Below are 57,671 nucleotides of genomic sequence, written 5' to 3'. Positions count from 1 at the left end.
AACTGCAGACTCTACCTGTAGCACTGCGGCGCCGCTCTCCAGACCAGAAACTAATAGGTTTAAGGTACGTTAGATGTTAGTATGAGACATCCTTATTTAGAATTGCGTAACTTTGAGCGAGTGGCTCGGATTTTATTGATAAGCTATGGTCAATGTTGTTTCGCTCTTGTAATCAAAAGAACTTTTTGAGGGGGGCATTCCGGGTTTTTTAGGTGAATATAAATACACCCATGCTCGCAAGTCGCCTTCAAATCGAGTGCCTGCGAAATTTATCCCGCTTACTGTGAAGTAATATGGAGTTGAATTGAACATACCCCAGTAGTTGAATGATGTGATGCCAGGTGAGGTCACCCTGATTGGCCTAAGGGTGGGGTCGATGCTTGATTTTCCCAGCATATTTAGTATGTACATCTCTGTGTAGCCGACTATCGAGTTCGCGTCACTTGTATCTCGAAGAAAGCGTTGCCGATTTTTGCTCGTCGGATTATAGGGGTCACTGATAGATATGGTAAGAATGGTATCTGCCACACAGTCAATGCTGAATGGCCTATTGATAGGGCTTAGCTCCTTTGTCGCGCTTGCAGCAAGCGAGTCAAGCGTTTTAGATTTTACGCTCGGGAAGCTTATTGTATTGTTGGGTATGTCGATGGTGCAGCCTGACGGTCTAAACTGTCCCCCTATAGACAATGATGCATCATTGCCCGCTAAGGCAATATTGGATGTTACAGACAGCATCCAGATAATCGAGTACGAAAATCGTTTCATTACAATCCTTATCAATCATTAAGTGGCTTCCTGCCGCTTTGGACGGCGGCTCCTCCAAGAGTGATGCCGCTGCACCGGGCTGGGCAAAGATAGATTGTTGAGGGGATATATACCGAGTCAATAAGTGTGATTTTTTCTAAAATCACACTCTGAGGCGTTCGCAATGCGCGGATGCGCGTCCTCAGGCGTGTCCGCATTCTCGTATGTACGCAACTCATGTACCTGTTACCTATGCGGCTAACCCCAAAACTGTGAGTCAGCGTTCAACGTCCAAAGCAATGAGACTCTTAAATTGGTTATCCAGTTGCGCTATGGCTTCGGGGCTGGTGCCCTGGAACCAGGCATCAACAGCAATCACTTGCTCAAAGTCGCCGCCAACATAGCTACTAGGAGCAACGTGTGGGGTCACACTGATCATGCCGGGCACCTGACGCGCCAACTTTACACCATGTATCTGTGACAGTGTGCCGCTGTAGCGGGGATGCACCGCCGACATGGCGAAATAACCTTCGGGCTTCTTGTGATAGGGTAGGTTGATAGGTTTTCCTAGCAACAGTTGTAGGTAAGCTGTGGGGAAATGGACGCCACGCATGGTCTGAAGACTGTCTTTGACTCGCATTCCGCCAATGCGCGGATTGACTCCAATAACGCTCGCGCGGCCCTTGGAGTCGTAACGCAGCTTCACTTGGCAGAAGCAGTTCCTCAGCCCAAGGGTGTTGAGTACGACTCGGGTGTAGCTGAGGAGCTGTTGCTGCTCATTGGCGTTTAGCCTGACAGGCGGAGTGATTGCCAAGTTCTCGTAAACGCAATATGTATTGTGCTCAATGTCCAGCTTGTCGTGGATTGCTAGCGGTAGTACATGCGAATTAGTACAAATGCACTCGATGCTGATTTCGTGTCCATCGATCGCTTGCTCGGCTAGCATTTCTTTCAGGGGATGAAAATCCTCTTCGCCAATTTCATGGTCGAAAAAGTACTTACTGTAGTAACCATTCGCCGCCTGTTGTCGGTAATGAGCCAGTACCTTCTGCATGTCTTCGATGTTTTGGCAGTGAGAGATAAAGCTTGAGCCGATACCAATGACGGGTTTGAGGATCATCGGAAAGCCAACATGGCGCGCCGCTTCTACGAGGCTCGCTGAGTCTCTTACTCTGGCAGAGCGGACGGTATAGATGTTGCGATCACCCAGTCGCCGACGCATCAGATATTTGTTGTTGGCGTAATAGAGTGCCTGCGATGAGCAATGGGGCAGGCCACGGCGTTCGCAAAGTTCGCTCACTTGGGCTGCAAGTAAACCATGGGGAGTGAAAAAGCCCTGGTAGCTACCGATACCCACTACCTGATGGTGTTTTTCGATTTGGTTGACGGTGTTTTCTAGGCCTTCGTCGCTCCAGTCATCGATTCCGATGGCGCGAAACGGCAGTTCGCTAATGTCTCCGGCGCTTAGGGTATTCGGCAATAGGGCAATCATGTCTATGCCAAGTCGAGCAGCCGCTTCCCCTATTGGCTGCATGCTTTCTAAAGAATTGAGCGTGTATTCAATTACAACGATGGTTTGAGGCTTCATCACATAAGACCGAATCAATAGGCTGTTGGGTTGTTTAATCGCCTTGATAGGGCGCGCGGGGCAGCATCCACCTGACGTGAAGCCACTGTATGACAAGTCGCTCCATCACGCTGTTTGACGCGTGAATTACAGCAGCCCCAGATGAAAGCGCCATCTGGAGCTTTCATCGTGAGGCGGTGACATTGATGAGGCGAATGTCGGTACGAAAGACTGCCGTCAGCGCGCTTGACTGGCTAGATGTAGCGAAGCGGATTTAACGGTAATCCAGAATCTATTAAGCATACCAATAAATTCCGCTTTCACGGTGCGGAAAAAGTTGTGAATTATATTTTCTGTGAAGTGATTGATATCTTTTCATCATTAGATTTTTAAAGGTCGTCTACTGTTTTAGTCATGACAGGGTTCGTTGTCAGGCGAGCTGCGAGCAGTGGAGGTGAGTAGATGATAATAAAATGCGGAAAAGTGTCCGGTCTGGGGTTTGCGTTAGCAGCGGTGTTTGCTGAAGTCGCTCATGCGATGGGTGCAAGTGACGGTACCATTGAATTTTCTGGAAATGTGGTCGCGCAAACGTGCTCAATTTCTATTAATGGTAGTGGTTCAGTCCCAGCTGGGCACGCAAATACAATTTCGCTAACGTTACCGACCGTTAGCAGTAATACACTTGAAGGAGCGCCCGATTCGACAAAGGGGAATACAGCATTGAACTTTAACTTGTCGGGGTGTGGAGGTAGTAACACTATGGCTATCGTCTATTTTGAAAATGGCCCTACCGTTCAAGATGATGGCACGCTGAAAAATGTGTATCAGCCAGTTAAGAATGCTTCTGTTGGCGTTGCCCTGCAGATGGTGGATTCAAATGGTGCGCCAGTTCTGATCGGCAGTCCTGCGCAATTAACGACTCTAGCTCAGCCGATCCTTGGGAATATGCGATATGGGGTGCGTTACATTTCCGAGAATGCGCTTGTGGGCCCAGGTTTATTTCAGTCCTCGGTAACCTACTCAATTAGCTATCAATAATTTTCTTGATTTTAGAGTTGGACTAGAGGGAGGTATTGTCCTTCTGGCAGAAGGGCGTGATTGATGTTTTTTGATTGGTCTAAGAAAGAAAGTACTGTTCTACTGGTTGTGCATCTCGTGGCATGGTTTTCTGCAGTGAGAATGTATTGGCATGATTTTATTTATTGTGAAGGAAGCTCAAAAATGAAAAATCAAGTATTTGCTGTATCGCTGTTGATGGCTGCATCCGCTTTTCAGAGCGCTAACGCTACTGGCGCTCCGGATGGCACGATCCAATTTACCGGCGCTATCACGGCGGAAACCTGTACGATTTCTGTTAATAATGTCCAGGCGGGTATTAATACCGTTCAACTGCCAACTGTCAGCGATTCGACGCTGAACAGCGTAGGCTCAACCAAAGGCGATACCGCACTCAATTTCAACTTGACTGGTTGTGGTAATACCAGTGGCACCGCAGCAACCAAAGCTACGGTCTTTTTTGAAAAGGGGTCAGGTGTCGCAGCGGATGGTACCTTATTGAACATGGCGACATCTAATCCTACTAACGTCGGCGTGCAGATCCTCAATTCCGCGGGTAATAAGGTTACTTTGGGTTCTTCAGATCAGATCGCCCCAAGCAATTACACAACCTTGGCAGGAGGGGCAGCATTGATTCCTTACACGGTTCAATACGTCGCTCAAGCAGTGCCTGTCACTCCTGGGGCCTTTTCAGGCACCCTCACGTATTCCATTAGCTATCAATAATATTTGACGCAAATTTTGCGCTTGCTGTGCTGTAGGGGCAGTGGGGCAAGCGCAATCTAATGTTGAAAAGGGGATGCTTACGGTGCGGCGTTTTTTATTTCTCAATAGCACGTTGTTGTTACTGACCTCAATGTTTTGCAATTCAAGCTATTCCAGTGTGGTTATTGCAGGGACACGATTAATCTATCCAGAGAAAGAAAAAGAAATAACTGTAACGTTGAATAATAACGGTGGTACTCCGGTTTTGGTTCAAAGCTGGATGGATAATGGTGATATTAATTCGAAGCCGAATAATGCGGTTGCCCCTTTCGTTCTTTCTCCACCTATTTTCAGAATGGATGCTAATGTTGCGCAAAGTGTTCGTCTCAGGTTTTCGGGTGAGCCGTTAGAGAAAAATAAAGAGTCGGTTTTCTACTTTAATGTTCTTGAAGTTCCCGCAAGAGCTGAGGCCGCGGAGGGTGAAAGTCTTCTGCAATTGGCGTTCAGATCAAGGATAAAAGTATTTTATCGCCCTGAAAATCTCAAGGGAACATCAGTAGATGCAGTAGGCACACTTCAATGGAAATTATTGCCTCACGGTAAAGAGTTTGTTTTGCAAGTCTTCAATCCCAGCGCCTATCATATTTCTATGGGTGATGTAGATATCGTTGATGGCACTAAAAAAGACTCGGTTGTGAGTGACATGGTTGCACCTGGCGCACGTAGAAGTTTTGCAGTGCCCTCGTTGAAGACACCCCCGAGTGCTCGGGCCCAGGTGAGTTTTACTGCTATCAACGATTGGGGAGCCTATGTTCCTTATACCCAGCCACTGACTAAGTAACACTCACTGCAATCAAGCGCGCAGACGGGTAACGGATGACTATTTTTTTTCGCCTAGAAGTTGCAAGGTTTGATCGTTTTTTGTATATATCAAAAAGCTCAAAAAAAATTATGGCATGGATAGTTGTAGTCGGTATGCAACCATTCTGTGAATCCGATGCTCAAGCAAAACAAGTAAAGTTCAACAACTTATTGTTGCCAGAGGGGTCGGAGAATCTTGATTTGACTCCTTATGAAGCCGGCAATGCGATACTGCCGGGTGATTATCGTGTTGACGTATTTGTCAACGAGCAACCTATGGGACGCAAAAACATTCATGTTATCGCCCAGGAACAAGGTGACCCTGTTCCTTGTTTCACTTCGGCGTTGCTGAATGAGTTAGGCATCTCGATTGCTTCAGATGTGTTCGATAATAAAGACACCGATGCGTGTGTCCCTATGTCTCGTTTGGTGAGGGATGCAAGTGTCGTATTTGATATGAAGACGCTGCAACTGAAAATCAACGTTCCTCAGGCATCAATGCGCCGTGACGCTCGCGGTTATGTAAATCCGGAGCTTTGGAGTAGCGGAGCGACGGCAGGTATCCTGTCTTACAACGCAAACGCCACGCGTGCTCTTAAAGGTTTCTCGAGTGACTCGGGATATTTGGGTTATGACGCCGGGTTGAACGTGGGGGAATGGCGCCTCCGCTACAACGGATCGCTGACTTGGCAAGAAAGTGTTTCCGGCATCACGAAGCAGGACATCAATACCTATGTCCAGCGCGACATCACAGCACTGCAAAGCCAATTCACTCTAGGCGAGACATATACCCTCGGTGATTTGTTCGATTCATTCAATTTTCGCGGCGTTCAGTTGTCCACCGATGATCGAATGCTACCGCAGTCTCTACGCGGTTATGCGCCGGTAGTCCGTGGCATTGCCCGAACGGGCGCAAGGGTTGTCATTCGTCAAGGCAATAACATTGTGCTGGAAACCTTGGTGTCTCCTGGCGCCTTTGCCATCGATGATCTTTATGCCAACGGTTACGGTGGTGATCTTGATGTAACCGTCTATGAAGCAGATGGCAGTCAGCAGCACTTCGTCGTAGCCAACGCAGCAGTCAGCCAATTGCTGCGCCCTGGCGTCTCGCGTTTCAGTGTCACGGCGGGTGAAGTACGCAACAGTTTTACTGATGGCTCGCCTTCTTTTTTGCAAGGCACGTACCAGCACGGGCTCAGTAATCTGTTTACCGGTGAGGGTGGGGTGCAGATCAGTGATGACTACTGGGCGGTGTTGACGGGCGTTGCGGTCAATACCCCAGTAGGTGCAATGTCTTTGGACTTGACTCAGTCGCGGACTCAATTCAAATCCAGCGTCGAACAGGGTGAAAACCTGCGACTGCTTTACAGCAAAGCGATGCTATCCACGGGCAGCTATTTTACGGCTTCTTCTTATTGGTATTCCTCCAAAGGTTCACAAAGCCTGACCGATGCGTTGCAACGTATCGAGTTCGAACAGGATCTACTGGCCGGTGGCGTTTTTCAGCGTGTAAAAAACCGCCAACAGGCATCGGTCAATCAGGTTTTGGGAAATTGGGGCCAAGTCAGCGCCACTGCTTATAGCCAAAGTTACTGGAACAATGACGGGCGTGATCTGCAGTATCAGCTTACTTATGGTCAACAGGTGAGTAAGGTGGCCATTACGTTGAATGCCAACCGCGGCCGAACCGGGTTCGGCCAAATGCAAAATAATTATTTACTTACGCTTTCGATGCCCTTGGAGCTTGGTTCGCGACGTTATGCTCAAGTACAGGCGGGTGTTGGGCGCGATGTTGATGGCAACTTTTACCAAAATGCTTTCCTGAGTGGCATGGCGGGCGAGGACGACCAGTACACCTACAGTGTCGGAGTACAACACGAGGATGGGGAGGGTACCTCTGGTGGTTCATTGTCGGGGCAATACCTGGGTAGTCGTGTCAATACCGGGGCCAGTTACAACGAGGGCACCGGGTATGCGAATTTCGGTCTGACTGCGTCTGGGTCAGTGGTCGCCCATCCGCGAGGTGTTACGTTTTCGCCCTACAACGGCGACACCATCGCCGTGGTGAGTGCCCCAGGTGCAGAAGGCGCACAGGTCGTTGGGTATCCAGGCGTGAAGCTGGACGGTCAGGGCAATGCTGTTGTGCCTTATCTGCGTCCCTATGAGTTCAATGACGTTGGCATCGACACGCGCGGAACCTCCTTGGATGTAGAGGTACTGGGATCCAGCCGCAAAGTGGTACCCCGCTTCGGAGCGGTCATGGCTGTTGATTTTGTTACCCATACCGGTCGAACGGTATTGCTCAAAGTTAAGCAGGCAAAAGGCGCGCTTGTCCCATTTGGTGCTTCAGTCAAGGATTTCGCCGGCAATTCGCTTGGTCTTGTCGGCCAGGGCGGGCAGCTGTATGCCTTGGTTCCAGAGGAAACAGAGCGCCTGCTAGTCAGCTGGGGGCCGGACTCGACACAGCGCTGTGTCGTTTCGCTCGCCACGCTCGCCAAGAATGATGACTCATCAAAACAACTTGACGCAGTTTGCGCGCCGAACGGATAACCCTTCGAGGATATGCCATGTTACGTAAAACATGTATGCACTACGGCGTTGCGCTGTGTGCTCTAATGGCTTCCAGCGGCGCCATGGCGTGTCTGCTAGATAGTTCCTCTTCAAGCAGTGCCACTGTGCCGTTTGGTGGCACGCAAATTACGGTTGGCAGGGATGTACCCATCGGCGCAGAAGTGTACCGACAGGATCTGACGTTGGGGAGCGGGATCAAAGTCAACTGTTTGCTCAACTTGATGCCATTCCAGTTATTGAAAACCCTCGCGGGCGCGGTTACCCCTTCTAGTTACGCATCGGATGTGTATGCCACAGACGTGGCGGGTATAGGTGTTCGGTTTCTGGACAGCAACAACAGCTTTTCATCGTTCCCATCAAGGGTCTCTCAGTCGAACTGCACAATCACTTCTTGCCTGTTCAACCTCCAAGGTGGATTGGGCCTGACAGTGTCGTTTATCAAGATAGGTGTGGTACAGCCGGGCATCGTACTTGGAAGTGGCTTGCCTTCGGTACTCAGCAGTTATGGTCTGTTGAATCTGGAAACACCTTTACTCACTACCAACTTGTCAGGCCAACTGAGGATCGTGTCACAAACCTGCCAAACACCAGACGTAACGGTGTCGCTGGGCATTCAGCGCCTAGACCACATTGTTTCAGAGGGGCATACACCATGGCAAAGCTTCAACATTGCGCTGAACAACTGCCCAGGTTTTTACGGCACCTACTCACTGTTGGGTGGTGGCAGTGTTATTTCGCAGAATGCTAATAAAATTTCATTTCGAATTGACCCCGTACAGACTGCAGCAGACGCTCCCAACGGAGTGCTAAGTCTCAACACAGGCGGATCTACTGCGACTGCCCAAGGCGTAGGCCTGCAAGTGGCGTTTGCCAACGGACAAACACTGCCGCTAGCTACGGTTATGGACAGCGGCATCCAACCCCTGGCTTCAAATGCCAGTTACACGATTGCATTGCAAGCCCGATACCTTCAGTTAGCGGGGCAAACCCCGACCGCGGGGGCCGCTGACGCAACCGCGACGTTTACGTTGAATTACCAGTAGCTGTAATAAGTCTGCGACAAATAATCCATTAAGCATTTTTCACACCTCAAAAACGGCGCGTTCTCTTAGAGTTCTGCGCTCTTTTTTGTTGTGAATATTTTGGAGGCCAAGGGATCATCATGAAAGAAGGCGAGACCTTTCCGCTCCCCGCGGACTGGGAGTGCGCAGGGAGCTTCCAAGGGCGCACGATTTACCAGGATTGTATTACGTTGTTTCTGTTCACTGCCGATGATTCTGGAATATCAATACTGTTCGACCTTGAACCTGTCGTTACGATAGAAGTGTTTAAGCACGTTTGTCGTTTCACGGGGTGTTCCGGTCTTGACTACACACTGCTGGACAGCTTTCAAGTCGTCGCCAGCGGCAGCGAACAGTTACCTGAGATTGACGTGCCACCGCTAGGGGTAAATTGCCCGCTACACGCAGTCGAGTCGCTATCGCTGCTGCTGAACATCATCACGAGGGACGCTGAAGCCAATGACGCCGATTACCTATTTTTCAATGCTTTGTTGTTTGGGGATCACGCATCCGTCGTTAACTGCCCGGTGTCAATTAACTCAGCGATTTTCCGACTTAAGAAGCTCGAGAATTTTATCCGTAATGACGGGCGTTGGCGTGTGGCGGGGGCTTTGTTTGGTCGCAAGGAAATTGCCCATTTGGACGATGACCAATTGGTAGAAGTGTACCGGCAATATGGTCTGGATCTTAATGGAGCAACCGTGTCGCATATCTATCTGGAGCGTTTATTTGAACGATTTCTCGAGTTGATTCCGCAGCCCGGCAGTTCCATGCCAGTACTCGCCTAGAAACTTGTGCGTTTTTCAAGGTTTTAGGCTTTTCGCTTTCTAAATTTGGCCCTCGCTCCGTTGATTTCTCCAACTTCAATCTTGATGAATCCCGAAAAATTGCCGAGCACTTATTGGCGTTACGCTTGGCCTACGGTTATCGCGATGTTGGTTAGCGGGCTATATCAAGTGGTGGACGGCATCTTCATCGGTCAAATAGTCGGTGCGCCGGGTTTGGCAGCTATCAACATGGCTTGGCCATGGGTTGGACTGATGGCTGGTGTCGGCTTGATGATCGGAACCGGTGTCGGTACGTATTGTTCGATGGCTCAAGGGCAAGGGGACTTGATAAAGGGGGCGTACCTACTTTCGCAAGGTTTATGGTTGCTGTGCTTATTGGGTGGTGTGGTGGCGATCGGCGTGTTGTCGGGACGCCAGGCATTATTGGTGTTGCAGGGGGCCGATGCGCTAGTGCTATCGCTGGGGGTTGATTATCTGGCGGTCATGGGGGCTTCGGCATCGTTTGTGATGGCCAGTATCGCCTTGCCGATCTGGGTCAGAAATCTCGGGGCGCCGCGCCTGGCGACGATGATGATGGTGATCGGGGCGTCGCTCAATATTCTGTTGGACTACCTGTTTATCGTGCTTTTCGACTGGTCGCTGAGGGGCGCGGCGTTGGCCACAATGATTGGCGAAAGTGCCACGGTGTGTATTGGCCTCGCTTTTCTGTTTTCCCGGCACAACTCAGTGCCTTTGAAAGGCATCAAACGGCCTTTACCGCTTCTGGATCTGCGCGAGTGTTATGCGATTTTGCGCAATGGTTTGTCGAGCCTATTGATGTATGTATACGCCAGCTTAGTCGCCATGGCGCACAATGGTGCGTTGATGAAATACGGCCATTCCGTGCATGTGGCGGCGTTTGCGATCGCCGGCTATATCATGACTATTTACTACTATCTCGCTGAAGGTCTGGCGTTGGCTATGCAACCGATTGCCAGCTACTTTCATGGTCGAGGTTTGCTTGCGCCCGTGCGTCAGGTTTTTTTCTGGCGCTTAAATGGATCCTGACGATTGGAGTAGTGTTGGTGGTATCGATTTCGATATTTCCAAACATGGTGACCCGCATATTTACGAATGGTGAGGAGAGCGCGTTGGCAGAGATCACCGTGCGCACGATTCGCGTACATTTTTTTGCGTTGTTCCTGGATGGTCTTCTGGTACTTGCTGCCACTTACTTTCAAGCCATAGGCGATAGTCACCGAGCGGTGCTGATCACCTCCGCCAATTTGATTGTACAACTGCCACTGCTGTGGGCTTTAGCATCATGGTTAGGCGTTACTGGAATCTGGTTGGCCCTGCCGCTGTCGACGGTGGTGCTGTCAGCAGGAGTCGCATGGATGGTTGTCCGGCAACTATCTGCGAAGGATAAGGCAGCCGCTTTCTAAGGGCCGGGCCGGTAGTGCAGGAGCGAGTCCCGCACGATTGATTGAGCTGATTCAGTCTTTTTGAGTTGTTCGTAGCCTCATGTGCATGGTCTTTATTCTTCTGAATCTGGGGCTTCGACCCGGGCGCATTCTCAGGAGGAGCTTATGGGCCATGTGCAGGATGCAATGCATGCAACGCCATTCAGGACTTTGCTTGGCCGCTTCGCTGATCAGGCCAGAACAATGCCTGACGCGCTCGCGGTCATTGATGGGCAGTTCTATCTCACATATTCGGAGTTGGCCAAGGTAAGCGAACGCATTGCATATGGACTGACAATCCTCGGTGTGCAGCCAGGGCAGGCGGTGGCGCTCTGCATGCCTGACGGTTGGCAACGGCTCGTTGCAATGCTCGGAATGTTGAAGGTTGGTGCAGTGGTCGTGTCGCTGGAGACAAGTTGGACTACTGATCAACAATGCCAGACGCTGCTTGATGCCGACTGCGTCGGAGTGCTTGTCTACGGACATATCATCAACAGGAAGTTGATACCGGGTGTTTGGCAGGCGGGGGTTAGCGCGTTGTTATCGACAGCGCCGCTTTTATCGCTGCCAGTTGCCAAGGTGATGGTTGACGTCATGTTCCAGGTCTACCCGCTGGGGTGTGCAGGTACTTTTCGGCCCGTGAGGATCGCGGAGCAGGATGTACTGCGTCTGATACAGACAGAGGCTTGGTCAACGGCTTCATCTGTTGGCAGATTATCCGACCGTGTAGTTGATATGTGTGGATTGCAATGGTGGGCATATCTGCTCAGGGGAGATATCTGTGTAATGCGTGCAGAGATAGACGCCTTTGCCCTTGAAAATACACAGCTTGGCGCACGTAAATTGCTCAATGGCAGGCACGCTGAGCGGTATCCTCCAGCAACAGTGGCGAGTGATGCAGGGCGTCAGCCGGCAACCGCCGAGCAGCGACGCTTGTGGTTGCATCAACAGAGTAACCCTACGTCGACTGCCTACAACTTTTCGTTGATATTAAATTTGGCAGCGGATGTTGAACTTGAGGCATTGGATAGCGCTTGGATGCGATTAATTGCGCGACACGCAGCGCTGCGCACCTCATTTGAATTGGGAGCCAATGGCCTTGATCAAGTGGTGTCTGAATGTGGGACGTTGTGCTGGAGATTTCCTGTCGGACATTTTATCGAGGACACCTGGCAGGTTTTTGCTGAAAGAGTATTCGCGACTCCGTTCGATCTTTGCACCCCCAGTCTGGTAAAGGCCTGGCTGGTGCCAATTAGGGAGGGGGGCGCCCGATTATTGGTGAACGTGCATCAGAGTGTGATCGACTCGCAATCGCTGAACTTGCTACTTGACGATTTGAGCGCCCTCTACGAAGACGTTGTGCTCGGTCGTGAGAGCGCGGCGTTGGTTAACAACTTGGGCCCACTGGACTTCGGCTGTTGGCAATTCCAATGGCATAAGGATTTGCGTTACCGCCTCCAACGCAGAGCACTCGCAGATTTGTACCGTGGTTACGAACCAACGTCGTCGATTGCGCCCATGGTGCAAACATCGCTCACCGCCGAAGCCCAGACATATCAGCAAACTCTGGATGATGGACGTTGCATGGCGCTTCATCAAATCTGCAACCTATATCAGGTCAACCGTTTTGAAGTGCTGTTCAGCATTTTTGCTTGGGGTCTGCACGCATTGACGGACACGTTCCACCCAAGGGTGGCCTGTACCGTTTCTCGACGTCCTCTGGCCGAGTTCAACCCTGTACTGGGACAGTTTTCCAATACATTACTGATGCCGACGCCGCTCGACGGAGCATTTACCCTTGCAGTGCTACTGTATCGGCAGAGCGAAGTAGTGCGAAAAATCCTAGGATGCCAGGACGTGGCATTGGTGGACGTGGCGCAAGACCTGCGATTTTGCGCCAGCAAGGCAATGTTTGACTTTATGTTTGTGTTTGAGCATTTCCACACGTTCAAGTTGCAAAAACTAGAGGCAACAGTGGAACTCTGCGGTGTGCAGCAGATGCTTTGCCCAATGATACTGTCAGTGGAGACTCATGATGACAGCTTGGTTTGCCGGTGGGATTACGACAACGGCTATTTCGAAGAAGAACAGATTAAGGCCGTCGCGGATCTTTTCTGCCTAGGTCTAGATTTGCTTCTGGAAACGCCAAGTATAACTCTTGACGAGTTATTGACACCTTATCGTCGTGACGCACCGTCTTTCGAGGAGAGCGGAGAGCAGGACTGTACAGGTTTGGGTACTTAATTCGCTTGGTGAAAAATCAAAAAAATGGCGAAGCTCATGTGCGTCCGCCATAAAAACGACTTTTCGTGGAGGGGGCTAAACGAAAGAAATTGAAGGTAATTGATTTTTAATTTTTGCTCTGGCGACGTATTTCTGTACGTGGTTTTTTGCAAAGAGAGTAATTTTCGTGAGATTTTTCGAGCTGATTCTGAAGCTGCTTGATGTTGTTGGAGTCCTTGTTGTAGTGAGCTCTATGGCGTTTGCCATGTACACCATTTCTAGGATTATCATTTAGTGAATCTGTGAAAATTAATAAACGTATGTTGATTTAGCTAATTTAACAAAGTGATGCGTGGACGTCGCGTGAACGGTATGCATAATGTTCGCCATCGTCGATTTCCTTTTGTGAGGGGGGAGGTTGACGAGGCAACCCGGACTCGTGAGCCGGGTTGTCATTTTCGATCGGTACGATGTGTTTTGTTCTTCGTTGGGCAAAATCTGTATTGCTCTAAATAGGATCGTTTAGTCCCTTGCCACCTTTCCAATGAACTCCAAGTGAGCCTCCGATCTTCAGATACCGATATTAGTACGAGTCGCCGGTGTTGGCCTGTGATGGGGTGCTGATATTTAAGTATTGCGAAAACTTCATATAATTCTAGATTAGAATATATGTCTCGCGACGGCAGGAAATTTGCCAGTCGATAAATCACTATTTTTTATTTTCTTATTGACGAGACAATGCCTAGTTTTCTGGTCGTTGCATTATGGATTTCGTCTTGCTCTTTTTATTTATGATGGTGGTAAAAATGAAAGCGATCGTAATTGATGAGCACCCCTTGATGCGTGTAGCCATCAGTACAGTGTTAAGCCAAGTGGGCTTCACCTCTGTGCAAGAAGCCGATAACGGCGTTTGCGGCTTGACGTTTGTGCGTGATCAGAATCCGGATTTGGTCGTTCTGGACGTGGAGTTACCTCGACTGTCAGGTCTGGATCTTATAGCTAGAATCCGCGCGCATAATGAATCAGTTGAAATTCTGGCCTTGACTGCGTTTCCCGCAGAGCATTATTACGATCGATGTCAAATAGCTCGGGCTTCTGGTTTTTTGCATAAAACGTGTGGTATTGATCAGATGATGAATACCATCAACTTGATGATGACGGGGGAGCGAAATAGTACGTTTGTTTACCCAAGCCTGCCTAAATGGCAGGCGCCCGCTGACGAGCGAAAAATGATCGAGAGTCTTTCAAATCGAGAGTTGACCACGTTCATATTGTTGGCAAAAGGATTGGCGAATAAAGAGATCGCTCAGCATCTTTGTATAAGCCACAAGACGGTCAGCACATACAAGATGCGTTTAATGACGAAACTAAAGCTACCCTCCCTACTGCATCTCTCAATCCTTGCTCAACGCAATGGGTTGATCGAGCGGATCTTCGTTGAGTAGTCATTGGTGCTGGTTTAATAAAAATCTTAAGGGGACAGTTATGCGTCATCATCTTTTGAGTATTGCCCTGATTATGGGGTGCTTGGCCCCCCTTGGGGCACAGGCGGAAAAGGCTTACGTGGAGTTGCCCAACTCCGCTTGGCAATCGCAGGTGGCGCCGATCGAGGTGGTCGAATTGTTTTCCTACGGATGTCGTCACTGTTATGACTTGGAACCACGGATCAATAGCTGGAGTGCGTCTTTACCCAGTGATGTGCGGTTTACGAAGATGCCGGCAATGTTTGGTGGAGTATGGAATATCTACGGCCAACTGTTTCTGACTCTTGAAGTAATGAAGGTTGAGGCTTCGGTGCATACGGCAGTGTTTGAAGCTCTGCAGCGACGCCAGGTGCTCACCACGCCCGAAACTATGGCGTTATTTTTGGAGGCGCATGGGGTTGAACGAGAGAAGTTTCTAGCAACCTATGGCTCTTTTACCGTAAAGGCTCGAGTTAACGAGGCAATTCGCAAAACGGCACTTTACAACGTAACCAGCGTTCCGGCGCTGGTCGTTAGTGGCAAATACCGTTTTGATCAGACGGCAGGGGGAGCGCAGGGCATGTTGAACCTGGCTGAAGAGTTAATTGACAGGGAGCGTGAACGTATTGTCTTTTGACGTCAGGGCTCAGCAGCAATCACCGTTGGAGTGATTTGCTGCTCTCCTGGGAAAGAATCTTGGCTGTGACTGCTAAGAAACAGGCTCAGCGCGTCGCCGAAAGCGGTTCACTTAAATCTGCGCTGATTTGCGCTGCGAGGCCGTCATATTCACCGTCAAAGTGATGATCGCCCGGCTTTTTCACGATGGTTACCCAACGCGCAAGCTTGGGGTCGGTGCAGAGCGAGTCAATTTCATTTCCTTCGCCATAGTAACAGGACACGGCCAGATGGCCTTCCAGCGCCAATAGAGGTGGCAAGGCATCGAAATGCTTGACAGGCCTGAGCCACTGAAGGACATTCTGGACAGTCTCCTTCGCCCAACCAACACTCATGTAATCCTCGACCTCAATCTCGAAATTAACGTCTTTGTTTGGTGACAACAGCGTCAAATGTGCGAGATGACTCCTGCTTTCCGGGCTTAACTTGTTAATGATGGATGGCAACACATCAGCACCAAATGAGTATCCAATGAGCCAAACTCGCTCTTTCCCCCACTGGGTTCGATAATGTGCTATCAGCGCATCCAGGTCGGCAGCCGATCTCTCCTCGCTGCGACCATGCCAGAAATATTCAAGTGAGCTCACGCCGATAACAGGTGTCCCCATTCTTGCCAGCTGATTTCCAACAGCTCGGTCGAGATCTGCCCAGCCACCGTCGCCTGAATAGACAATTGCAAGCATATCGTTGGTACCGTTGACATCGTTGGCACTGATCGAAGCAGGGAGCTCAATCGTCGCGTTCTCGATGTCGCCAGTATTCCAGGGCGGCGACAACAAAGCCGTCAAAGAAAATGCCGTAATAGCGGCGAGGGCTGTAACGCTGGTCAGTTTCATCGATGGATCACCCCGGACAGGCCGCCCGATATCAAACTGGCAAGATTGGCCAGAAATATCGGCAATATGATGTTTTCAGGAACAGCGAGGTAGCGGGGCTCCCACTCAGGATCGAATTTGTTCTTGAAGTGGTACAAGCCCTTGAAATGATACAGACGTTCCCCATGACCAAAGATGATCGCCCCCCAACGGCTCCAGCGTACTGCTGTTGGCCGGTTTTGCAGGCCCGACAAAGGAGCCATTCCGAGATTGAACCATTGGTAGTTTTGCTGTTTGGCCCATGACATGAGTTCGATCAGTAAATAATCCATAACCCCACCAGTGCTGTCGGGCAAATAGCGCATCAAATCGATCGAAGCTTCATCTTTTGTTTCGGTCAGAAATAGATTGGCAAAGGCTATGATTTCTTCCCCTTGCCACACCAATGCCATGGAGGTGCGACTCAAGTAATGCGGCTCAAACATCCCCAAAGAGAAGCCCTTTTCTCGGGCATTTTTTCCGGTCATCCACGCGTCGGAAATAACCTTCAATCGTGGTAACAAGGCTGGTACCGATTCGCGTGGGACAATTTCCAGCCGCAGGCCTTCTCGAGACAGTCGATTGACGGTATTGCGTAGTACCTTTTTCGACTTTCCCTCAAGGCTAAAGTCAGCCAAACGAACGCGCGCCTCTTCACCAACTTTAAGGAGTTTCAGACCCGCTTCGAGGTAGAGTTGGAAGTCCTCGGATCGCACCTGGTAGAAGACTGGCCACGCACCCGCGCGCTCGCACTGCTCACGAAAAGTCCATACCAGTTCTCGTCGCGCACTGACAGGCCCGCCAATGGGGTCGCCCATCGCGATCCAGCTACGACCTTTCACCCCGTACATGATAAAGGCCTGCTCTTGCGGCGCGAACAGTAGGCTTTTGTCGCCGGTTAAGGCCAAGTGGGCGTTTGTGGATGAGTGGGTTTTGACCAGCGGCATCGCAAGTGTCAAATCCGCATCTGTCGGCAATTTGGGACGGGCAGGGCGAGGTCGCATTAACATGGCCAGAGCCATCAAAGAAACCACAAGCAATGCACCTAGCAGAGCCCGTAATGCACGTGCCGCACCGCCGTGATGGAAGCTGAACTCAAGTAGCATTTCAGGTGTGAATTGAGCGTGCTTGTAGCTGAAAAGCATTATCCAGAGGGTGCAGGCGACTATCGCGCAGATTAACGTGATCCAGCGTCGGGACAAGCGCAGGTCGAACAGCGAAGTTTGTCGGTAAAACAAGCGATAGGTGGGCGCCAAGGTGAGTGCCAGTACTAAAAGTATGGTGGCCTCTTCGTAATCGATCCCTTTCAGCATGGCTAACAGCGCGCCTGCGACCAATAAGACCATTGTCATGACATACGCTGCGTCCAGACGAAATAAGAGGCCTCTAGCTAAAATCAACAGGCTCATGCCGACGACGCTGTTCAGGAAGGAAGAAATTTCCACTACTGGCAGCGGCAAGATGTCACGCAGGATGTTCATTCTCTCGTGAAGCTCTGCGCTGGCACCGGAAAGTAAAAGCACACTTCCGGCAATCAGTGTCAGTACGGAAAAAAATGGGGGCAATAACTGGGCGAACCAAGGCGCGAGCAACGTCGTATTCCGCTGGCTTCGGAGCATCCGCGCGAAGACAAATATTGTTGCAAGTAGCAATGGCAAAAAATAATAGAACAATCGGTACGCGGCGAGGGCACCCAGAATGGGAGCTTCAAGGCCGATGTGACCTGTAGCCCCATAGCCCAACAGAATGGTCGTCTCAAAGACACCGATTCCTCCTGGCACGTGGCTAATCAGGCCAGCGATTTGTGCAAGGGTAAAAATCACCAGAAAATGTCCAAACCCACTACCTATCTCGCTTGGAAGAAGCAAGTACAGCACGGTTGCGGCTAGTCCCCAATCGAGTACGCCGGTAATAATCTGGCGAGTGGGTTTGGCATGCTGGGAGTGTTCAATGTACCTACGCCATATCTTGAGCTGCGCACATTTGAAGCGGTGACTGAGCAGCCAAATCAAAGGTACCAGCGTTAGTATGAAACCCGCAGGCTGACTCAATTGCGCAAATGGTAGATTCGCCGGCACGGTAACGAACAGTAAGGTTACGCCTGTAAGCGCACACAGGCCCAACCAAAAACTTAGAGTGCAGTGCAAAATAACTTTGGTGATTTCGCCGGGAGAAAGCCCTGCGTCGATATAGAACCGATACCGGATTGAACCTGAAACCAGCAGCGCCATTCCGAGAGTATTGCTGAAGGCAAAACTGATGAATGAAATCAGGCCGATTCGTCGCAAAGGTAACTGGCGACCGATTGATGCCAGCCCGTTGTAATCGTAGCCAATCATCACGCAATAGCTGAGTGCCGTCAGAGCGACCACCAGTACAACACGCCATAGCTCTAGCCCAAACACATAGTTTGCGACCTGCTGATAGGTCACAGCGCTGACTATATGGGTCAAAGTCCAGAGGGCCAGGCAAAGCAAAAGAATAGGCAATAGCAAACCGGCATGACGTTTTAGAATTTCCATATCAATGCCTCGTTTTTGCCAAACTCAATGTTGCGAGTGTTCTTCCATTTCATGAGGCTTCCTTATCCCCGCGCGGGGCGAGCAACAGTTTTCCTGGTTGCGGGCAGCCATGCCCTATACGTCGATCAACACCTTATTGGGTTGATGTTCGTCCGGTAGGTGAAAACCTATGAAATGGAGTGAGATGGTTCGCGCCCCCAACTGATCGGGACGCTAAATCATAACTTTTACTTTGTGGTGATCTGGCCTTTCCAAGACGATTCGTTTCGCCGAAAGCAAGGGCTGTTTCCTTAGCTCAGCCTGCGACGCCATGGCCGGTTGCATGGTGAAGATCATCACGGAGTTAAAATTATAATGAAGCAAGTCATGCTTAAAACAACACTGGGTCTTACTGTCGCCCTTTCCTCGATTCACTCATTTGCCAGTGGCTTTGCACTAAACGAGCAAAGCATCAGCGGCATGGGTTCCGGTTTTGCGGGGAGGTCTTCGTCTGCAGAAGATGCCAGCACTGTGTATGGCAACCCGGCAGGTATGGCGCGGTTACAAGGCGAGCAAGTGACAGGTGGGGTTACCATCCTGAGTGCGTCGACCAATATTAGCCAGGTCAGCGGTAGCTCTAGTGGTACCAACAAAGGCGATATGGTGCCCCTTACTGCTGTTCCTTTTGGTTTTTACTCCAACAAACTCAATGACGAGTGGGCCGTTGGCTTTGGAGTGTATGCTCCCTTCGGTCTGAAGGCAGACTACGAAAATGGCTTCCAGGGGCGCGCTTTCGGCAACAAGAGTGCTGTAGAGGCAATCGCACTGCAGCCTACAGTCAGCTACGCGTTTAATGATCGGATATCTATCGGCTTTGGCCCGACCATCAACCGCATCTCGGGGGTCTTGGAATCGGAAATCAATCTGCCGGCCCAATTCGGTGGTGATTCAAACAAAGTCCAAATCAAAGGAAACGACACGGCCCTTGGTTTTAACGCCGGCGTGCTGGCACAGGTCACGGACACCACACGCGTCGGTCTGACCTATCACTCTAAAGTTGCGTACAAACTCGATGGCCATACCAAGGTGACCAAAGGCAATAACGTGCCTGCTGGCCTCCTCAACAACGGTCGTTATGATGCCTCGCTTTCGATCGACACTCCTGAGTCCTGGGATTTGTCCGTAACCCAGGATTTGAATGAGGCGTGGAAAGTATACGGCGGGACAACCTGGACACGTTGGAGTCGCCTGAAGGACATCACCGTTAAAAATGAAGGCGTTTCGGTGGCGAGCAGTGGCCTATTGGGTGCCGCACTTTTTGGCACCATCAAGGAGGAGCAGAACTGGCACGACACCTGGGCGTACGCCGTTGGCACCTCGTACAAAATCAGCCCACGGTGGGTGGTGCGTACAGGCCTGACTTTTGACCAGGCACCGACCAACAATGTTGATCGGTCGCCACGAATCCCGACCGGTGACCGGACGATCTTTAGCCTCGGCGCCAGTTACGATGTGCTTCCCAACATGACGATCGACATGGCATACGCATACCTGAAAGAGGAGGCCGTCAAGGTCAAGCGTGCCAATGCTCTGACGTCCTACAACGCCAAGTATGAAAACAGCGCTAGCGGACTAGGTTTGGGCGGCACCTACCGCTTCTGATCCTTTGAATCGACCGCTCTGTCAGATGGAGCGGCCGATACATGGTTTTGATGAAGCACGGCGATTGCATGAGGAGCCTGGAATGATTCAACGCTCTGCGAGGAGGGTATTGGTTGTTGAAGATGATGCCTTGATACGCAATTATCTGGAGTCTTACTTAAGCGACGAAGGCTATGCAGTCGAGAGTGTCGCCAATGCAGAGGACGCGTTAAATCTGATCGCGCGATTCGACTTTGATCTGGCATTGACTGATATCGGCCTCCCCGGGATGAGTGGGCTCGAACTGATACGTACGTTGCGTGCTCGTGGTCAGCGCTTCCCAATTTTAATCCTTAGCGCGCGTGGCAGCTGGCAAGATAAAGTCATCGGCCAAGAGGCAGGAGCAGATGATTATTTGATCAAGCCATTCAGGTTAGACGAGCTGCATGCGCGAATGAGCGTCCTGCTTCACCGAGCACTCAATGGGAAAGCACCTGCGTAAATTCAATTCTGCTTAGCCAGTTTTGCATCGCTCGGAAGGGGGAGCGCCTGAGCTGCATTAGGGAAAAAATCGTAGCGGAACGCCGCAAGGGGGCGTTCAATGGGTTTCGTGCACAGTTGATCTACATCATGGTCGTCTTTCGCCTGAGAGCGACATCGAATCAGGAGCGGGGCCCCAATCCGAGCATGAGAGCATTCGACCTCGAGTTCTCCGGTCAGATCTCAAAGCGGAATTCAGTTTGCTCGGTGATCACCTCGGTTTTTAATTTTTTCGATTTGCTTACGCATCAGTATAGGAGCTCGGTAATGTCACTGGGACGTGCACCCATCTGGCATCCATCATTTGCAAAGCAGCGCCCACCTCCCCACAATCTCGGCAGATCTATCAGTCTCTACCTGTGTTAGCCGACCACTGCTACCGCAAGTTCCATTTGCAGCCAGAGGGGGCGTTAGTAATCGCTTCCAAAATCAAAGCTCGCAGTGGCCATGAATTTCTCTGCACGAAGCGTTTTCCATGTCGAAAATTTTACTGCCGGGGAGCAATCAAGACCTTGAGCGCCGGTCTCCTTTCTTTGGTCTGGTGCATTTTGCAGATAGTAGGCGCATCCGCGCATCTGAATGCTGCCAGACTCTTTCTCGATGACGTAATCACCTACTACCCAGAGACGTTCTACGGCCGATTTGGAGGGAATCAAAAAATCCATACGGAAGGTGTTCCCGTCCTTGCTGCCTGAGATTCTTCCGCTCTTCCATTTGTAGTGAGGGACATCAAATGAACCCGTGAGCTTGGATTCCGACTGGACGAGCTTTAGCACGCCTGAGTTTGCACCTAGTACCATTTCCCACTCTCCCGCGAGAATGACTCGCTTCGTATCCGTCCGTTCGAAGTGTGGTTTCAGCGTTGGTAGATTGGGCGTGATGCTGAAGGTGATTGGAGTCGAACTTCTTTCCAAATCACCAGTGCGGTAACTCGCAGAGACCTGTATCGGAGTCTCCGTGAGGCTGACCGCGCGCACTTTGAATTCATTTAGGAGAACCGAACCGCTGATTTCACCCACCACCGCATTTGCGGTCGGAATCACTTTCAAGCTGCTCGAGGACGATGTGACGGTCACCGTCCCTGGTGGCAGCTTGTGTTGTGCAGTGGGGTAGATTTTGATAACTAAATCCTGCGTGTCTCCGACATTTAAAGATTTCGAGTCGGCGTCAATTCTCACCTCAGCATCTGGGGTTTGAAACATGCTCACCGCATTTTTAATCGACTCAGCATGTGCTATGCACCAAGCTAAGGCTGAGCCACAAGATGCAAAGGCGCTTACGTAGATTGTTAGTTTTTTGGCTAACTGCTTACTCATAACGTACATGGCTATTTCTCAGCCAAGCGGTCGATTCTGATGGCGTTTGGAAAGTACGACCTTCCCGAGTCGCCGAACAGTAAGCCCTTCGATGGGATGTGTATCTGAGCACCGGCACCCCCGTCCAAAGCGATGGCTCTATGAATTTTCAGCCCACGACTGTCTGCGATTTCTTTGAATTTTTGGGCGAAGTCATAGAGAGTGGATGCTTGGCTGAACGAGTGAAAAACTCCTACAACCAGCATTTCTCCCTCGAGCGTGTAACCAACGGCCACTCTGTTGAATTCTGCATCCCGGGGATTTTTGCGGATGTCGACTGCGCCTTTGTAAACAATAATCGGTTTGGATTGAACCGCTTCCGACCATGCGCCTGCCTGGTTGCGATTCTGGGCTGGAATGATCTTCACATTGCCTTTACGGTCTGAAACCAGAATACCGCCGTGATCCCACTCCATGAGTTTAACGAGACGTTTTCCATTAGATCTAATCAAGCCGATTGGCTTTTCAGCGCCATCAGATCTGAAGCCGAAAAAACCGCCGCTTGCTATCAAAATAGTTTTTTTATTCGCGATCGCAGAATAGATTTCCTTGGCTGTACCTTTCTTCCGGATATCTTGGACTGACAGGAAGGAAATGTTCGCAGGAATGTAGGCTGTAACCGTTTGATACTCGCCGCAAATCCGTGTCGACACTTCTGCTTCCCCTGCCAGAGGGTAGTGTTTATCGACGCATTCCTGGGGCGCTGATGACTCCTGCGCCTGAGTGGCAACGGCGGCCAATAGGCAAATCAGGAGTGCGGCGAGTGAAGTCCGTTTCATTATTTTTCTTGTCTAAATTTTTTCTTCCGCCACCCGAACATCGTCCAGATGGCACTAAAAAGCGCGCTGCATAGTAATGTATAAGCCTACTGGCGTCTCGCCATTTTCCCTGAGGCAGGCCCACCTGAAAGCGCAAGAGTGTTTCGTAGCGATAAGACCGGGGGAGCCAAAGCCGGTCGAGGTATTTTATCGTCTTCCCAGTTATTGGGTTAATCGTTTGGGGTATCACAAGGCCTAGGGGAATCAAAGAAGGCCCATCGTCGCCTGGACACAGCAAAGGGTAAGCAGCACCCGTTGGTCGACAGTGCAAAAGGTTTTTGAAATTAACCCAAGTGCATTTGCTTCAGATGATTGTGGGTTGGCATTCGGTCTCTTGCCGAGTGAACCGCAGCCCTGATTCGCCTGAGGAGAATGTCATGTTCCTACATAACAAACGACTTCAATACACCGTGCGGGTTCACTTGGGAGCAACTTGGTGAGTTCAAGACCGAGCTCCTAGGGCTGGCGGCAATCCCCTACGCATCCTGGACTCTGAAGAAATTGATCGGGGAGTGAGGTGGTAGCGACCAGCAAGCGTTAGATAGGGTGTGAAACTGACGCTTCTGGGCTCTTTTCTGCTTAGACGATATGACGGCTATCAATGAGAAAAGCCACGGAATTCAGTGCTACGAGTATGTAGTAGCCTTAGGTGTGGAATCGCTTCTTCGGGCACATGGGCCCGGCTCAGCTCTCAGGCAAGTAGTTCTTTGACGATGGAAGCCACATTTCTCGCATCGTCTATCCCCCGATGATATGTACCCATCCAAACCAAACCCAGCGACTCAACTGCTTGCTTAAGTGATTTAGGTCGATCGTCATATAAGCCGGCATGCCATTTCCTGGCATTAAAATGTGGCAGGCCCTCGAGCAGGGAAGGGCACCCAGCTAAGCCAGCATCGCGGGCAAGCTGTCTTGCATCATAGTCACCCCACGACGCCCAAGCCGCGTTGGGATATTGCGCAATAAACGCTCCTAGCTCCTGACCAACCTCCATATAAATTCCTGCACCATCTACGTCCGCTTGCTGAATCGATGTGAGCTGTTTGCAGAAGTCGGTAAGGGTGGGATGGATCTGAGGCCGCACGAAACGCTGGAATTCATCGACGATTTCAAGCGTTTCCAGATCGATGACCACCAAGCCAATTTCAATTGTTTCCATCTGATCCGGGACGACTACGAGCGGCCTTGATGTTTCCGATTCATCAACCTCATCACAGGTTGCCTCAAGGTCAACGCAATAGAGATAGCGGTATGGCGCAAGGAGGTTTTGGATTGCTTGGAGATGAAGGAACTTTGCTTCGATGCTCATGGCATGGGAGACCTTACTTGGAGCTTGTTGAGATTAATTGCCCCATCTAGGTCGATTGAATCACTCACTGCCCACGACGAATCGCCTAGGGCACGGGTCACGATATACCCACAACCATTACGGACGTGATTATCGATCTCGTACCTGCGCCACTTGATCATTGCTTGGGCATCAACCTGGAGTGGCTTGCGCTCGATGAGCCAAGCTACCGCATTGAGAAATTGTCCGTGCGAAAAGACTAGGATGTCTTGCGCCGGATGTGTGGCAAGGCGATCTAGGAACGATCGTGCGCGGCCAACAAACTCCACAAACGACTCAGCACCTTCTCCATCAATGTAGGACGGATTTGCGTTCGCCCAATAATGGTCGACCCATGCCTTCCGCTGTCTCACGGTGGTATTCACACACCTAGTCGGATCTAGGTAGGTGAACTCCTCGATGGGCCATGTCTGAAATGGAGCATCAGGGAATACGGAGATGGTCGCCCCCGCGGTCGCTCGAGCCCGAGAGAAAGGGGAGGTAACGATTAACTCAGGTGCACGTCCGACGGACTGCGCCACTCGTTTAGCTTGTTCGATGCCCTTTTCGGTGAGCGGGATACTTGCGTGATCAAGGGTGGCTGCACCGACATTGGCCGCGCTTTCTCCATGACGCACTAGCCTGACGTTCTTCATTGACTTACCTGTCGTTTCGCCGACGCACGACACCACTAGCGTTGCTAGGGATGTGGCTGGAGTTAATTGGGGCGTGATGGGGCTGAAAGCTCGATCAAGTGAGTTCCATTATCGCCCGCATCCAAAGCGACCTGGTGATAAAGCAGTCAATGGAGCTGGTCGGTGTACGAAATCGTGGCGTTCTACGTATTAGAGAGGCGCGTCGCAATCGCTGGGCCGTACGTGGAGGCGTCGTCCCTTCGGGCCTTGTGCCCGCCTATGTCTGGTGACCCAAACGGCCTGCTAGGTTCTGACTTAAGTACGCGCAAAATTATTGAGAATTATGGCAGGGCAATAATTATGGCTGGCCAATAATTTAAATAATTCACAGACGTTTGCCCAGCGTGTCTCACCTCGCGTCGCTATCCGAGGGACTGCGTGCGTAGCCAGGCGATTACCTCTTCCTGCTTGTTCAAAATCCCTAGCTTCGGTATCCCAGGATTGAGGAGAGTGAACAGTCTTAGCCTGTCCTTCAAATCACTGCGAGTCGTTGCTGGGCGTTATAGGAGGTACGCGTGGTCTTGGTTCATCGTTGGGTGAGCGCGTCACCATATCTGTACACGAAGCTTCGGTTCTTCGTATTCATACCCGTTGAGGGGACATTATTTTGAAGGCACGATGCCGGCTGAAGGCTGAAGGCTGAAGGCTGAAGGCTGAAGGCTGAAGGCTGGAGGATCAAAAAATCGACGTCCCAGGATCTCCTCCCAATCTAGCAATCCCTTGCTTGATATGCCCTGCATTCTCGCCAATCTTTTCCAGCGCAACACGTGCATTGTCGCAAGCCTCAGATGACCCACGTTGCTCCTCCAGCAGGACGAGCTCCATCAATGCCGCTTCGATTGCCAATTGGTTTTCGTAAATTCTTGCCAGTACGTCGGGAAGGGAATATTGCTCGGCCATGACTCGACTCCGTTCGGGTGAAGAGCAAAGCGTAGCAGGGGTTTGATGATGACCTAGAGGGGAGTGTTCGCCCCTTCGGGCCAATAGGCCTGGCTCACCTAATCAGCCGAGCATTTCCTTAATGATGGATGCAACGTTCCTAGCATCGTCTATCCCGCGATGATATGTGGAATGTAAGCTCCGTCGTGATCTGCTAAAGGGTCTCGACATCGCTACCGCAATCTTCAAAGGGCAGGCTCAGTAGCCTGCTACCTGTAACCGTCCAACCAGTCGTCTGCCATGGGGTGATATACCCGCAACAGGTTGACGACCGGATTGTTGATTGCAGCGGGTCACGGCAAATGATCGAACGTCATTGGCCGGGGCGCGACAGTAAGATCGGCTGGATGACTTCGCGTGTAATCAGCTCAAGACCCGGGCCACCAAAGAACAGCCCCGAGACCTTCTGTGAGTCCAATACACCATCGACGTGTGCTTTATGCAATTGCAGGGCAACCAGATTCATAGTGAGCTGGAGAACCTGCCACGCGATGGGCGTCAATCCATTGTGCTGACTCTCGTCCCTCTCAATCAGAGAGCGCAGAACCTGTGGCGCTGGTTCAAAATCTGCAAACTTCGGTGCCAGGTCTTCGACCACCTCTCGAAGCAAGTTGAGCAGCGACTGCCCGTTCTCCTGCGTGATGGCCATAAACCGCTCAAACTCTTCAAAAGGCGGTAAGGGTTGGGATGGTACTTGAGAAAGAATGTCAGCGACGATGCTGTCAGCGTGGCGTGCATGCAGTTTTTGCTGAAACCGCCCAACAGCCCTCGACGCAGCACCAGAATGAATCATGTCATAGAGGGAAACCCCAGGTTTGCCGATCTCAGTGTTGAAGGTGTTGAGCTGCACCTCGGTGACTGAGTCCCCAGCCCGATCAGCGAGGGGGTTGATGAACGTGCACACTGTCTTCTTTTCGCCCGCATACTCAACTGGCCCCAAGTCCACGCCGAAGCCCAAGCACGAGAAAAAGGAGACATAGGCGTAGGCCTGAGACGTCACGTCACACACACCCACCGCCAACGTGTGGCCGAAGTCATAGGGGTTGTCACCCACGACTGCGTTGGTCTCTCGACCATCCCACCAGACCAGTTCCTGCTCCCAGTTCGCCTTGTCATCTTGGAGGTCACGCTGGAGCATATCCTTGAAGGTCTTAAGCCCATCCTGTCGAGCAGCGTCAGGGAATGAGTGCGCAAAGAACGTCAGCGCAAGGTAACCAACTGCTTGCAAGAAGTCACACCCGCCAAATCTCAGCTGGATGCGGTTGCCTTCAGTTCGATAGTGCGTTTGCGATGCCCCCGTTTGCCTAAGATCAATCTTGATCTGATCTGTCTGATTGGCTTCAACCCATCGCTGGGCTACTTCAAGGCTGGGCACCGCCAGCTTCACCCCGGTGCTCGCCCCGACGGTTGCAATATCGAGCGGCGGAGGCATATCGATATCGATATTCGAACCCTCCATCCGATAGCGCGTTTCCCCGTCCATAAAAAAGTAGGGCTTGGCCTTATCCTTGCGATCCGGCCTGACCTCTAGTGCACCGTTCATCATCGCCAGCTGAGGTTCCAAACGAGCTACCAGCTTACCGAAGCCGGTGTTGTGATCATGGCAATAGATGCCACGATTCGTTCGACGTCCACCCAGAGCGGCGGGAAAGATGTGTTCATTGGACTTCGCAGGTTCACCGCAGATGATGCATGCTCGATTCGTAGCCATTGTCTCTCCTTACTGGCCCTAGCCGGGGCGCTTACGCCCGCTGCGTACCGCCATAATGATCATGAAGCCAGCCAGTATAGGGTGTAGCCGTGGCAGAAGTATGACGCTGAGCAAGGCAGCATGTGTCGCCGGTTATGATGGCTATCTGCCCTACGTTAAAAGTTTGGCGTCACAAATATGATGGTAACCTCTGGGTTTTACCGCAGAAGCGTGATCAGCATTTCTGGCACGCACACGGACAGCAGGGAGCCATCAGCTAGTGGATTCACGACCAACCGACCTTCATTCTGAAACGCCACAGATTGACACCTCACCACGCGGCGATACTTCCACACTCCCGAATGCTACACAGCCCACCAAGGGTGGATTTTTCAATCTAATCGCCAACACCATTCTGGATGCTGTCAAGTTTCAACAGTTCTCTGCCTGGAAAGCAGGCCGTGCAATTGGTGCCGAAGACGGTTTCAAACTGGGTCAAAAGCGGGGGCTCGAATTAGGGCGCGCGGAGGGTCGAAAGGTCGGGCATCTGGAGGGCAAAAGTGAAGGCTTTGAGGAGGGGTTCTCTCAGGGGCACGTATTGGGGTTGGACGAAGGGAAGCTGATTGTTGAACTGCGGCCCGGCGCTGTTCCATGTCCCGCTCCACCAGGCATCAAGGAGCCTGCACTCTTCAAGGACTGGAGGTTCGCGATCACTCCGGAGATGGCTGCTGAAATCCGAGAGGATGTGAAAAATTATCTTCCTGACCAACCTCCGTCAGAAGATCAATGGAAGATGATCCTGTCGACGACTCCAACCACTTGCGTTGTCGCCGGCGCTGGCAGTGGCAAGTCGACCACCATGGTGCTGCGTCTGATCGTTCTCTACCACTATCTAAAGATCGATCTGTCGGGGCTGACGGTTGTCACCTTTACAAAAGAGTCGAAGCTGGATTTTGCGAAGAAAGTCCGTGAGGTGTTCGACCTCTGGGGTTATGACGTCAGTGAGAAGAAATCCCTTGAGATAGTCCGAACCTTCCACTCACGGATTCTGTCGTTTGCAAAAAGCATCGATGGACTGAGCGACGTCAAGGCATTCGAGTTCCTGGACAACAAGCCGGATGAGGAAGAGCGTGACGGGTCGATGCTGCAGGTCAAACTGGGAGAGACGCAGCTCGATCTGATGAACGCTGTTTACCAAGATCTCTTTGAACACAACCAACCCTTTCGCGCACTGATTGGGGAGCTGTATCAGCGCTCACTGCTGCTCGATAAAATGGAGAAAGACCATCCGGATGTACTGGATCGTCAGGATAAGGCTTGGCAAATGGCGAGTATCGACGCTGCCTTGTGCACTCAGCTCGAAGGGCTTTGGGAGGCCGCTGGCCATTGGCCGATTGACGGAATAGAGCCGACTCAGAAGACCCTGCGGATACTTGGAAAAAACTTTCAAGTCAACGGCTATATTCCCGAGTTCGATACCTACGTCATGCTAGGAGTCGATGAAACCGAACCCGATGACCTAAAGCTCGATCACCAATATGGTTGGTTCATGCGCAAGCATGTGCGGGACAAGCGGACGCTTGTTCAGGCCTATTGCAGTCCACGAGTCGTATACTTAAACAGCTACGTCGATGCCACGCAGTCGATTGAGGCCCTCAAGGGGCGTATCAATGGATGTCCGAAATTTCGGTACAAGGTCAGGGGTGAGATCAGCTCCAGCTATATCTTAGAGGCCTTTTTCTCTACCGCTTCCTTCATAGAAAACCTGGGTCTAAACGCCATCGAGGCGGTAAAAAAAATGACGCTGTACAAGGGCGATCCCGACACCCTATTTTTCTATGCCATGAGTATTTACTGGGCTGCGTTCAACGAACGGCTGCTAGGGATGAGCCCACCGGTCATGACCTTTAACAGCATGTTCGCGATGTTCAGCGAGCGTGGTCAGCAGAATTTTCGGGCAGTGCCAGACAGCGTACTTCGTCCGATGACAACACTGCTCATTGACGAATTCCAGGACGTTGGAGCGAACACGATCTCCTGGGTACGGGCGACATTCAGCGAGATCGAGCGACGGGGGCTGGCGGCTCAGACGCTCGGCGCGCCGGCCTATGCTTCAGTCATGGCCGTGGGTGACGATTGGCAAAGCATCTATGGATGGCGCGGCAGCTCTCCGCGTTTTCTTATGGAGTTCGGAAAGGAATTCAAATCGCCGAAGCTAACGCAGGTGTTTATGCAAGAGAATCACCGATCACATCAGATGGTGGTCGACGCAGCTGAAGCAATCGTCAACCAGACGCCTGGCTTCGAGAACAAGCATGGTGTCGCGGTCAATAAGCGTGTGATTGGCAATAAGGTACCGGTAGAGGTTCGCGAGCTTGACTGGGGGCACCTAGTCCAGATGGTTGAGCACCATTACGACGCCGGACGTTCAATCCTTGTGCTTTACCGTAAACGCGACACCAAGAAAGATGCACGGGCGAAGTTGGGCGAAGTCATTGAGCGAGCCCGGCAAGACAAGCGCAGCAAGGCAATAAAGTTTTTGACCTACCACTCCTCCAAGGGCCTGCAAGCTGATGCGGTCTTTTTGCTGGGGGATTGTGAGGTCACGACTTCTTCGCCTTCGAGAAATGATTTTTATGCACAGGCGGGCATGGCGAATCCGGGCGAGCCGTGCGGTTATGACCTAGCCCAGCAGCAGGAGGCGCTGCGAACGGCCTACGTGGCAATCACCCGGGCCGTAACCTACTGCTATTGGTATGTTTCCTGGGACGAAAAGGTGCCTGCGTCGGAGAAGGCAAGCCGTTACATCGAGAGAGATCAAAGCTATTGGAACGTTGTGACCCCGCGACCTGCGCTGGCCTCGGATGGCATCAAACGTAAAGCCAGGAAAGGACGATAACCAAGGCTCTCCTGTCTCTGATCTTAGCATCTCAGGGTGGCATTGAGGAATGTCAAAAAGCGCAGCGGCCAGTGTTTAGGACGTCTGCGCGATATCCTCTTCCAGTTCACGCACAGCCTTACTGGCTTTGATTTCAAACCTGCGTTCTACCTCTGCGTCGCTCAGTTTAAACGCATCATCGCCTAGCCACATGGCGAGTTTCTCGCGTTTCTGATTGACCGTGAGAGCATCGAGGTTTGGGATGTAGCCATTATCGGCTTTCATGCCTCTCTGCAGTTCGTAGAAGGTCTTGATCAGCGATTTCGGATGGATCTCACCGCTTGGGCAGAATCGGTCTGTAAGTTTTCTGATCGTGTGATTGATGGCACGCAACTGGGACGTCGTGGTGATCTGGCAGAAATAGGCAGCCCAGCCGAGGCGCTTGCCTTTGAATATGCAGCCAGTAATCCTCAGGTTCAGCTTCCACTGGCAGTAGGCCAGAGCGCGCTCCTTATCGGCAGGTCGTCGAGCTGTTACCAGTTTGTGCCGGTATGCCGTGAAGATTTTGGCGATCGATGACTCGAACCTGAGAATGCTTTCGTGGCGAATGAGCACTTGGCCGCTCTCGATCTGGTACCCCAGAAAACTGAAGGGGTCGGTTAAACTCTCCACTTTGGACTTCGATCCCGTTTCGAAGTCATGCGGGTTGAGTTTCAAGGCCTTCAATTCCGCGATGAGCTCATTAGCCGTAGAGCACGCCACGCCCGCCGGCCCCAAGATCAGAATGTCGTCAACGTAACGCTTGTACCAAATCCCCGTCCGAGACTCGAAAAGGGTATCAATGCCCTGGAGCGCAATCTCCGCGAGCACATTAGAAATTGCGAGGCCTTGCGGAACGCCGACTGTAGGACGGTCGGCTCCTTTGCTTCCCCTGGATTCAGGCACCGTGGGCGTTGTGAGCGCATCGGTAATCAGCTGCCTGAACTCGGGTTTCTGGATTTTTTTTCGCGTGGCGGCGGCGACCAATTCGTGAGGAATGGATGGGTAGAAGCTTTTAAGATCAATTTTGGCGTATTCGGCATACACGCCGGAATTGAGCGCAGTTTTCAGGGAATCGATGACGGTCTGGGGGAGGGTGAGTTTTGCCATGGGGAAAACGTCAGATAGGCAATTGCACAAAGCACGTAGGACGATTCTGTCTCTGGCGGTTGGAATGGATATCTGCCGAGGCGGCGACGAGGCCCCCTTGAGAATCAGTTTTTCCTTGTAGGCAGTGAAGCGATATTCACCCTTGTGAACCTTCTCAATGATGTGATCAAGCTCCGCGCTTAACTGCTTATCGAGGTTAGCCGGACGCATCCGGTCGAGGCCGATGGCCCCGGAGTTTTTGATTTTATCGGTGTAGATTTCCTGGAGATGCTTTCGGGTAAATACCTTTTTAAAGCTTTTCGCCGCGCTCATGGCTTGTTCCAGAAAGAGTAGAGGCCTACCAGTACCGGGAGTGCATAGAGCGACGCTGTAATCAGTAATCGCATCGTCAGCCAAAATACGGCTGAAAAGTATTCAAAGCCTGTGGGCATTCGAGTGGTGAGACCGCTGGCAAAAACGCGTGCGATCCGATCATCGATTTCCCGATGATTTTCTGATTCAGCCAACAGTTCGTCATATCTGGTGACCTGTGCCGGTGTTGGCGCAGAGGATGTGGTGGTCGGTGAGCCATCAGGCAATCCCCGATGAAGCTTCTGCAGCTCCAGATAGTTGGTGCGCATTAGCATTGCTCGGCCACGAAAGTCGCGGTTCGCAACCGCAAGCGAAATACCGAGCAGAGCGACCGAAAGGATCGTCGCCATGACATCTGTGTCTGGGCCAAGGATCGTGCTGTGTCTGATTGTCAGCACACCCAGCGCTGTGCTGAGGATCGCGTACCATACCAGCAAGAGTTGCGAGTGAAAGTCCAGCCACTCCAGACGCTTATGAGCCTGAATGCGTGCCTTGTAAGTGAACCAGACGCTATCCTTATTCACGCACATCTCTCCATAGAAAAGGGTGAAGGGGTGGGGGGATTTGAGTACCGTTGAACATCCCGTAGGGATCAGTGGGCCGAAACCCAACAGCCGAAGCTGTTAATTATCAGAACCGCCCTCGTTCGCACGAGAGGAAAAACCCACCCCTTCGTGACTGATTCTACAGTGCCATTAGGAGGCGCGAAAGCCTCCCAGTGCTACCCCTCCACTCCAAGGGGAGATCACTTTGCGTTGATCAAACGGTTATGCAACGACAGACTGACAGGCATCTGGGGCATTATGTCGTTCCGACAGGACGGCTGATTGGCTCATTCCCGTTTTACCGATCATCCTCAGCATAGGAGTCTCCGAATTGCAGCAAATAGGTTCGCCCGTGTCAGTGATGCTCTTATCCCACGATGAAGTTTTACCGCCTGATGCTGATGGGGTGATCCTTGGGGAGGTTACCGCTAAGCCCCTCACTTTGGACGACTGGTTCAAATACCAGAAGGGTCAGCCGTTGGCTGTGGAAATAACCGGCTGGGTTGAAGAGGGGAGCAATACTTCAAAGCCTGATTCGCCGGCTATCGGCAGCAGAATCAGCAGAACTTTGCAGCTTGATCCGGCGATCCGTAATGAAAGCATCTGCCTTGTGGATGGCGGATGGCTGCCTCTGATTTACTGCCTATCGGGCACCAATATTTTCGTGGATAGGAACATTGTCGCCGAGATCAAAGCGCGCTTTGTGGGAGGGAAGCTGAAATCAGGTGGTACGGCAGAACGGGACTTTCTCAACATGCTGGAGCAAAAGGCATGCAGCAGTACCCTGAATCCGTTGCCCTACGCGCTTGAAGGTAACGTGCAGAACTTACCAGACGTCGATGTCGTATTGGATCAGCTTCGAATCGCCTTGGCCGACCTCGCTCATGCGCTCCCCCACATCAAGGTCTGGCCCAAGTCTTTGTATGACCGAGAGCAGACCCAGGCCACTCTTGGGAGCTACCACGCCTACTTCAATCAAGGTATGGATTTTCTTCAGAGGGTTGGGCCGTCGTTGATGGCGACAACAGGCAAAGCGAAGCGCCGTGCTGCATGGGCTCGGATAATTCAAGCTGCAAAGGATACGGGGATTTCGCCCCAACATATCTGTGTCGCGATTACGCTGAGTGCGCTGACGGCTTCGCAGCAATTCAACCCCGCGAAGAATGTCCTGAAGCCGGCGGCGGTATACGGTGTGGCGCAGGCTTACAATGCGATGTGGGATCTTTTTCTGCTGTTCTTGCTACGACAATTTCAATCACAGCACCCTGAATACCGTTTTGCGCTGCTCACGCGGGATAAGAATCTCGCATTCCTTTGGATGGGGATGACCATTCAGAGGTCAGTCACTAAGGCCGGGGAGAAGCAACAGGTCGTTTTCGACGAACGATTGATGAAGTGCGATCCTGATGAAGTGGAGTTTTTGCAGGCGCTCCTAGGCGCTAGCAACATTGGCTACGAGCGACCTAGGGCTTAACTTCGGGTCACAGCAGATCGGGTTGCTGTGCCTATGATGCATCAGGGCAGGAGGCAGACGCGCAGTGACTTAGCGTTCCGTTTTCGTTGCCGAGTGTGATCACCTAACGTCCGCAAATCGGCGGACGAGGATCATTTGCTCCGATTAAACGGGAGTACTACGCCACCATCATCGGACTTGATGGACGGATCGCTGCTGACCATAGACTTCAGCTTCGCTAGATGGAAAACGGAGGCCTTCCCTGAGAGGTAACGTTCCGGCAAGCCCGCAAGCTTTTCGACATCGTTTGCAGCCAAACCGATATAGCCTGCTACCGACTCGATGGGCATAACCCCAGAAGACGACAGCAACTCAATGGTGCGCTTGAGTAGTCGAGGTTGTTCAGGCGCGCGTGCATCATCACCTGGCTCGGATTTCGCTCCCCACCTAGCTGAGCGACGTTTGAACAAAACAAGCTTCGCATCAGCATCTATGATCTTGAGCGCTTCGAGGCGCATGATCATGGCCGCAACGGAGACGCCCCAACGCTGCTTGAGCAACAGTAGGCTATCAAGTGTGACCGGAGTCCTCACATCGGCTGCAAACGTTTCTGCTGGCAGTAGGAAAGCGCCGGCGAACCGGTGAGCCTGTGACTCCATCAACTTGTAGCGCTCGGGATCGGTTGAGCGGTCTATGCCTTTGTGAAGGATGAGGTGGCCGAGCTCGTGCGCCAGGTCAAATCGACTGCGAAAGCCATTACCTTTGTCGGATGACAGAAGTATCAGTGGCCGTTGAAGTTCGTAGCTCCATGCAGAAAGGCCTTCGATCGGCGCGATACCCGTTTCTTCCCGTACTACGATAACGCCTGCACCCTCCACAGCCAGTGCCAAATCAGGAATTGCACGACGGCCAAGACTCCAGAGGTCTCTGCATTCACTGGCAGCTTCCTCGATGTCGGAATTGGCGATTTGCTGAGGATCGGTGAACGACCTGACCGGAAGATTTACGTCCGGAAAGTCCACGAATTCGTTCATCGCCAAGACGATGTCCTGCGTCCATTCTAGCCGGGCTTCCAGCATCGCCCTCGCAGAGACGTGCGCAGACGCATTGCTTCGGAAAAGAGGCAACGACCCCTTCTTAGGAAGAGGGCGGGTGAACCATTCAGGGCTGACATTGATGACCTTGGAGAGGCTGTCTAGCGCCTCCGCTTCGGGTGCCTGCTGCCCAGACTTCCACTTGCTGATCGTGGCCGGCGATACCCCGACCATGGCAGCGAGCTGTACTTGCGAAAGCGCGCGGGCAGCCAATGCTTGAATCAATCGACCTGGCTGGAAATCTGTAATGCCCCGGCTCATGTTTCTTCCTGTCCTCCGAGCTCGATGAAGCCCGTTTTGAGTTTTACTGTTGCGTTGTCGGCCTGTTTCGGAGCCGCATCATAGCGATCTAGAAACTGGCTTAAAGGTTCCCGAAACAGCCACCCGTCCATTTTCGGATTGGGCACAGCGATGTAGACCTGCAGTGGCTTCTCGGGATGCTGATGCAATGAACCACTGAAGCGTGCGACGAAGAAAAACGCCCCGGAGGTCACATCCTGTGGCCCAAAAAGAGACGGCTGCACCAGTTGGCTCATGGCTTCATTCGCTTCAGCCAGCTCACGTCGGATGGTGCTACGAGTGGGGCGATTCCAGTTCGTCGTACTCATGTTCAAGCGCGCAAATTTGAACATCCCTGCCACGCCCACGATCACGCGGTTGCCTTGGGAGGAAATCAGCTCAGCGTTGGATGCTTCCAGCAAATCACTGAAGCGCTCGTTCATCTGGATGTGCCGCATGTACCCCAGCGCAGTTTTCCGCTGCTTTTTACTGACCTCTTTCGTCAACCCAAAGGCTTGTAGCGCACCTGCGGCGAAGGCGTCTTCGACACCCATCACAAGGTCACGCGAAACGTTGGCGATTAGCAAAGCGGCGATAGCATCTGGGTTTGGGGTCATTTAGTCGTGCTCAGGTTTCGGTTGGCGAGATTATATACCTTAAAAGTTTCGTGTGAATAGGTATTCACGGTATTTTGATGTGGTTAGGCGCCTTCTTATCGGTTTGCGCCTACCGCTTGCACAAGGTCGTAGATGAATCGTACATATTATTTAGCCTTGACCGTCCACAGCTGATCTACCTTGGTCGTGTAGCTCTGGCTCATCAGCTCGCGATGCATCGCCCAACCGAGCGCTGCAGGAAACGCAGCACTCCCTTTCCCCAGCGGCCATTGATCACATCCAGGACACCCATCACCTAAGCACTTGAAGCACTGAAGGGTGCTGCTGGCCTTGCTGTTGAACTAACCTCCTAGGCTCGTATCAACCGAAATCGGCCAGCATTCGACATATGAAAAAGTTTAACGAAAAGGCGTTGCGAGAAATCTCCTGGGCGCCAGAGACGAGCAAGGAAAAATGGCTACTTCTCGCTGAGGATTCGATTGCTTTCTTGAGAGACAATGCGCAGCGCGACGAGATCGTGATCTACGCCTCAGCAGGCGCTGTCCTCATTCATGGTGTGCTTGCCCCAATAGAACAGGTCACCCCGGCTAATCAATCTGACCTACAACGGGCTTGCTTCTTGCCGGACGATACCTGGTGCATTCAGCGGGTGTACGGCGGAGGAGAAGGTCACCGGATGTATCTAGAGCCGCCGCTAAGTCACCCAGGCTGCAAATCTTTAGTAGGCGCTGAAAAGCTGATTTTCCGTCGTTCGTTTATCGGGGTTTCCGAGGGGCCTGCTCCTGTGGAGCTAAGCCAAAAGCTTGTACACAGCCTAGGTCTCTATTGGGTTGAGGAACGAAGTGCCTATTGTCGTCTCGATACGCGTGGTGATATCGAAGATGTGATTCGCGTGATTTGGGGAAAGGGTTCACCGGCTACGGCGCACGATGTCGTCGTCACTATCCTCATCAAAGATCTTTCGACTTATATGGCGCTTGCAGGGATGGCCCTCGTTCTGAAATTTGATTTCACGAGGTTCGAGCCAAAGGCTTTCAATGGATGGAGTCAAGATCGTCAAATTCAGAAAACCTCTGCAGCTGATCTTTTCTATACGCTTGGTATCTCATCCAATGCCAGCTACGCCAATGGATGCATGATTCTCAGACCGGCGATAACAATTGATGATCTTATCCAGGAGTGGAAGGCAGAGGACGACCCGAGTAATAAGCAATATGCGACCTTTAAAATCCTCGATTGGAAAAATGAGTGCTTCGTAGAAACATCATGTGCGCCGGGGCTCCTCTCAAACTATTTTGAAGAGTCTGACAAACCATTCGAACTCTCCCCGGCCTTTTTCCGGCCTGAGGTTTTGACGCGATTCAAAAATGATCCTGAGAAATACAATCTTCAAGATCGCTCGATAAACTGCCGTAACTCCTGGCACCTTGAGACGTACGATATTAACGAGGCTGGGCAAGTCCACACTTACATCGGCTACCTTGCCAATTTGCCATATGAGGAACAGTGCTACTGGCAGTCATTCAATGAATGGCCAAAGGGAGCAATCTCCACAAGGGCCTACGAGAATGACTTCCTAGGCGCCTTTAGCAGTGAGTATGACCCTCTGCGAGCATTGAAATACAAGATCCAGCAACTCGACGAAACCCCACCTATTTGGTGGAAGCCGCGTGGCGAGGAGCTCGCCAATGCAGCGCGATATCCGGCAACAGATTCCGTTACCGAGTGGGCTGATGAAATACTTGCCCTTGATCAATTGCTCAACGAAGGTTTCCTTCCCAAGCCACTGCAAAAACTGGCTGAAGACGCTGGCCGTCTAGTTGATAAACAATGGAAATCTCTACGCCTTCTTCAGGACTATCTCGAGGCCCAAGGTAGGAGCACGGATGAAGCACGGGCTGTAATGGAGCCAATGGCCAAGCTGCATGGTTTGCGTAACCCTCTGAAGGGACATGGCTCGACCAATGAGCGCAAGGCAGCTCAGAAGCGGGCTAGAACCGAGCATGGAACGTTGCGTGCACATTTCACAGCACTCGTTGAAGAATGCGATAAAGCTTTAGCGGTCATTCTGCTTAGCTTCGGCCTTTCTATCGATCCGGGCCACTGATGGCATGAGCTCAGCGTGACCTGATGATTATGTCGAGGCTAGTACAGCGCAGCACTACCCGATTCGAGCAGAAAAATAATCTTGCCTAGATATCAAGAGGGCCAGGGGGGAGGCCATTTTTGAACGGATTGGTAGCTTTATGTGCAATGCACCCAGCTCCAAGCGGTCGGGCTTCGCCATGTGAGCTATCTGGTGTCAGTCAGCGTAATTTTTTACTGATTCCTGCTCGCGTCATCTTTCTCGAACTTTTATGAAAGCGCGGGGTGACCTAAAGGGACGTGGCTTCTCTGATCACCCCCAAAGCCTGTGCTCAGGAAATCTGAAAGGGGGTTAAACGACCTCAAACAGTCCCGTCGACCCCATCCAGCCACCGATGCACATGGATACCACTATGAACTTCACGCCTCGACGTTTTCCTTCAATCAGTGCATGTCCTACCAGGCGTGCTCCTGTCATGCCGTAGGGATGCTCGCCGCAGTTCTGGTCAGTATGGAAAATCCAGTTTTTTCTGCACCGCAAATTCGCCTGGTGCTTTACCTCGTTCGAAAGCAATCAAATACGACATCTGGACAGTCAAGGGCCTGGCCTCTGACTGCTCGCCAGACACCTTCAGATGCACCTTGCGAGTCGCATATTGAATCGATACCTCAAGCCCTTGTAGTTCATCGATTAGCTCCTGCATCTCGTCGCACACAGCAAACTTGGCGGTTTCTGAGTAATCGCTGGCGCAGTCCCTATAGTCGCGAAAATAGTCCACGAGCGACGCAAAGACCTCGTGGGCATCACGCTGCATTTCAAATCCGGGTTGGGAAATATCCACTGTGGAGCTTTCCGCTTCCATCGTATCGCATGCGTAACAGCCGATATTTCCCCTTCGTTTTCGGAGAATATATCGGAGGGGGCTTCAGCGAGGAGGTGTTCTAAACGAGGATCTACCCGGGAGACACCAAAGACTCCCCCGAGAAATTTGGTGCAAAATAGACGCTCAAGGTGATTCCGTGACTGAAGGGCCGGGCCTTGTTCAAAAAAATTTTCTGGACGCTATGATTGCCGACAGGCACCGTTGGGCGATTTTGAAACACTGATGCTTGATGATGGACGTGACATTCACCAACAAACTTTGTCACCCATTTGAAACAAGGCTGCTTCGACCTCTCGTAGGTTTGCGAATCGGCTTTTCCCATCTGCTAGCTTGTGAGCATCCTCCAAAATCCAATTCGCTCTGACATTCCATGCGTAATGTTTGTGCGGGGAGTTCCAGAGCGTCGGAAACACTGTAGGGTCTGGGTTTCTGAACGGTTTCATTGAGCCATTTGCGGCGAGACAGCCAAACATCAGTTCGGCTGGAAACGATACAGCGGATCGTTTCAACCAGGTAGTCCACCAACTATGCGCCAGCCAAGCAAGGGCGGCAGCGACTCGACTATCGTAAATGATGAAGTCGCTCAGCAGCAGCGAATAGACTTTTGTCATCCCCGAATTGAACCGGAGATTTGACACTGAAGATATGTCGTCTCCGCGCGCGTGGTCGCGAACAAAACCTTGTAGAATTCCATGGAGCTGACGATGATTATTCAGAAGCCACGCACCATTACCTCGTTTGGTGTATACGCCGTCCCAATGGAACGTGGCAGCCACCGCGCCAGCGAGCTGATTACTGTGCGAGGAGCCAGCTGTATAAGATGTACTGAGAGCGTTCTCTAAGCTCGATAGCAAGGCGGTGTTGACTGCAAAATTGCTTCCGCCAGGAAGGGAGGGCAACGAGGGATGGATATATGGACGTCCAGAGACGCTGACCGGCAATGGTGCCTTAAATCTTGGAGGCCACTGATAGGCAGCAAGCGCGTCGTGTAGGGATTGGTAAGGCTTGGCTTTAGGTGCCGCGAAGTGGATAGGGGCTCCGCATAACCTCTGAGCAAGCCAATCCACAAAATCTTTTACCGACCGGGTGACATATGTGGATTTGTTCATCAAAGCCTCAGAAGCGTACACGGGGGTACAGATAATCGAAGCACGGCGTTTTGCTGTCAATATTTGTCTAGCTGGTGACTAGGCCCTTTTTATATGTAGTGATCCGACTAGCAAACCGTCAAAAAGCCTTGCTTAATACCACGCGGCTTGAGCCGCCTTTCGTCCATTCCATCGAGCATCGTGATCATAGATTCGCAATGGGCCAGGTCTCTGAATTGGCGGCTTTAGGCCCGGTATGAATGGTATTACCTATCTCAATGAGGCTGACCCCCACTTGGGCCAGCAAGGTTGCTCCGATTGTGATTGGATGAGCGCCGTCAGCTGTATTCAGATCGCGTAGCGCTTCCTCTAAATCATTCTTGGAAGGCAGGTGAGCGTCACCCAGACGCAGCCCGTAGGCGATATGAAGCGGTGTCATCATCTGACGTGCTGTGTCCTTGTCGCAATATTTCAATAGCAGGCGCTCCAGGAGCTTCAGGCCTCCCAGTTTTTCCTTAGGGTCAACATCCACAGTCTGCTTCAAAAGCCCGATATCGATAGAGTCCACAGTTAATCTGGAAATGTCTTTGGCCAACGCCAACACCCCATTTTTGTCTAGCGCTCGGAAGCGGTGACAGTTACGCTGGATATCAGCCGAATGGTCATGGGGTTTAAACAGCGGAGCCTCGAAGCGTTCGGAGAAGAGCGAGTTGAGTTTGGCAATCACCATCTTGAACATCGCTTCCGGCGCGATGGTATCTGCGGGATCGCTTTGGAATTGGGACGCAACCAGTTCGCGTGAGGGGCGGCCGTCTGGCGAGATGTTGAACCCATGCCATATCTTTTGTTGCCAAAGCGGTAGCTTGACGATGTCGTAGGCGTGAGCATTGATGTGGCTCTGCTCATTTATCCCAAAATGAATATCGTAGTCAGGCGAGCATTTGATCGAACCGGTGTCTGATGTGTACCACTCCAACGCCGCCCCCTTAAACGCCAACAGGGCTGGAATTACCTCTGCCTTGAACCATAGGTACAGCCCGATATCCTCATCGTTGAGCTTGCTGGCCGGCAGCTTTTCGCCAGCGGCTCCTGTCGTGTAATACAGCTCTTCCTCAGGCCGGTCTCCCCTGACTCGTTCGCTTTTCGATGCGGGCTCTACCCACTCTTCACGCCAGAGCCGACCGTCTACTTGCTCATAGGTGAGCCCGGAGTGTTCAACTTCGTAGTGCTCATAGTTCGTGTTGCTGTTGTTTTCTGCCGAAAATGTCGGGACGTCTTCTTCAGGGTCAACATCTGTGCGCCAGACCCTCATGATCGACATTCGGCCCAGCAATCCTCCATCGGCCCTGATGCTAAAGGTATGCAACTTGAAGAGCTCGTTGGCCTTCTTTTCTTCGACAGGTGCACCATGCCATGGGATGTGAGAAGCATCTGCGAGGTATTGCTTACGCTCTCGGTATTGCGCCAGCCTGAGGGCCAGACCGCGTGCACATAAATAATCTCGCAAATGTTCAGCACGAATTTCGATGGCAATCACTCGACCATCTTTATTCCTGCGCTGCCGGATAACCTCCATGTAACCTTCGTTGGGGCTTACCCATGAATCCCCTTCCTGCATCAATCGCAGCGCAAGGATCAGATCCTGGTTAATCAGCCATTCCGTATCGTGATCACTATTGAGATGATTCAGAAGAACGAGCTCCACACCCACCGGCGGCTCTTCTTCCTCATGGAAATACTGATCTGCCGGTTTGTAGCGGCCGTCGCCAAACGCGTAAGGGCCGGGGGTATGCATCAACCCAATGGAGCTCCAACACAGCGTTTCACCGATATCACGCTGATCTGCGTATACCGCCAGTGAGCCGACGCTAAGCGTTTCTTCGAATGCGCCAAGCTCTCTATCGGCACCGCCTTTGTGTAGAACCTCGGATTGACGCAAGGGAATCCAGATGGCTGCTGATAATCGACGCCGCCTGACGTCCGTCATCTGAAACCACTCTGGTGGGTAGCTGGCAGGCATGGCGCACTCCTTGGCGTTGATTGGCTTCGAGCTGGGGCGAAGCACTGTTGACATTTTGACTGGTTTGAAGGTCAAGTATATCTTGCAGGTCGGCTTCCAAGCAGCATCTTACCTACAGCCATTCTCGATCAAAATTAGAAAAAGTTGACTATGCTTAGGCCCTAATTGAAGAGGGGGTAAGGAACGGATATGAGAGAAATCGAGGGCATCGAAAAAGTTGTCGCCTACCTTCACCCGCATATGGCGGATATTGAAGCACGCTTCCATGCGGAAAATGAAAGCTACATTAACCTCATGAATAGATCACATGACATTATTGGTCGCCTCCTAAAATGCCATCTGGTCGTAGAACACTATCTTGAACGCTTCCTTGCCGAGCACTACGGGATTGAAAATATCCGAGCCGCAAAGCTTGGCTTTTTCAATAAAGTAGAGCTTCTTCCTAGCCGTGCTTCTAGTGCTGCGTTTGTTAAACCTGGAATTTTAAAGCTGAACTCGCTTCGTAACCAAGTCGGGCATAACCTAGGAGCAGACATCAGTTTCGATGACTTGGGGCCGATTAATGGTGTGTTAGGTGTCGCTCGTCCCGGAGTAGGCTTTCAAGCACCGATTGAAGCGATAGAGGCGTTCACTACCGTCGCTTGTACTTGGTTGATAGTGCCGCCTAAGGAGTTACAGCGACTTTTCACTGAGGCCTTTTCGGAAGTTCGTATTTAGCCCGATTGGTATTCTCTACCTATTGAGGTCAAAAGTAGCGGAAGTAGGTGGAAGCTATATGCTTCGAAAAAATAACTAGTGAGGTCAGATTTAATGCATACAGGACTTTCATAAGTTGTTCAGAAGTCCCGCACTATTCCAGAATCAGCGGTTACTCAGGCTTTTCAAATGGCGGTCTGATTAACGCCCAGTCCTTACTAATTGTTACCTAACCGTTGCAGCCAATAGCGACCTAGCGCATATCGAGGAGTAGTGCATAATTACGCAGTGATACCAGGCGCTAGGATGCGGCTGGTTGCTGAATCGGTTGGCAGGTCGAAGGTTGCACCAAGCGCCCGCAATAGTGCCGGGGGCGCGGTGATTGACGGCAAAATCTATCTAGTAGGCGCTCGGAAGGTGATCCGAGAGGCAAATGATGAATTGACTCAAATGAATGCGGCTATGCTGGAAGTCTATGACCCAGCGACCAACACATGGGCGACCAAAGCACCGATGCCTCAGACCCAAGGCCCGCCTGCGGCGGCTACATTACGCATGAAGACTATACGTCTTTGGCGGGGAGCAGTGGGCACCTGAAAGAAAGCTTTTGCTGAAGGCTGGGTCTATGACCCTGTCAAGGATGCTTGGTCTGTATTACCTGCCTTGACAACCCCAGGGCATTACCTTGGTGCTTGGACGGTCGGGAATCATATCTACTTTATCGATGGTGCGGAGCAACCCGAGGTGAATGAACCAAGTAACCTAAACGAGGCGCTAGAATTTGATTAAGGGCAGTACCAGTTCTCTGACATAAACGCTGAGTCAAAGACACTCATGCACCTGTGGGAAGAACGGATACTTTGCCATGACCCTCAAATCTCCCTTGTTACAAATATATTTATCAATCGCAATATGAGTATAATCCGTTCGCCACCTCCGTCTGGCCCTCAGGCATCAGGATTAAGTTAATAGGATATTTACTGTGGATCGAGAAATATTTGGCCTTTTTCATAAACCACTAGTCACTGACGAACGGATAAAGTCCAAGCTAACAATTGCGGGCGACGGGTCATCCTCATTGGAGGGTGAGGACATCTTTAGTGAAGGAGATAACATCCAGGAAGATGTCCTATATGGGAGGGATGAGGACGGGCATTGCTATTCACTCCTCCATCTGTTATATAATAAAAAAACAACAAATTCGATAGGTGCACCAAGAACTTGCAAGCTAACGCCACGCTTTCTTGTAGTAAGCACCAAGCACGTAGAAAAAATTGAAGATATATCTATATTATCTTTCAGGTTTCGACTGGACTGCAATCAGTGGTTTCGCAAAAATCTTGCGCAATATCAACAGAAGCATCTCCCCTTAACATTCCGGCCAGTCATTACGCTGAATTGCAATGACGACTTGTCGATTGAAATTAGTTCCCGTCACGACTTTGATATCGGAAAGAGGAAAACTACGGTTTCAATAAATTCATTGAGGTCGCAACCCCTTAAAGCGTTCCAAGATGCGGCTCACTATTTAATAACTTTTTTGTCATTCGCCTGCCGTTCAGCTCTGCATCATGGGGATATAACACTTGAAGATTCGGAGGGCGTGGCGTACGAGCTGTACTACAAGCCTGGGTTCTTCCCCGAAAATTCCGAGACGGATAATAACTTGTTCACATATTTCGAGGCAGACGAGCTCCAAGATAAGTTCTCTCGCTGGATCGCCCTCTACGATGCGGCACCAGCTATTTTCAAGCTCTATTTCTTGAACAGACTTAGGCCGCTAGACACAACTGTTCGGTTTTTGATGGCTGCACAATCATTAGAGTGCTTTCACAGAATACTCTTAGATCCCGGGGACGTAAGTTTTGCTAACCGCGTAAAGCAGATAGTCGAAGATGCTGCATACCATAAAATTTTGGTTGAAGTTGGCGGTTCGGACGAAATAGAAGGCCTTCACAGAAAAATACTGGGTACTCGAAATTACTTCACACACTACAGGGACTACTATAAAGAGAACTCTAACGAAACGGATGTCGTATTTTTAAATTTTAAGGCAGAGTTGCTGATCGACCTATATCTGCTCTCCAGAATAGGGTTCACCCCAGAGCATTTCGAATCTATAAAGCATTCGGTTATTGACGATCGCTTGAATAGACGGCAGAACATGAACATGATTTACTTAGGCTCGAAAAAAATCTAACCATATCTCCGTGGGTTTCTGCCTCACGGAGCATATGCTATGCCTCTGTCTGAAATCCCAAGAAACTGAAATTTGGCCCCGGAACGGCTTGGATTTTGTACAGTCACGACGATCTACGGAAAGGAATTCTGTGATGGCAGAGCGTTATGAACTCTCGGATGAAGCGTGGACTGTGGTCGCTTGATGCAATATGGTGTGCTCTGGGATCTCTGCTCAGGAGCAGCCTGGCGAGATATGCCGAGCGCTTCGGGGGCTTGGATGACGGTCTATCATCGCTTTCGAGTCTGGCGAAACCGCGGAACATTTGATCAGATGCTCAGACGACGGCACCTCGAAGCTCAATGAAAAATGCTTGATTGATCTCCACATCTGGATGATCTATTCGACCGCTGCTCGAACACCCGTGCTTCATCTGGAGCGCGGAAAAAAAGGGGGGGACGAGCCTGCTCATCACGCTCTAGGCTGCAGTTGCGGCGGCCTGACAAACAAAATCCGCATTCCTTGAGAGCGGCGAATAGATAAAGCTCCAGAACGAAGACTCAAAGGTCGTTTCAAGCTCCCTCACGAATTTCCCGTCTCGGTCTTCGAGCCATTAGTCCATCGGGCGAAGACTGTACGCTCCGGCCCATAAGGCACTCACGCATCATCTTAAAAATCGCATGCAGAGCGCCGGCATCACCCTGTGGGGTGAATAGATCAATGGGGATAGACAGCCATCGCTTCCAGTGCATTAGGGTGTGTCAATCGACTTCGGCAACGTGGGTCAAAATTTTATCAGCGCAAACTGAAACGCGCCTCCTGACCGGCTGTGCGGATTTGACTGTGTATTGGAGCCACGTTCCAGCTGACTGCAAGTGAAGCGCGGCCCCAAAAACTCTGATTTTTTGCGCATTTAAATCCGCACGCTAACGCGCCACTGCCTGATGGTTAAGGCATGCCGAGGTTTTGGAAATCTCTCTCTTTGACTGGCTGGGGTGTCATGACTCAAGGGTTTTAGCTGAATGAATGGACTACGCAGAGAGCGAAATGGGCGGCTCTATAGTCCAAGGCCATTTTCTAAACCATTCTCTTTGATAAGTCTAATGGCTGAGTCACTGTCGTATTTTTCTGGCTGTGCTTCATTTTTATCCAGAGAGTGGCGAAGGACACTGAAAGCGTTGCACATTTCTATTTGGAGAGGTGTGACGCTTGCACGCTTTAACGCCCAGCTTTCTAAAATTGCAGTGAAGGCATCTAAGTAGCGTTGCATCGCTACCTGAGGCTCAAGCATGCCAATTCCATTCAGAGAGGGGTGTATATTGCTTGCGCTAGGTTGTTTCGAAATCAGCTCAGGACTCATTCACTTTTCTTCCAGAAGGTGTAAGGGGTAAGCCTCAATGTACGTTTAGCGTAGTGAGGCGATGAGTTCGATTGCTTGCGTTGCGCAGCTGTCGCCCTAAGAGACGGTTACCCATCATCCAGATGCTCAACTGCTATCGCTCTTTCGGGCCCTTCAGGCCCGGCTCAATGTAAAGCTCATCGAGCCGGTGCTCAATCTTACCAAGCTATTTACAGTTACCTGCTTTGCGATAACCCGCCGCTACGGCATCAGACTCCGACGAGAAAGAAATCTGGTTCTTCGCGGACACTTGACTATAACCAGGGCACCCAATTGAGAGGTGGTACACCTGACTCTTTCTGTTGCCTATGACCGTACCAACTCCGTTTGCACTCGCAAGGGTTGGCTGGGCTGCGGCCTTCGAAGCATTAACAGGAGCGGTGGCAATCACCCCATCACCAACGTTCTTATATCCTTGCGACCATCGACGTTCGCCAGTCACGAATGGATTGGAGTGCCCCATGATTGCTGAAATTCGGCGATCCCGCTCTTTCTCCCAAGGCGAAACAGGGTATTGCTTGTCCCATGCCATCAGCAGCTGTTGCTGCTGCCGAGACATGCTCAGGTTGTATCTGTCGAACATGTAAAAGGTTGTCCTAGCGACTAGTCCCTTGACCTCGTCACGCGGCTCTGCGGTTTTTTGGTTGAAATCAACCCGGGTCTTGCATTGCCCGTACTGCGGTGTCACCCCAGAGGCCATCCCGTAGTTGAAATTACTCCGGTCGCCATTCACCTCCCCAACGGATGGATACAGGTTGAATAGGTCAGCTTCCATTGCTCGGAACACCGGATCATCGTTCACACAATTTTCTCGACCACCGTTTTGCCAGCATTGCCGCTGGTTGCCGAACGTATAAGCGGGAACAATGTGTTCCCATTCAGTCCGTTCTGCTCGGTTTTCTTGTTTCCTGGCCTTGAGACCGCATGAGTCAGCGTCGATACGACCACCTGATTTGCCAACCCACGTCCATTTGCAGCCGCAATACAACTCGCCTATCGAGCTGTTCGCCTGGTCGAGGTAGATTTTCTGCTTTGCTATAACCTTCGCTTCGGAAAAGGTCGACGGAGGGTTTGAGAAGGCGGGGGTTGTTATCGAAAGGGTTAGGATTATTGCGGACAGCAGTTTTTTCATCGGTAAGCTTAATCGGTTAATGGAGCGCGCAGTATACGCTTGACTTCATGACTGTCGATGGAGGCCAAAGGCTAGGGGGATGAGTATTCCACTGAGACATACGAGGGAAATCCACTAAGGGGCACGTTCTCTAGTCACTGAGTGCTGCTCAATACATAAAACAACGAACCATGATTTTATTCCTTTGCGGAACGGTCTTTGCACATGGCCGAATAATACCTATTTTTTATGTTGTAATTTACCGGGTGTATGCGAGTTGAATGTCGCAGTGGATGGTGACTTTTCTAAGAAAGATTTAGTACAAGTGGGGGGCAGGGGTTGTTGTACGGTTATGTAGTGATGGCCCGAAATGATCGTTTTTCGGTGGTTATGTCATTAAGTAGTGTGCCAGCATGTCTAGGATTTGTTTAGTGCAGATATGAGTTCCTGATTTTGAAGTCTGAGGTTTATGTTCTCATTTTTCAGTCTTGCAATCTCCAATTCTTGTTCTTCGATTTTGATTACGAGTGCTGATTTTGATTCTGTGAGATTTTCTCGGATTGCTGCGGTTAGAGCTTCAGCTAAGCGTAGATTTGTTAGGTTTTCAATCTCGATTTTCATTTTGTTAAATTGAGAGACTATTTCGCTTTTCGTCATTTTGCGTCCACTTCTGCTGTGGGACGCTTTTAAAGAAGACCAATAAACCTCTAGCTCAGCGTTTTTTTTATTTATGAATTCGACGAGATCGGGTTGTCGTCTTGGTGTGATTAAGCTATGGTTCACATTTCCAATGGTTGCCAGTCTGCGTATTACGATTTGTCTCGACCTTAAAGGCATGCTCACGGTAGTGGACATTTCCTGTTTGATTGATTCGAATAATTCCAATACCTTGATGTATAAAACTCTTGTTGTCTCAGATTTAATCCAGGTAGGTTCTTCGGCTTTGATGTGTTTTTTGTGATATTTGTCTAGTTCTTCGCTCATCATTTGCTTCTCAATCTGCGATCGATAATTCTTACAACTTCTGCACTCATTCTTTTTGAAAACTCAAGTGGGTGCATCATGGCTATATTTTCGTGAGCAATTTTAATGCGCTCAAGATAATTCCTCTGCTGTTCGTTGTACATGTGGTGCGGGCACCCTGAGCAAATCTCTGGTGCACTATGCACGTCTACTTTTGGGAGATTTGTTTCGGAGTCAATGCATTTGGCTCTGTTGTTGTTTTTGGGAAGTACGCAAAACCCCCACTCAAATGCAGTGAATCGGCTGTAGTTAGATGCATTGTCTCTTATATGGATGTTTAGTTCGTTGGGGGTTAGCATTAAAAATTTAGCTATATCGTTTTTAACCTTATTAGCCGCAGGGCCATGAAACCGGTCTTCGACTTTATTAGCTGCTATGCGATGGATTATTTCCTCTAGGTAATCAAGCTCCATGTAGTGCAGTACTGATTCATGGAGTTTCTCATCAGTGTACCTGCGGAAATTAAGTGACCCGGCGCTATGTCGAAAATGCTCTCTTAGATGAGCGCTAACGTTCTGATCAAACCGACGAAGGGTGAACTCAGAAAAAGAGTGACGAGCCTGGTGTGGGTGTACAGATTTCTGGATTTCTGCTAGATCCGGATTCTTAGGGAGTACATGTGTTTCATAAAACTGTTTAAACCAGTAGCTGAGAGTTACCTTGGAATATCTTGCTTCGCGCATCCACCGTTCTATAGTCCATCCACCCCAGCCAAGGGCGGCGTCATAAGCATGTCCTCTGAATCCAGCGTGGAATAAAGGGATATTGTACTTTTCTGCATCCAAAGCGGAAAGGCTTGCCATTATGTCGGCAGCTTTGGCTACGAGTCCATGTAATGAGCGCCCTATTACGGCACCACTTTCAGTTTTCGGATTCTCTGTATTAAACCACCAAGATCCATCAGGTTTTTTGTAGTAGTCATTAACATCAATCGGCTCGAGTTCGCTAATTCGAAAGCCGCTTAGAAGAAGGAACGTTGTTAGTCCCGCCTTCATTGTTAACTCGCAGTAGTCGCCCAATTCGCGCAAGTTTTTCCAAGGAAGTTTTGCTGGTACCTCTATTCCATGGTTGCGTATTTCCTGCGCTAGATAGCTAAAGCGCTCAATGGTCAGACTGTCATATCTTGCGGGCAAGCCAAAGTGTTTCCACTCGTGATATTTCGTGAGAATATCATAGCTGTTAGTTCCATTTTCGAACCACTTTGTAGGGGATTTTGGATACTGCCTGAATGTCTTAAATACAGATTGTGCGATCTTCGTATCGTCTGACTCCAGTATGGCGATAGCTTCATTCAGCATAACGGAGCTACAAATCATTGCGATGGAGCCATAACTCCCACCTTTATACCATTCACTATATTCTAACCCTAGCTCATCAAGGATTGGAGCCATGGTGTCGCGCTTGAGTTTTTTGTCGATGAAAAATTTAATTCCATCATTTAGCCTTCCGTTGTTGTAGAGTTTGTAGGATTCATTAAGAATGGCGCAGAAAATGTTTAACGCGCTTCGGCCGAGGGTGCCATTCGCTCCGTAAAACATAAACTGTCGTACTATAAGTTGTATTTCTAGTAGGTTGAGCGACTTGAGTTGTCTATTGGGGAAGTTGCGTTGTAGTTGTTCGCACAAGAAACGAACAGAAGCAAAGTCTGCGCGAGCGGCGCTGATGCTTGTTGGGGTAATTCTATTTTGTTTGTCTGCATATCCCCGAAACGATTTTCCATTGAGAAGGAGCATTTGACCAAAAATTAATAACTGTTTTGAACAGTTCCAAGAGAAATTGAACTCTATGGGTTTGCTGGTGCGAGGATCTTCTAAGAGAAATACCCTGTCACCAGGTATGTTTGGAATATTGGTAGATGCCTTTGATGTTAGGGGGCGGCGTGTAAGGGACTTCATTAGTAGGGCCTTATCGGATAATTGGTAAAGGTAAATCATAGTCACTCACGATCTTTTCCCCCTCAAGTATTGTCTTTCGGTCGAATTTTTCCAGTACAGCCTCGATATAAGCAATTTGCATTACCAAAGCGCTACCACGATCAGTTTCGTATTCTGAGAGCTCTTCAAGTCTTTTGTTGCATGCGGTGCGGTAAGTAATTAGCAGCGCAGCCTCAACTGGAGAAACAATAATTATTCGATGGCCGTTCATCTCAAGCTCTCCGAATGGAGTAACTGACCAGCCTTCTTTCTGCAGTTTTTCAATAATGGCATCAAACTCTTCGATGTCATTAGACTTCAGAAGAGTTTTTTTCCATCCCAGTTCGATTTGTAACTCATCGATTGTTATATATTTGTTAGCGTCTCGAAGCTGAGTGATTTTTCGAGCGTCTGCCTCCATGAGACTACCTGCTGCGCTGGCGAAACTTGCTCTTTTATCCCAGCGGTATTTTGTCGTGCTCCTATTGAGATAAGTTTTTTGCTTTACATCCTGAGTGTGAGAGGTGGCTTCAGCACCTACAACTTGTTGTGAATATTTGTCATAGTTTTGATCGCTAGATGTAGGGGTAGGAATATTCTGATTTCTGGTGTTGGTTTCTAATTTGGTGGGGTAGTCATCTAGTATGGCGCGAGACTGGCCAATTTTATTAGCCGTTATTGATTGTCGTCGTATATGGTTAAAGGCGATTTTTTGTTTTATGGTTTCAAGTCTTTTAATAGAATCTTTATTGGAGTTAGGATCCGTTCGAATTGCAGTGGCGATTGCGGATTTCTCCTGAAGTATCGAGTTGTTTTTTGCGACATTTTCGATTATTTCCGCAAATGCTGTGATCTCTGAATGATCAGATTTCATCGACTTATAAAGGGTCGTGTGTGGAAGAGCTGCGACAATTATAGGTCTAAAAATATCGCTGTCTAAAACTTGTAGAGAGGCGCAGCTCGCGTTGTCAAAAACACGGTTACCGGCATGTGGGAAAAGATTTAAGTATGATTGGCGTGTACTGAAATATTTTGCAAGTGACCTATATTGCAATGTGTCATGTCTGTGATGAAGAGTTTCTTTGTGGATTTCGCTACTTCTGCGTTTTATATGTGTTACGGACGCAGAGCTTGAGGTGATTAGTATATCGTGCATTTGCAGTGACTCAATCCCCGATAGCTGTATTCTATCGGCGGCTAGAAGCCAAGACATACAAATCTCTTCGGAAGGGGTTGGCTTTATTAAGAATAGGAAATCAAGATTTGTGAATAGAAGAGGTGCTGGCCACAGTGGATTCGCATATTCTAGATTTCCTTTTGAAGTCAGTCCGTTTTTAATATAGGTGTTAGCGTCGCTGAGCGTTAGCGGTTGTACGCTTGTTTTTAAATTTTCTACAAGGCTTTTTCTATTGGAGAGAAAGTATTCTTTTAGCCTTACGTCACTCGATTCTAATATTGCATCAGTAATCGACTTGTATAGTGTCTTGAATTTTGTATTTTTCGTAGCCCATCTCAGTTTTTCCGTGTCTCCTTTGCAGGAGTCTAATAGTGAATTAAGACTCTTCTGAACGTTTGGACTTTCGAGAAGAGTCGTTCTGAAGTCATTTATCATCTTTAGAAAAAAGCAGCAAAATCGAATTACAGAGCGAATCAGTAATAGCTCGTCGTGGCAGCTGCACTCTGTTATTTGACTTAAACTTTCGTGGGTGCTTTCGCGGCGATTAGGGATCGAAGGTATGAAAGCGTAGATTTTGGTGAGCTCAAGGAGTTCGATTGTGTGATTGGGGCCCGAATACATGCTGTTCATGCCCCAGTTTATGTAGACCCTTAATTTTGCAATGTACTCACATTGAGTTGATTGTTTGGCATCGTTTTCTTGTAAGTGGTCGGAGTATTGTTTAATGATATCGGCGGGTAGTTCAGGCGTGGGGAATGATTTTTCGCTGAGCCATTCAAAGAAGCGGGCAATCATTCTATATTTTGCATAGTTCGATCGCGTATCATCGGTTTGGGTTTGATTGAGGTGATTTATGAGCGCGATACATAAGGGTGTTTGTGAATACTCGGCAGGGCAGGTTAGTTCATATAGCTTGGGTTTTGCGTTTTTGCCACTATTGCCAATTACATAGGCGCGTTTTTGTGAATAGTCGATAGGATAATATTTTGCTATATCGTAACCACTATTTGTTTCGGCATTCAGCTTTGCACCGTTATCCACTGGAAAGTATGGCTTATTCACAATGCTCTTCCTCCAGTGCTTTCAGTACATGTTCGCGTCGGTGGATCATTGCTTCGAATATTATGTAGGATTTTGTAGTCGATTTTTTATTGTGCCCCATTTGTTCTGGAACGTGCTGCCATGGATCTATTCCATGCTTGTAACAAAAGTCTACTAAGTTGGTTGCGTAGGTATGGCGCAGGCAGTGGAATGTAAGGGCAGAATAAGAAGCTTCGTCAATGTAATAGATGAATTGATCAGTCTCTGGCTTTTTTTGAAGTAAGTGGTAGGCTTCAGGGGCAGTCGAGCGGGTTGCTCTCTTAAATGCATTGGTTGCATGGGGCTTTCCTAAAGTCTCTCCCTTGGTTGAGCAAATAAGATGACCATCTGGTATTTTTGCTCGCCTTCCGTTGAGAAACCACTTAATGCGCTGTGCTAGTTTCGGAGGTACGTCAACATTTCTAAGTTTATTTCCCTTTCCGAAAATTTTTATGATGATAGAGTTGGTTTTATTTTTTTCCGCTTCTTCTAATAGTTTTCTTAATGTCTTTGTGCTTAGGTTTCTTTTGTCAGTAACTTCGCTAGAGCGTAAGCCGCAATAGTATCCAAAGGAGATAACTAGTTCGTCGCGCTCTCTGATGAATGATGACTTTGCTACTACTCCGCTCATTATTATATCGAGTAATAGGTGGTTTATGTATTTGGAGCGAAGATTGAAGTTTGGCGCGTTTGAACTATCGCCTTGGACTTTAGTTTTTTGTTTTTTGTAGTTGTATGTGAAATTTGGAGGGGAGTCGATCAGTCCGGATTTCCAGCCAAACTGAAAAAAACCTTTCAATGTGGAAATGTGTCGCTCAATCGTTGATTCGCCAACCCGTTTGGCCAATATTAAATCTTCATGAATATATCTTGTGATTTCTTCATCGTAAAGATTTCTCCAGTCTAGATTTTTTCTCTCGAGGTACTCAAAAAAAGCACGAATATCCTCGGCATTAGCTTTTTGAGAATTATCTTCTTTGCCAATTTGAGCGCGGCTCAAAAGATAGAGGGTGGGAGCAAGAATTATTGAGGTCTCGGTCAGTGGGCCGGGCTTTGTGACCGTCCAAGAACTGAGTCCTATGCCTGACCATTCGATCTGATCAACCTTGCGCACCTTCATTGACTGGATCTCTCAACCTAATCGAAGACATCCTGGAGCGTAGGTGAGAGCTGATGTTTGTCAACAAATGTGCGTTTCTAAGCCGCTCTTAGATAAACCTCACCAATACTCGGCACCAGGTTGTGCAGATCGGCTTCGGCTTTCTGATAGCTCGGGTCATAGCGGGTGCAGTTCTTGCGTCCGCCCGACTGCCAGCATTGGCGCTGGTGACCGAACTCCCACGCCGGGACAATGTGCTCCCATTCAATGCGCGAAGCGCGCTTGGCGTTTTTACGTGGTACGTAGCCGCAAGCCTTCAAGTCCACCTTGTTGCCGGTGTACTTGCACCCGCAGTAAAACTCGGTGGACTGCGGTGCATAGAGTTTCCAGGCGACCTTCTTGGCCTCGGTAAAAGTGCGGGGCGCGCCAGCCTGGGCGCCAAAAGCGATGAACAGCAGCAGCAAAGCAAAACAGCGGACACTCATTGAATCAATCTTCCTTCGGCACAACCCAAAAAATCTGCACGCCGCCATCGTCGCGATAGGCGAGTGTGACGTTGTCGTTCTCGTCGATTTCCTCAAGCAGTTGCTCCCATGCATCCACAGGCTCGTCCGGCAGACGGAAGATCAGTGCGGCTTTGGCTTTTTGTGCGGTAGGGGAATTGATGATTTTCTGAACGCGCATGCCCATGCGTTCGTAAGCGTCAGGAGCATCAGGAGAGGTGGCCACGAGGTTATCCTTATTAAGCTGTACGTGCATACAGTATTTAACTGTAAGCATTTTCGCAACTGCTTAAAATTCAAGAAAATCCTCTGACAGCGCTTTTCCGATTTTGGTGTAGGTCGGGTCGATTATTTTGTACGAAAAATTCGCGCTCAGCGTAGGCGGCAGCACCACCCGCCGTGCGGGCGAGTGGTAAGCAGGTTGCCCGACCCGGACAGGGTCAGGCGAAGGCCAATCAGTATTCCCAGAACATCCGTTGCAGCTCTTTGCTGTCGTTGGTTTTGGTCAGGGCGACCATAGCCAGGATGCGGGCTTTTTGCGGGTTCAGGTCGTGAGCGACCACCCAGTCGTACTTGTCGTCGGGCTGTTCGGCGTTGCGCAGGACGAAACCGCCGGCGTTGACGTGGGACGAACGGATGATCTGCACGCCATCTTTACGCAGGGCTTGCAGGGATGGCACAACGCGGGAGGACACCGAGCCATTGCCGGTACCGGCGTGGATGATGGCTTTGGCGCCGGCCTGGGCCAGAGCCTTGTAGGCGGTGTCGTCGACATTGCCGTAGGAGTAGGCGATTTCTACGTCAGGCAGGCTCTTGATGTTTTTGATGTCGAATTCCGAATCCATGGTGTGGCGCTTGGCTGGCAAGCGGAACCAGTAGGATTTGCCTTCAACCACCATGCCCAGCGGACCCCAAGGGCTTTTGAACGCCTCGGTCTTGATGTTGATCATCTTGCTCACGTCGCGACCGGACTGGATCTCATCGTTCATGGTCACCAGCACGCCTTTGCCGCGCGCATCTTTGCTGCTGGCGACGGCGACGGCGTTGTACAGGTTGAGCATGCCGTCCGCCGACATGGCGGTGCCCGGACGCATCGAGCCGACCACGATGATCGGCTTGTCGGTTTTTTCCACCAGGTTCAGGAAGTAGGCGGTTTCTTCCAGGGTGTCGGTGCCGTGGGTGATGACGATGCCATCGACGTCTTTGCTGTCTGCCAGTTCGGACACGCGACGCCCGAGTTGCAGCAGGTTGTCGTTGGTGATGCTTTCCGAGGCGATCTGCATGACCTGTTCGCCACGCACGTTCGCCAGTTTGTTCAGTTCAGGGATACCGGCGATCAGTTGTTCAATGCCGACCTTGGCCGCCTGATAGGTGGCGCTGTTGGCGGCGCTGGCGCCGGCACCGGCAATGGTGCCGCCCGTGGCAAGCACTACGACGTTGGCGAGTTTGGTCTGGGTTTCGACTTCTTTTGCCTGAAGGGCAGTTGGCAGGAGCAGGAGGAGGGCCAAAGCGCCCGGAACCAAGGTGTTGAAAGCAGATTTCATTATTTTTCTCTCTAGTAGTGAGACGGTGCTGATGCAGGTTCATCTAGATGCGCCCCGAGCCGATCTGAATGCCCGGGGTGCAGGCTAGGGAGCAGGATCTGTACCAGCGCTACTTTGCTTTAGAAAAATGTTTAACTTCATGATTTACATCAAGATTTTATGGATTAGCCAATGATGCGGCGAATGACATGGCCGGGTTTCCGAACAAAGGAAGCTTTCGTGTTCGGTTCACCGAAAGGGACTACACCTCCTGGCGACCGCAACGGCTTGCCGGTTCAGGTTTTCTGCTAAAGAAACCCGTCAGCAGGCCGATGGCTGTGGAAGGAAACGTTTATTTAGGGAGTTCACATGTCACTGACGATCGGTTTTTCAAATCCCGGCTCAGTCACCATTGGCGGTAAAACCGCAGCGACAATCAATGCAATGAACCAGGCGGAAGCAGATGCGGCCGACGAGGCGCTTGGCGTTGAAAAAGAACCGAGCAATCAAGTCCGCACTGGTGGTCCCGCGCAAGAGGCCAGCCAGGCGGATAGCGCTGACAGCGGCGATAATCTGAGCGTCACCGTGAAAATGCTGCTCAAGCGCATGCAGGAATTGCAAAAGCAACTGCAGGAGCAGCAACAGCAACTGGCTGCAGCCCAGGCCGCGAGCTATCCAACACCTGAGGCCAAGTCGCAGGCGGTCATGTCCGTCCAGGGACAGATTGCACAAACCAGCGGGGAGCTGATGCAAGTGGCGGCGGCGCTGGTCAAGGAAATGACCAAGGATTCCACCAGCGGCAATCTGGTCAGCACCACGGCCTGAGCGGTAAGGGGCGAATCAGACGATTGCGCCCCGCAATACAACGACGATTTCTGATTGTTGACAAATGTCGGCGGGATTCGCATAGTTCGGTCTACGCAAACGTTTGCGCGGCTTTTCCGGTGCGCTATCGCTCTGGCGAGAACGCTAAAGCTTACGCCAGCGCGAGCGTTGCTCACAATAATCATAAGATCGGAGTGAACCCATGAAGCTGCCATTCGCTGGACGTCTTCTTGCTGTCGCTATGCTGGCTGCCGCAGCCGCCGCACTACCTGTCTCTTCGGCTTTCGCCGGGTCCCCGGAAAAACCCAAAGTCGCACTGGTCATGAAATCCCTGGCCAACGAATTCTTCCTGACCATGGAAGATGGCGCCAAGGCCTACCAGAAAGAACACTCCGCCGACTTCGACCTGATCTCCAACGGCATCAAGGACGAGACCGACACCGCCGGCCAGACCCGCATCGTCGAACAGATGATTCTGGCCAAGGTCAACGCGCTGGTCATCGCACCGTCCGATTCCAAAGCCATGGTGCCGGTGATCAAGAAAGCCGTGGATGCCGGCATCACCGTGATCAACATCGACAACCAGCTCGATCCGCAGATCGTCAAAAGCAAAAACATCAGCGTGCCTTTCGTAGGCCCGGATAACCGTAAAGGTGCACGTCTGGTCGGCGAATACCTGGCCAAGCAACTGAAGGCCGGTGACGAAGTCGGCATCATCGAAGGCGTATCCACCACCACCAACGCCCAGCAACGCACCGCAGGCTTCAAGGATGCGATGGAGGCGGCGCAGATCAAGGTAGTGTCGCTGCAATCCGGCGACTGGGAGATCGACAAGGGCAACAAGGTTGCCGCGTCGATTCTCAGCGAATACCCGGATGTGAAGGCGCTGCTGGCGGGTAACGACAGCATGGCCGTTGGCGCTGTTTCCGCTGTGCGCGCTGCCGGCAAGGCGGGCAAGGTCCAAGTGGTCGGTTACGACAACATCAATGCGATCAAGCCGATGCTCAAGGATGGTCGTGTGCTGGCGACGGCCGATCAGTTCGCTGCCAAGCAGGCCGTGTTCGGTATCGAGACTGCGCTGAAAATCCTCAAGGGCGAAAAAGTCGACAGCGGCGTCAATGGCGTGATCGAAACGCCAGTCGAGCTGGTCACTAAGTAAGTCTTCCGGCGACACAACGGCGCTC

At 50.7% G+C, this 57,671-nt stretch carries 43 protein-coding genes and 5 pseudogenes; 21 read left to right on the top strand and 27 right to left on the bottom strand.

The annotated features are described in order from the left end of the window. Positions 1–1,021: 1,021 nt before the first annotated feature. Positions 1,022–2,332, bottom strand: a complete 1,311-nt coding sequence (locus ACVHNU_RS14800; RefSeq protein WP_473017652.1) for an ATP-grasp domain-containing protein — start codon at positions 2,330–2,332, stop codon at positions 1,022–1,024. 738 nt (positions 2,333–3,070) lie between these two features. Between ACVHNU_RS14800 and ACVHNU_RS14795 the strand changes: the two genes are divergently transcribed. From ACVHNU_RS14795 to ACVHNU_RS14745, 11 genes are all read left to right on the top strand, one after another. Next, positions 3,071–3,349 (top strand): fimbrial protein, encoded by a 279-nt coding sequence (locus ACVHNU_RS14795; protein WP_473017651.1) that lies wholly within the window; start codon positions 3,071–3,073, stop codon positions 3,347–3,349. 183 nt (positions 3,350–3,532) lie between these two features. Further along, a complete protein-coding gene (locus ACVHNU_RS14790; RefSeq protein ID WP_473017650.1) occupies positions 3,533–4,093 on the top strand; it encodes a fimbrial protein in 561 nt (186 codons plus the stop codon). Between the two features lie 82 nt (positions 4,094–4,175). Further along, positions 4,176–4,913: a fimbrial biogenesis chaperone gene (locus tag ACVHNU_RS14785; protein ID WP_473017649.1), complete on the top strand. Its 738-nt coding sequence runs from the start codon at positions 4,176–4,178 to the stop codon at positions 4,911–4,913. A 35-nt stretch (positions 4,914–4,948) separates the two neighbouring features. Further along, on the top strand, positions 4,949–7,483 hold the full coding sequence (locus ACVHNU_RS14780; RefSeq protein WP_473017648.1) for a fimbria/pilus outer membrane usher protein: 2,535 nt from the start codon (positions 4,949–4,951) through the stop codon (positions 7,481–7,483). A 17-nt stretch (positions 7,484–7,500) separates the two neighbouring features. Next, entirely contained in the window at positions 7,501–8,547 is a 1,047-nt protein-coding gene (locus tag ACVHNU_RS14775; RefSeq protein ID WP_473017647.1) for a fimbrial protein, read from the top strand. A gap of 119 nt (positions 8,548–8,666) precedes the next feature. Continuing rightward, a complete protein-coding gene (locus ACVHNU_RS14770; RefSeq protein ID WP_473017646.1) occupies positions 8,667–9,353 on the top strand; it encodes a hypothetical protein in 687 nt (228 codons plus the stop codon). 84 nt (positions 9,354–9,437) lie between these two features. Further along, positions 9,438–10,400 carry an MATE family efflux transporter gene (locus ACVHNU_RS14765; protein ID WP_473017644.1) on the top strand — a complete coding sequence of 321 codons (963 nt, stop codon included), beginning with the start codon at positions 9,438–9,440 and terminating at the stop codon, positions 10,398–10,400. A gap of 11 nt (positions 10,401–10,411) precedes the next feature. Beyond that, positions 10,412–10,777 (top strand): hypothetical protein, encoded by a 366-nt coding sequence (locus ACVHNU_RS14760; protein WP_473017643.1) that lies wholly within the window; start codon positions 10,412–10,414, stop codon positions 10,775–10,777. Positions 10,778–10,921: 144 nt separating this feature from the next. After that, positions 10,922–13,039 carry a condensation domain-containing protein gene (locus ACVHNU_RS14755; RefSeq protein WP_473017642.1) on the top strand — a complete coding sequence of 706 codons (2,118 nt, stop codon included), beginning with the start codon at positions 10,922–10,924 and terminating at the stop codon, positions 13,037–13,039. Positions 13,040–13,782: 743 nt separating this feature from the next. Further along, complete coding sequence (locus ACVHNU_RS14750) at positions 13,783–14,463, top strand: response regulator (RefSeq protein ID WP_473017641.1); 681 nt, start codon at positions 13,783–13,785, stop codon at positions 14,461–14,463. A gap of 40 nt (positions 14,464–14,503) precedes the next feature. Continuing rightward, positions 14,504–15,118 carry a thiol:disulfide interchange protein DsbA/DsbL gene (locus ACVHNU_RS14745; RefSeq protein ID WP_473017640.1) on the top strand — a complete coding sequence of 205 codons (615 nt, stop codon included), beginning with the start codon at positions 14,504–14,506 and terminating at the stop codon, positions 15,116–15,118. 85 nt (positions 15,119–15,203) lie between these two features. Here the strand turns inward: ACVHNU_RS14745 and ACVHNU_RS14740 are convergent, their stop codons facing one another. Both ACVHNU_RS14740 and mprF read right to left on the bottom strand, forming a co-directional pair. Next, complete coding sequence (locus ACVHNU_RS14740) at positions 15,204–15,992, bottom strand: AcvB/VirJ family lysyl-phosphatidylglycerol hydrolase (protein WP_473017638.1); 789 nt, start codon at positions 15,990–15,992, stop codon at positions 15,204–15,206. Continuing rightward, on the bottom strand, positions 15,989–18,532 hold the full coding sequence (gene mprF / locus ACVHNU_RS14735) for a bifunctional lysylphosphatidylglycerol flippase/synthetase MprF (RefSeq protein WP_473017637.1): 2,544 nt from the start codon (positions 18,530–18,532) through the stop codon (positions 15,989–15,991). The genes ACVHNU_RS14740 and mprF overlap by 4 nt, the downstream gene beginning before the upstream one ends. Positions 18,533–18,886: 354 nt before the next feature. Between mprF and ACVHNU_RS14730 the strand changes: the two genes are divergently transcribed. Then, positions 18,887–20,173, top strand: coding sequence for an OmpP1/FadL family transporter (locus ACVHNU_RS14730; RefSeq protein ID WP_473017636.1), 1,287 nt, complete (start codon positions 18,887–18,889; stop codon positions 20,171–20,173). A gap of 82 nt (positions 20,174–20,255) precedes the next feature. Beyond that, positions 20,256–20,630 (top strand): annotated as a pseudogene (locus ACVHNU_RS14725) (response regulator transcription factor); the annotation flags it as partial. Between the two features lie 472 nt (positions 20,631–21,102). On the opposite strand, the gene ACVHNU_RS14720 reads toward ACVHNU_RS14725, so the two are convergent. The 6 genes from ACVHNU_RS14720 to ACVHNU_RS14695 all read right to left on the bottom strand — a co-directional run bounded on the left by ACVHNU_RS14720 (position 21,103) and on the right by ACVHNU_RS14695 (position 27,537). Further along, positions 21,103–22,017, bottom strand: coding sequence for a hypothetical protein (locus ACVHNU_RS14720; RefSeq protein ID WP_473017635.1), 915 nt, complete (start codon positions 22,015–22,017; stop codon positions 21,103–21,105). 2 nt (positions 22,018–22,019) lie between these two features. Next, on the bottom strand, positions 22,020–22,826 hold the full coding sequence (locus tag ACVHNU_RS14715) for a phosphodiester glycosidase family protein (protein ID WP_473017633.1): 807 nt from the start codon (positions 22,824–22,826) through the stop codon (positions 22,020–22,022). Between the two features lie 730 nt (positions 22,827–23,556). Further along, a complete protein-coding gene (locus ACVHNU_RS14710; protein WP_473017632.1) occupies positions 23,557–24,174 on the bottom strand; it encodes a 3'-5' exonuclease in 618 nt (205 codons plus the stop codon). Then, positions 24,171–24,848, bottom strand: a complete 678-nt coding sequence (locus tag ACVHNU_RS14705) for a histidine phosphatase family protein (protein ID WP_473017631.1) — start codon at positions 24,846–24,848, stop codon at positions 24,171–24,173. The genes ACVHNU_RS14710 and ACVHNU_RS14705 overlap by 4 nt, the downstream gene beginning before the upstream one ends. A gap of 714 nt (positions 24,849–25,562) precedes the next feature. Next, positions 25,563–25,787: a hypothetical protein gene (locus ACVHNU_RS14700; protein ID WP_448178497.1), complete on the bottom strand. Its 225-nt coding sequence runs from the start codon at positions 25,785–25,787 to the stop codon at positions 25,563–25,565. 352 nt (positions 25,788–26,139) lie between these two features. After that, the gene (locus tag ACVHNU_RS14695) at positions 26,140–27,537 is read right to left on the bottom strand and encodes a hypothetical protein (RefSeq protein WP_473017630.1); all 1,398 of its coding nucleotides are present in this window, start codon (positions 27,535–27,537) and stop codon (positions 26,140–26,142) included. A gap of 259 nt (positions 27,538–27,796) precedes the next feature. On the opposite strand from ACVHNU_RS14695, the gene ACVHNU_RS14690 reads away from it, so the two are divergent. Next, complete coding sequence (locus ACVHNU_RS14690; RefSeq protein ID WP_473017629.1) at positions 27,797–30,415, top strand: UvrD-helicase domain-containing protein; 2,619 nt, start codon at positions 27,797–27,799, stop codon at positions 30,413–30,415. 75 nt (positions 30,416–30,490) lie between these two features. Here ACVHNU_RS14690 and ACVHNU_RS14685 read toward each other — a convergent pair whose 3' ends face one another. Together ACVHNU_RS14685 and ACVHNU_RS14680 are read right to left on the bottom strand one after the other, a co-directional pair. Next, complete coding sequence (locus ACVHNU_RS14685) at positions 30,491–31,855, bottom strand: reverse transcriptase domain-containing protein (RefSeq protein ID WP_473017628.1); 1,365 nt, start codon at positions 31,853–31,855, stop codon at positions 30,491–30,493. Then, entirely contained in the window at positions 31,852–32,418 is a 567-nt protein-coding gene (locus ACVHNU_RS14680; protein WP_347929192.1) for an SLATT domain-containing protein, read from the bottom strand. The genes ACVHNU_RS14685 and ACVHNU_RS14680 overlap by 4 nt, the downstream gene beginning before the upstream one ends. Positions 32,419–32,770: 352 nt before the next feature. Here ACVHNU_RS14680 and ACVHNU_RS14675 point away from each other — a divergent pair, with 352 nt between their 5' ends. Next, positions 32,771–33,913, top strand: a complete 1,143-nt coding sequence (locus ACVHNU_RS14675; protein ID WP_473017627.1) for a hypothetical protein — start codon at positions 32,771–32,773, stop codon at positions 33,911–33,913. Between the two features lie 131 nt (positions 33,914–34,044). Here ACVHNU_RS14675 and ACVHNU_RS14670 read toward each other — a convergent pair whose 3' ends face one another. From ACVHNU_RS14670 to ACVHNU_RS14660, 3 genes and pseudogenes are all read right to left on the bottom strand, one after another. Next, positions 34,045–35,247 (bottom strand): XRE family transcriptional regulator, encoded by a 1,203-nt coding sequence (locus ACVHNU_RS14670; protein ID WP_473017625.1) that lies wholly within the window; start codon positions 35,245–35,247, stop codon positions 34,045–34,047. Then, positions 35,244–35,882: a hypothetical protein gene (locus tag ACVHNU_RS14665; RefSeq protein ID WP_473017624.1), complete on the bottom strand. Its 639-nt coding sequence runs from the start codon at positions 35,880–35,882 to the stop codon at positions 35,244–35,246. The genes ACVHNU_RS14670 and ACVHNU_RS14665 overlap by 4 nt, the downstream gene beginning before the upstream one ends. A gap of 146 nt (positions 35,883–36,028) precedes the next feature. Continuing rightward, positions 36,029–36,177 (bottom strand): annotated as a pseudogene (locus tag ACVHNU_RS14660) (DUF4113 domain-containing protein); the annotation flags it as partial. Between the two features lie 93 nt (positions 36,178–36,270). Here ACVHNU_RS14660 and ACVHNU_RS14655 point away from each other — a divergent pair. After that, the gene (locus ACVHNU_RS14655) at positions 36,271–37,989 is read left to right on the top strand and encodes a hypothetical protein (protein WP_473017623.1); all 1,719 of its coding nucleotides are present in this window, start codon (positions 36,271–36,273) and stop codon (positions 37,987–37,989) included. Positions 37,990–38,319: 330 nt separating this feature from the next. On the opposite strand, the pseudogene ACVHNU_RS14650 reads toward ACVHNU_RS14655, so the two are convergent. The 4 genes and pseudogenes from ACVHNU_RS14650 to ACVHNU_RS14635 form a co-directional block, all read right to left on the bottom strand. After that, a pseudogene (locus ACVHNU_RS14650) lies at positions 38,320–38,457 on the bottom strand (acetyl-CoA C-acyltransferase); the annotation flags it as partial. Between the two features lie 16 nt (positions 38,458–38,473). Further along, the gene (locus ACVHNU_RS14645) at positions 38,474–38,830 is read right to left on the bottom strand and encodes a hypothetical protein (protein WP_473017622.1); all 357 of its coding nucleotides are present in this window, start codon (positions 38,828–38,830) and stop codon (positions 38,474–38,476) included. A 266-nt stretch (positions 38,831–39,096) separates the two neighbouring features. Continuing rightward, positions 39,097–39,960 carry a hypothetical protein gene (locus tag ACVHNU_RS14640; RefSeq protein WP_473017621.1) on the bottom strand — a complete coding sequence of 288 codons (864 nt, stop codon included), beginning with the start codon at positions 39,958–39,960 and terminating at the stop codon, positions 39,097–39,099. Between the two features lie 184 nt (positions 39,961–40,144). After that, the gene (locus ACVHNU_RS14635) at positions 40,145–41,959 is read right to left on the bottom strand and encodes a hypothetical protein (RefSeq protein WP_473017620.1); all 1,815 of its coding nucleotides are present in this window, start codon (positions 41,957–41,959) and stop codon (positions 40,145–40,147) included. A 189-nt stretch (positions 41,960–42,148) separates the two neighbouring features. Between ACVHNU_RS14635 and ACVHNU_RS14630 the strand changes: the two genes are divergently transcribed. The 3 genes and pseudogenes from ACVHNU_RS14630 to ACVHNU_RS14620 form a co-directional block, all read left to right on the top strand. After that, positions 42,149–42,676: a hypothetical protein gene (locus tag ACVHNU_RS14630; RefSeq protein WP_473017619.1), complete on the top strand. Its 528-nt coding sequence runs from the start codon at positions 42,149–42,151 to the stop codon at positions 42,674–42,676. A 961-nt stretch (positions 42,677–43,637) separates the two neighbouring features. Further along, positions 43,638–44,855, top strand: a complete 1,218-nt coding sequence (locus tag ACVHNU_RS14625; RefSeq protein WP_473017618.1) for an ApeA N-terminal domain 1-containing protein — start codon at positions 43,638–43,640, stop codon at positions 44,853–44,855. A gap of 133 nt (positions 44,856–44,988) precedes the next feature. Further along, positions 44,989–45,354 (top strand): annotated as a pseudogene (locus ACVHNU_RS14620) (transposase); the annotation flags it as partial. A gap of 537 nt (positions 45,355–45,891) precedes the next feature. On the opposite strand, the gene ACVHNU_RS14615 reads toward ACVHNU_RS14620, so the two are convergent. The 9 genes and pseudogenes from ACVHNU_RS14615 to ACVHNU_RS14575 all read right to left on the bottom strand — a co-directional run bounded on the left by ACVHNU_RS14615 (position 45,892) and on the right by ACVHNU_RS14575 (position 55,683). Further along, the gene (locus ACVHNU_RS14615) at positions 45,892–46,125 is read right to left on the bottom strand and encodes a hypothetical protein (protein ID WP_473017617.1); all 234 of its coding nucleotides are present in this window, start codon (positions 46,123–46,125) and stop codon (positions 45,892–45,894) included. A 274-nt stretch (positions 46,126–46,399) separates the two neighbouring features. Further along, a complete protein-coding gene (locus ACVHNU_RS14610; RefSeq protein ID WP_473017616.1) occupies positions 46,400–47,365 on the bottom strand; it encodes an endonuclease in 966 nt (321 codons plus the stop codon). A gap of 396 nt (positions 47,366–47,761) precedes the next feature. After that, positions 47,762–48,328: a hypothetical protein gene (locus ACVHNU_RS14605; RefSeq protein ID WP_473017615.1), complete on the bottom strand. Its 567-nt coding sequence runs from the start codon at positions 48,326–48,328 to the stop codon at positions 47,762–47,764. Next, positions 48,328–50,262, bottom strand: a complete 1,935-nt coding sequence (locus tag ACVHNU_RS14600) for a hypothetical protein (protein WP_473017614.1) — start codon at positions 50,260–50,262, stop codon at positions 48,328–48,330. Before ACVHNU_RS14600 ends, ACVHNU_RS14605 begins: the two co-directional genes overlap by 1 nt. Before the next feature lie 10 nt (positions 50,263–50,272). Next, positions 50,273–52,519: a hypothetical protein gene (locus ACVHNU_RS14595; RefSeq protein ID WP_473017613.1), complete on the bottom strand. Its 2,247-nt coding sequence runs from the start codon at positions 52,517–52,519 to the stop codon at positions 50,273–50,275. Further along, a complete protein-coding gene (locus ACVHNU_RS14590; protein ID WP_473017612.1) occupies positions 52,512–53,657 on the bottom strand; it encodes a tyrosine-type recombinase/integrase in 1,146 nt (381 codons plus the stop codon). Before ACVHNU_RS14590 ends, ACVHNU_RS14595 begins: the two co-directional genes overlap by 8 nt. A gap of 95 nt (positions 53,658–53,752) precedes the next feature. Continuing rightward, positions 53,753–54,121: pseudogene (locus ACVHNU_RS14585) on the bottom strand (endonuclease); the annotation flags it as partial. A gap of 4 nt (positions 54,122–54,125) precedes the next feature. Continuing rightward, the gene (locus ACVHNU_RS14580) at positions 54,126–54,416 is read right to left on the bottom strand and encodes a DUF1654 domain-containing protein (protein WP_003226395.1); all 291 of its coding nucleotides are present in this window, start codon (positions 54,414–54,416) and stop codon (positions 54,126–54,128) included. A 178-nt stretch (positions 54,417–54,594) separates the two neighbouring features. Then, positions 54,595–55,683: an asparaginase gene (locus ACVHNU_RS14575; protein WP_003226392.1), complete on the bottom strand. Its 1,089-nt coding sequence runs from the start codon at positions 55,681–55,683 to the stop codon at positions 54,595–54,597. Between the two features lie 348 nt (positions 55,684–56,031). Here ACVHNU_RS14575 and ACVHNU_RS14570 point away from each other — a divergent pair, with 348 nt between their 5' ends. Both ACVHNU_RS14570 and ACVHNU_RS14565 read left to right on the top strand, forming a co-directional pair. Next, positions 56,032–56,487, top strand: coding sequence for a hypothetical protein (locus ACVHNU_RS14570; RefSeq protein ID WP_003226390.1), 456 nt, complete (start codon positions 56,032–56,034; stop codon positions 56,485–56,487). 202 nt (positions 56,488–56,689) lie between these two features. After that, the gene (locus ACVHNU_RS14565) at positions 56,690–57,646 is read left to right on the top strand and encodes a substrate-binding domain-containing protein (protein ID WP_473017611.1); all 957 of its coding nucleotides are present in this window, start codon (positions 56,690–56,692) and stop codon (positions 57,644–57,646) included. Positions 57,647–57,671: the final 25 nt, after the last annotated feature.

Source organism: Pseudomonas sp. Ors-4-3C (assembly GCF_055755035.1).
The sequence above is the reverse complement of the archived record's forward strand: the minus strand, read 5'-3'. Positions and strand labels throughout refer to the sequence as shown.

What these genes read in the sequence shown, in the direction of transcription:
- ACVHNU_RS14800 (WP_473017652.1), bottom strand. Translation starts at nt 2,332, where the DNA reads ATGAAGCCTCAAACCATCGTTGTAATTGAATACACGCTCAATTCTTTA.
- ACVHNU_RS14795 (WP_473017651.1), top strand. Translation starts at nt 3,071, where the DNA reads ATGGCTATCGTCTATTTTGAAAATGGCCCTACCGTTCAAGATGATGGC.
- ACVHNU_RS14790 (WP_473017650.1), top strand. Translation starts at nt 3,533, where the DNA reads ATGAAAAATCAAGTATTTGCTGTATCGCTGTTGATGGCTGCATCCGCT.
- ACVHNU_RS14780 (WP_473017648.1), top strand. Translation starts at nt 4,949, where the DNA reads ATGACTATTTTTTTTCGCCTAGAAGTTGCAAGGTTTGATCGTTTTTTG.
- ACVHNU_RS14775 (WP_473017647.1), top strand. Translation starts at nt 7,501, where the DNA reads ATGTTACGTAAAACATGTATGCACTACGGCGTTGCGCTGTGTGCTCTA.
- ACVHNU_RS14770 (WP_473017646.1), top strand. Translation starts at nt 8,667, where the DNA reads ATGAAAGAAGGCGAGACCTTTCCGCTCCCCGCGGACTGGGAGTGCGCA.
- ACVHNU_RS14765 (WP_473017644.1), top strand. Translation starts at nt 9,438, where the DNA reads ATGAATCCCGAAAAATTGCCGAGCACTTATTGGCGTTACGCTTGGCCT.
- ACVHNU_RS14755 (WP_473017642.1), top strand. Translation starts at nt 10,922, where the DNA reads ATGGGCCATGTGCAGGATGCAATGCATGCAACGCCATTCAGGACTTTG.
- ACVHNU_RS14750 (WP_473017641.1), top strand. Translation starts at nt 13,783, where the DNA reads ATGGATTTCGTCTTGCTCTTTTTATTTATGATGGTGGTAAAAATGAAA.
- ACVHNU_RS14745 (WP_473017640.1), top strand. Translation starts at nt 14,504, where the DNA reads ATGCGTCATCATCTTTTGAGTATTGCCCTGATTATGGGGTGCTTGGCC.
- ACVHNU_RS14740 (WP_473017638.1), bottom strand. Translation starts at nt 15,992, where the DNA reads ATGAAACTGACCAGCGTTACAGCCCTCGCCGCTATTACGGCATTTTCT.
- mprF (WP_473017637.1), bottom strand. Translation starts at nt 18,532, where the DNA reads ATGGAAATTCTAAAACGTCATGCCGGTTTGCTATTGCCTATTCTTTTG.
- ACVHNU_RS14730 (WP_473017636.1), top strand. Translation starts at nt 18,887, where the DNA reads ATGAAGCAAGTCATGCTTAAAACAACACTGGGTCTTACTGTCGCCCTT.
- ACVHNU_RS14720 (WP_473017635.1), bottom strand. Translation starts at nt 22,017, where the DNA reads ATGTACGTTATGAGTAAGCAGTTAGCCAAAAAACTAACAATCTACGTA.
- ACVHNU_RS14715 (WP_473017633.1), bottom strand. Translation starts at nt 22,826, where the DNA reads ATGAAACGGACTTCACTCGCCGCACTCCTGATTTGCCTATTGGCCGCC.
- ACVHNU_RS14710 (WP_473017632.1), bottom strand. Translation starts at nt 24,174, where the DNA reads ATGAGCATCGAAGCAAAGTTCCTTCATCTCCAAGCAATCCAAAACCTC.
- ACVHNU_RS14705 (WP_473017631.1), bottom strand. Translation starts at nt 24,848, where the DNA reads ATGAAGAACGTCAGGCTAGTGCGTCATGGAGAAAGCGCGGCCAATGTC.
- ACVHNU_RS14700 (WP_448178497.1), bottom strand. Translation starts at nt 25,787, where the DNA reads ATGGCCGAGCAATATTCCCTTCCCGACGTACTGGCAAGAATTTACGAA.
- ACVHNU_RS14695 (WP_473017630.1), bottom strand. Translation starts at nt 27,537, where the DNA reads ATGGCTACGAATCGAGCATGCATCATCTGCGGTGAACCTGCGAAGTCC.
- ACVHNU_RS14685 (WP_473017628.1), bottom strand. Translation starts at nt 31,855, where the DNA reads ATGAGCGCGGCGAAAAGCTTTAAAAAGGTATTTACCCGAAAGCATCTC.
- ACVHNU_RS14670 (WP_473017625.1), bottom strand. Translation starts at nt 35,247, where the DNA reads ATGAGCCGGGGCATTACAGATTTCCAGCCAGGTCGATTGATTCAAGCA.
- ACVHNU_RS14665 (WP_473017624.1), bottom strand. Translation starts at nt 35,882, where the DNA reads ATGACCCCAAACCCAGATGCTATCGCCGCTTTGCTAATCGCCAACGTT.
- ACVHNU_RS14655 (WP_473017623.1), top strand. Translation starts at nt 36,271, where the DNA reads ATGAAAAAGTTTAACGAAAAGGCGTTGCGAGAAATCTCCTGGGCGCCA.
- ACVHNU_RS14645 (WP_473017622.1), bottom strand. Translation starts at nt 38,830, where the DNA reads ATGGAAGCGGAAAGCTCCACAGTGGATATTTCCCAACCCGGATTTGAA.
- ACVHNU_RS14640 (WP_473017621.1), bottom strand. Translation starts at nt 39,960, where the DNA reads ATGAACAAATCCACATATGTCACCCGGTCGGTAAAAGATTTTGTGGAT.
- ACVHNU_RS14635 (WP_473017620.1), bottom strand. Translation starts at nt 41,959, where the DNA reads ATGCCTGCCAGCTACCCACCAGAGTGGTTTCAGATGACGGACGTCAGG.
- ACVHNU_RS14630 (WP_473017619.1), top strand. Translation starts at nt 42,149, where the DNA reads ATGAGAGAAATCGAGGGCATCGAAAAAGTTGTCGCCTACCTTCACCCG.
- ACVHNU_RS14615 (WP_473017617.1), bottom strand. Translation starts at nt 46,125, where the DNA reads ATGCTTGAGCCTCAGGTAGCGATGCAACGCTACTTAGATGCCTTCACT.
- ACVHNU_RS14610 (WP_473017616.1), bottom strand. Translation starts at nt 47,365, where the DNA reads ATGAAAAAACTGCTGTCCGCAATAATCCTAACCCTTTCGATAACAACC.
- ACVHNU_RS14605 (WP_473017615.1), bottom strand. Translation starts at nt 48,328, where the DNA reads ATGAGCGAAGAACTAGACAAATATCACAAAAAACACATCAAAGCCGAA.
- ACVHNU_RS14600 (WP_473017614.1), bottom strand. Translation starts at nt 50,262, where the DNA reads ATGAAGTCCCTTACACGCCGCCCCCTAACATCAAAGGCATCTACCAAT.
- ACVHNU_RS14590 (WP_473017612.1), bottom strand. Translation starts at nt 53,657, where the DNA reads ATGAAGGTGCGCAAGGTTGATCAGATCGAATGGTCAGGCATAGGACTC.
- ACVHNU_RS14580 (WP_003226395.1), bottom strand. Translation starts at nt 54,416, where the DNA reads ATGCTTACAGTTAAATACTGTATGCACGTACAGCTTAATAAGGATAAC.
- ACVHNU_RS14575 (WP_003226392.1), bottom strand. Translation starts at nt 55,683, where the DNA reads ATGAAATCTGCTTTCAACACCTTGGTTCCGGGCGCTTTGGCCCTCCTC.
- ACVHNU_RS14570 (WP_003226390.1), top strand. Translation starts at nt 56,032, where the DNA reads ATGTCACTGACGATCGGTTTTTCAAATCCCGGCTCAGTCACCATTGGC.
- ACVHNU_RS14565 (WP_473017611.1), top strand. Translation starts at nt 56,690, where the DNA reads ATGAAGCTGCCATTCGCTGGACGTCTTCTTGCTGTCGCTATGCTGGCT.